The organism is Methylomicrobium agile, assembly GCF_000733855.1.
Classification (GTDB): Bacteria; Pseudomonadota; Gammaproteobacteria; order Methylococcales; family Methylomonadaceae; genus Methylomicrobium; species Methylomicrobium agile.
In genome coordinates this window covers 1-56,404 of record NZ_JPOJ01000004.1, presented here as the reverse complement: position 1 = coordinate 56,404, position 56,404 = coordinate 1, and the positions used below count along the sequence as shown (strand labels likewise).

General features: G+C 54.0%; 57 protein-coding genes, 1 pseudogene and 1 other annotated feature (1 of these 59 cut by a window edge). Of the genes and pseudogenes, 18 read left to right on the top strand and 40 right to left on the bottom strand.

The window, feature by feature from the left end; genetic code table 11:
* The 7 genes from CC94_RS24195 to CC94_RS0120920 form a co-directional block, all read right to left on the bottom strand.
* Positions 1-86 carry the 5' portion of a hypothetical protein gene (locus CC94_RS24195; RefSeq protein WP_169740999.1) on the bottom strand. It extends 61 nt beyond the left edge of the window, so the window shows 86 of its 147 coding nt (coding positions 1-86); its start codon is at positions 84-86; its stop codon lies off the left edge, out of view.
* Positions 83-247, bottom strand: a complete 165-nt coding sequence (locus CC94_RS24020; protein WP_157203574.1) for a hypothetical protein — start codon at positions 245-247, stop codon at positions 83-85. The genes CC94_RS24195 and CC94_RS24020 overlap by 4 nt, the downstream gene beginning before the upstream one ends.
* A 51-nt stretch (positions 248-298) precedes the next feature.
* On the bottom strand, positions 299-1,600 hold the full coding sequence (locus CC94_RS0120940) for a RepB family plasmid replication initiator protein (protein ID WP_031432023.1): 1,302 nt from the start codon (positions 1,598-1,600) through the stop codon (positions 299-301).
* 443 nt (positions 1,601-2,043) lie between these two features.
* Positions 2,044-2,256: a hypothetical protein gene (locus CC94_RS0120935; RefSeq protein ID WP_031432022.1), complete on the bottom strand. Its 213-nt coding sequence runs from the start codon at positions 2,254-2,256 to the stop codon at positions 2,044-2,046.
* Between the two features lie 23 nt (positions 2,257-2,279).
* Entirely contained in the window at positions 2,280-2,600 is a 321-nt protein-coding gene (locus tag CC94_RS0120930) for a hypothetical protein (protein ID WP_031432021.1), read from the bottom strand.
* Positions 2,601-2,632: 32 nt separating this feature from the next.
* Positions 2,633-3,574: a DNA-binding protein gene (locus CC94_RS0120925; protein WP_031432020.1), complete on the bottom strand. Its 942-nt coding sequence runs from the start codon at positions 3,572-3,574 to the stop codon at positions 2,633-2,635.
* Positions 3,575-3,685: 111 nt separating this feature from the next.
* Positions 3,686-4,015 carry a DNA/RNA non-specific endonuclease gene (locus tag CC94_RS0120920; protein WP_245619825.1) on the bottom strand — a complete coding sequence of 110 codons (330 nt, stop codon included), beginning with the start codon at positions 4,013-4,015 and terminating at the stop codon, positions 3,686-3,688.
* 406 nt (positions 4,016-4,421) lie between these two features.
* Between CC94_RS0120920 and traJ the strand changes: the two genes are divergently transcribed.
* Entirely contained in the window at positions 4,422-4,799 is a 378-nt protein-coding gene (traJ, locus tag CC94_RS0120915) for a conjugal transfer transcriptional regulator TraJ (protein ID WP_031432018.1), read from the top strand.
* Positions 4,796-5,284 carry a hypothetical protein gene (locus CC94_RS0120910; RefSeq protein ID WP_031432017.1) on the top strand — a complete coding sequence of 163 codons (489 nt, stop codon included), beginning with the start codon at positions 4,796-4,798 and terminating at the stop codon, positions 5,282-5,284. The genes traJ and CC94_RS0120910 overlap by 4 nt, the downstream gene beginning before the upstream one ends.
* Positions 5,285-5,416: 132 nt before the next feature.
* Here CC94_RS0120910 and CC94_RS24975 read toward each other — a convergent pair whose 3' ends face one another.
* From CC94_RS24975 to CC94_RS0120895, 3 genes are read right to left on the bottom strand one after another with little or no spacing between them, the layout of a single operon-like run.
* On the bottom strand, positions 5,417-5,947 hold the full coding sequence (locus CC94_RS24975; protein ID WP_036304548.1) for a type II toxin -antitoxin system TacA 1-like antitoxin: 531 nt from the start codon (positions 5,945-5,947) through the stop codon (positions 5,417-5,419).
* The gene (locus CC94_RS0120900) at positions 5,944-6,447 is read right to left on the bottom strand and encodes a GNAT family N-acetyltransferase (RefSeq protein ID WP_031432016.1); all 504 of its coding nucleotides are present in this window, start codon (positions 6,445-6,447) and stop codon (positions 5,944-5,946) included. The genes CC94_RS24975 and CC94_RS0120900 overlap by 4 nt, the downstream gene beginning before the upstream one ends.
* Position 6,448: 1 nt before the next feature.
* A complete protein-coding gene (locus tag CC94_RS0120895) occupies positions 6,449-6,748 on the bottom strand; it encodes a type II toxin-antitoxin system TacA family antitoxin (RefSeq protein WP_031432015.1) in 300 nt (99 codons plus the stop codon).
* 91 nt (positions 6,749-6,839) lie between these two features.
* Between CC94_RS0120895 and CC94_RS24970 the strand changes: the two genes are divergently transcribed.
* The 3 genes from CC94_RS24970 to CC94_RS0120880 all read left to right on the top strand — a co-directional run bounded on the left by CC94_RS24970 (position 6,840) and on the right by CC94_RS0120880 (position 7,912).
* On the top strand, positions 6,840-7,103 hold the full coding sequence (locus tag CC94_RS24970) for a recombinase family protein (protein ID WP_425411965.1): 264 nt from the start codon (positions 6,840-6,842) through the stop codon (positions 7,101-7,103).
* 63 nt (positions 7,104-7,166) lie between these two features.
* Positions 7,167-7,529: a type II toxin-antitoxin system RelE/ParE family toxin gene (locus CC94_RS0120885; protein WP_031432013.1), complete on the top strand. Its 363-nt coding sequence runs from the start codon at positions 7,167-7,169 to the stop codon at positions 7,527-7,529.
* A gap of 2 nt (positions 7,530-7,531) precedes the next feature.
* Positions 7,532-7,912, top strand: a complete 381-nt coding sequence (locus CC94_RS0120880; protein WP_036304546.1) for a helix-turn-helix domain-containing protein — start codon at positions 7,532-7,534, stop codon at positions 7,910-7,912.
* A gap of 359 nt (positions 7,913-8,271) precedes the next feature.
* Here CC94_RS0120880 and CC94_RS0120875 read toward each other — a convergent pair whose 3' ends face one another.
* Positions 8,272-9,144 carry a LysR family transcriptional regulator gene (locus CC94_RS0120875; protein ID WP_031432011.1) on the bottom strand — a complete coding sequence of 291 codons (873 nt, stop codon included), beginning with the start codon at positions 9,142-9,144 and terminating at the stop codon, positions 8,272-8,274.
* A gap of 123 nt (positions 9,145-9,267) precedes the next feature.
* On the opposite strand from CC94_RS0120875, the gene CC94_RS0120870 reads away from it, so the two are divergent.
* From CC94_RS0120870 to CC94_RS0120860, 3 genes are all read left to right on the top strand, one after another.
* A complete protein-coding gene (locus CC94_RS0120870) occupies positions 9,268-9,594 on the top strand; it encodes an EthD family reductase (RefSeq protein ID WP_031432010.1) in 327 nt (108 codons plus the stop codon).
* 59 nt (positions 9,595-9,653) lie between these two features.
* On the top strand, positions 9,654-10,157 hold the full coding sequence (locus tag CC94_RS0120865; RefSeq protein WP_245619824.1) for a carboxymuconolactone decarboxylase family protein: 504 nt from the start codon (positions 9,654-9,656) through the stop codon (positions 10,155-10,157).
* A gap of 160 nt (positions 10,158-10,317) precedes the next feature.
* Positions 10,318-11,307, top strand: a complete 990-nt coding sequence (locus CC94_RS0120860) for a CE1 family esterase (protein WP_245619823.1) — start codon at positions 10,318-10,320, stop codon at positions 11,305-11,307.
* A gap of 437 nt (positions 11,308-11,744) precedes the next feature.
* On the opposite strand, the gene CC94_RS0120850 is transcribed toward CC94_RS0120860, so the two are convergent.
* From CC94_RS0120850 to merR, 6 genes are all read right to left on the bottom strand, one after another.
* Positions 11,745-12,716: an ExeA family protein gene (locus CC94_RS0120850; RefSeq protein WP_031432007.1), complete on the bottom strand. Its 972-nt coding sequence runs from the start codon at positions 12,714-12,716 to the stop codon at positions 11,745-11,747.
* A complete protein-coding gene (locus tag CC94_RS0120845; protein ID WP_215731706.1) occupies positions 12,706-14,337 on the bottom strand; it encodes a DDE-type integrase/transposase/recombinase in 1,632 nt (543 codons plus the stop codon). The genes CC94_RS0120850 and CC94_RS0120845 overlap by 11 nt, the downstream gene beginning before the upstream one ends.
* Before the next feature lie 4 nt (positions 14,338-14,341).
* A complete protein-coding gene (locus CC94_RS24425) occupies positions 14,342-14,533 on the bottom strand; it encodes a helix-turn-helix domain-containing protein (RefSeq protein WP_215731704.1) in 192 nt (63 codons plus the stop codon).
* Positions 14,530-15,765 (bottom strand): IS4 family transposase, encoded by a 1,236-nt coding sequence (locus tag CC94_RS24420; protein WP_281174052.1) that lies wholly within the window; start codon positions 15,763-15,765, stop codon positions 14,530-14,532. Before CC94_RS24420 ends, CC94_RS24425 begins: the two co-directional genes overlap by 4 nt.
* A 107-nt stretch (positions 15,766-15,872) precedes the next feature.
* Positions 15,873-16,292, bottom strand: a complete 420-nt coding sequence (locus tag CC94_RS0120830; protein ID WP_031432005.1) for a recombinase family protein — start codon at positions 16,290-16,292, stop codon at positions 15,873-15,875.
* Positions 16,293-16,499: 207 nt separating this feature from the next.
* A complete protein-coding gene (gene merR, locus CC94_RS0120825) occupies positions 16,500-16,907 on the bottom strand; it encodes a mercury resistance transcriptional regulator MerR (protein WP_031432004.1) in 408 nt (135 codons plus the stop codon).
* Positions 16,908-16,973: 66 nt separating this feature from the next.
* Between merR and merP the strand changes: the two are divergent.
* Positions 16,974-17,613: pseudogene (merP, locus tag CC94_RS25615) on the top strand (mercury resistance system periplasmic binding protein MerP).
* The gene (locus tag CC94_RS23435; RefSeq protein ID WP_084571730.1) at positions 17,610-17,825 is read left to right on the top strand and encodes a GDCCVxC domain-containing (seleno)protein; all 216 of its coding nucleotides are present in this window, start codon (positions 17,610-17,612) and stop codon (positions 17,823-17,825) included. The pseudogene merP and the gene CC94_RS23435 overlap by 4 nt, the downstream one beginning before the upstream one ends.
* 249 nt (positions 17,826-18,074) lie before the next feature.
* Here the strand turns inward: CC94_RS23435 and CC94_RS0120810 are convergent, their stop codons facing one another.
* Positions 18,075-18,368 carry a LexA family protein gene (locus CC94_RS0120810; protein ID WP_483819030.1) on the bottom strand — a complete coding sequence of 98 codons (294 nt, stop codon included), beginning with the start codon at positions 18,366-18,368 and terminating at the stop codon, positions 18,075-18,077.
* A gap of 302 nt (positions 18,369-18,670) precedes the next feature.
* On the opposite strand from CC94_RS0120810, the gene CC94_RS0120805 reads away from it, so the two are divergent.
* On the top strand, positions 18,671-19,636 hold the full coding sequence (locus tag CC94_RS0120805) for a tyrosine-type recombinase/integrase (RefSeq protein WP_031432000.1): 966 nt from the start codon (positions 18,671-18,673) through the stop codon (positions 19,634-19,636).
* 88 nt (positions 19,637-19,724) lie between these two features.
* Here the strand turns inward: CC94_RS0120805 and CC94_RS0120800 are convergent, their stop codons facing one another.
* The 7 genes from CC94_RS0120800 to CC94_RS22015 are packed head-to-tail and all read right to left on the bottom strand — an operon-like array spanning position 19,725 to position 32,387.
* On the bottom strand, positions 19,725-20,147 hold the full coding sequence (locus tag CC94_RS0120800; protein ID WP_245619822.1) for a very short patch repair endonuclease: 423 nt from the start codon (positions 20,145-20,147) through the stop codon (positions 19,725-19,727).
* Between the two features lie 28 nt (positions 20,148-20,175).
* Complete coding sequence (gene drmC, locus CC94_RS0120795; RefSeq protein WP_031431998.1) at positions 20,176-20,961, bottom strand: DISARM system phospholipase D-like protein DrmC; 786 nt, start codon at positions 20,959-20,961, stop codon at positions 20,176-20,178.
* Entirely contained in the window at positions 20,954-22,801 is a 1,848-nt protein-coding gene (drmB, locus tag CC94_RS0120790) for a DUF1998 domain-containing protein (protein WP_031431997.1), read from the bottom strand. Before drmB ends, drmC begins: the two co-directional genes overlap by 8 nt.
* The gene (gene drmA, locus CC94_RS0120785; RefSeq protein WP_031431996.1) at positions 22,798-26,649 is read right to left on the bottom strand and encodes a DISARM system helicase DrmA; all 3,852 of its coding nucleotides are present in this window, start codon (positions 26,647-26,649) and stop codon (positions 22,798-22,800) included. The genes drmB and drmA overlap by 4 nt, the downstream gene beginning before the upstream one ends.
* Positions 26,627-30,523, bottom strand: coding sequence for an Eco57I restriction-modification methylase domain-containing protein (locus CC94_RS0120780; RefSeq protein ID WP_084675434.1), 3,897 nt, complete (start codon positions 30,521-30,523; stop codon positions 26,627-26,629). Before CC94_RS0120780 ends, drmA begins: the two co-directional genes overlap by 23 nt.
* The gene (locus tag CC94_RS0120775) at positions 30,517-31,152 is read right to left on the bottom strand and encodes a restriction endonuclease (RefSeq protein WP_031431994.1); all 636 of its coding nucleotides are present in this window, start codon (positions 31,150-31,152) and stop codon (positions 30,517-30,519) included. The genes CC94_RS0120780 and CC94_RS0120775 overlap by 7 nt, the downstream gene beginning before the upstream one ends.
* Entirely contained in the window at positions 31,149-32,387 is a 1,239-nt protein-coding gene (locus CC94_RS22015; RefSeq protein ID WP_215731703.1) for a hypothetical protein, read from the bottom strand. Before CC94_RS22015 ends, CC94_RS0120775 begins: the two co-directional genes overlap by 4 nt.
* 66 nt (positions 32,388-32,453) lie before the next feature.
* Between CC94_RS22015 and tnpA the strand changes: the two genes are divergently transcribed.
* The 3 genes from tnpA to tnpC all read left to right on the top strand — a co-directional run bounded on the left by tnpA (position 32,454) and on the right by tnpC (position 34,788).
* Positions 32,454-32,741 (top strand): IS66 family insertion sequence element accessory protein TnpA, encoded by a 288-nt coding sequence (tnpA, locus tag CC94_RS0120765; RefSeq protein WP_005368392.1) that lies wholly within the window; start codon positions 32,454-32,456, stop codon positions 32,739-32,741.
* On the top strand, positions 32,729-33,079 hold the full coding sequence (gene tnpB, locus CC94_RS0120760; protein ID WP_005368390.1) for an IS66 family insertion sequence element accessory protein TnpB: 351 nt from the start codon (positions 32,729-32,731) through the stop codon (positions 33,077-33,079). The genes tnpA and tnpB overlap by 13 nt, the downstream gene beginning before the upstream one ends.
* A 74-nt stretch (positions 33,080-33,153) precedes the next feature.
* Positions 33,154-34,788, top strand: a complete 1,635-nt coding sequence (tnpC, locus tag CC94_RS0120755; protein WP_005368386.1) for an IS66 family transposase — start codon at positions 33,154-33,156, stop codon at positions 34,786-34,788.
* Positions 34,789-34,830: 42 nt separating this feature from the next.
* Here tnpC and drmD read toward each other — a convergent pair whose 3' ends face one another.
* The 3 genes from drmD to CC94_RS0120740 are packed head-to-tail and all read right to left on the bottom strand — an operon-like array spanning position 34,831 to position 38,113.
* Entirely contained in the window at positions 34,831-36,789 is a 1,959-nt protein-coding gene (gene drmD, locus CC94_RS0120750; RefSeq protein WP_215731702.1) for a DISARM system SNF2-like helicase DrmD, read from the bottom strand.
* Positions 36,786-37,901, bottom strand: a complete 1,116-nt coding sequence (locus CC94_RS0120745; RefSeq protein WP_031431992.1) for a DNA cytosine methyltransferase — start codon at positions 37,899-37,901, stop codon at positions 36,786-36,788. Before CC94_RS0120745 ends, drmD begins: the two co-directional genes overlap by 4 nt.
* A complete protein-coding gene (locus CC94_RS0120740) occupies positions 37,898-38,113 on the bottom strand; it encodes a helix-turn-helix domain-containing protein (protein WP_031431991.1) in 216 nt (71 codons plus the stop codon). Before CC94_RS0120740 ends, CC94_RS0120745 begins: the two co-directional genes overlap by 4 nt.
* A gap of 435 nt (positions 38,114-38,548) precedes the next feature.
* Here CC94_RS0120740 and CC94_RS0120735 point away from each other — a divergent pair, with 435 nt between their 5' ends.
* Positions 38,549-39,151, top strand: coding sequence for a cold shock domain-containing protein (locus CC94_RS0120735; protein WP_031431990.1), 603 nt, complete (start codon positions 38,549-38,551; stop codon positions 39,149-39,151).
* A 12-nt stretch (positions 39,152-39,163) separates the two neighbouring features.
* Here CC94_RS0120735 and CC94_RS0120730 read toward each other — a convergent pair whose 3' ends face one another.
* From CC94_RS0120730 to CC94_RS0120705, 6 genes are all read right to left on the bottom strand, one after another.
* Entirely contained in the window at positions 39,164-40,381 is a 1,218-nt protein-coding gene (locus CC94_RS0120730) for a PD-(D/E)XK nuclease domain-containing protein (protein WP_215731701.1), read from the bottom strand.
* Positions 40,306-42,498, bottom strand: a complete 2,193-nt coding sequence (locus CC94_RS0120725; protein ID WP_031431988.1) for an argonaute/piwi family protein — start codon at positions 42,496-42,498, stop codon at positions 40,306-40,308. The genes CC94_RS0120730 and CC94_RS0120725 overlap by 76 nt, the downstream gene beginning before the upstream one ends.
* 282 nt (positions 42,499-42,780) lie before the next feature.
* On the bottom strand, positions 42,781-44,016 hold the full coding sequence (locus CC94_RS0120720; RefSeq protein ID WP_281174052.1) for an IS4 family transposase: 1,236 nt from the start codon (positions 44,014-44,016) through the stop codon (positions 42,781-42,783).
* 171 nt (positions 44,017-44,187) lie between these two features.
* Complete coding sequence (locus tag CC94_RS0120715) at positions 44,188-45,273, bottom strand: PDDEXK nuclease domain-containing protein (RefSeq protein ID WP_031431986.1); 1,086 nt, start codon at positions 45,271-45,273, stop codon at positions 44,188-44,190.
* A gap of 40 nt (positions 45,274-45,313) precedes the next feature.
* Positions 45,314-45,589: a WGR domain-containing protein gene (locus tag CC94_RS0120710; RefSeq protein WP_031431985.1), complete on the bottom strand. Its 276-nt coding sequence runs from the start codon at positions 45,587-45,589 to the stop codon at positions 45,314-45,316.
* Positions 45,586-46,164 carry a recombinase family protein gene (locus CC94_RS0120705; RefSeq protein ID WP_031431984.1) on the bottom strand — a complete coding sequence of 193 codons (579 nt, stop codon included), beginning with the start codon at positions 46,162-46,164 and terminating at the stop codon, positions 45,586-45,588. Before CC94_RS0120705 ends, CC94_RS0120710 begins: the two co-directional genes overlap by 4 nt.
* Before the next feature lie 436 nt (positions 46,165-46,600).
* Between CC94_RS0120705 and CC94_RS0120695 the strand changes: the two genes are divergently transcribed.
* The 3 genes from CC94_RS0120695 (at position 46,601) to CC94_RS0120685 (ending at position 52,604) form a co-directional block, all read left to right on the top strand.
* Positions 46,601-47,829 (top strand): IS3 family transposase gene (locus CC94_RS0120695; RefSeq protein ID WP_157203448.1). Its coding sequence is split into 2 segments (ribosomal slippage): positions 46,601-46,892 and positions 46,892-47,829, totalling 1,230 coding nucleotides; the frame shifts between segments, so codons are not numbered across the junction.
* Positions 46,885-47,001, top strand: a sequence feature (AL1L pseudoknot). It overlaps the preceding gene by 117 nt.
* Before the next feature lie 408 nt (positions 47,830-48,237).
* Entirely contained in the window at positions 48,238-52,143 is a 3,906-nt protein-coding gene (locus CC94_RS0120690; protein WP_031431983.1) for an ATP-binding protein, read from the top strand.
* A complete protein-coding gene (locus CC94_RS0120685; RefSeq protein WP_031431982.1) occupies positions 52,140-52,604 on the top strand; it encodes a hypothetical protein in 465 nt (154 codons plus the stop codon). Before CC94_RS0120690 ends, CC94_RS0120685 begins: the two co-directional genes overlap by 4 nt.
* Before the next feature lie 170 nt (positions 52,605-52,774).
* Here the strand turns inward: CC94_RS0120685 and CC94_RS0120680 are convergent, their stop codons facing one another.
* From CC94_RS0120680 to CC94_RS24015, 6 genes are all read right to left on the bottom strand, one after another.
* A complete protein-coding gene (locus CC94_RS0120680; protein ID WP_031431981.1) occupies positions 52,775-53,062 on the bottom strand; it encodes a type II toxin-antitoxin system RelE/ParE family toxin in 288 nt (95 codons plus the stop codon).
* Positions 53,049-53,300 carry a ribbon-helix-helix domain-containing protein gene (locus CC94_RS0120675; protein WP_031431980.1) on the bottom strand — a complete coding sequence of 84 codons (252 nt, stop codon included), beginning with the start codon at positions 53,298-53,300 and terminating at the stop codon, positions 53,049-53,051. The genes CC94_RS0120680 and CC94_RS0120675 overlap by 14 nt, the downstream gene beginning before the upstream one ends.
* A gap of 162 nt (positions 53,301-53,462) precedes the next feature.
* Entirely contained in the window at positions 53,463-53,900 is a 438-nt protein-coding gene (locus CC94_RS24415) for a hypothetical protein (RefSeq protein ID WP_051911586.1), read from the bottom strand.
* Positions 53,897-54,370, bottom strand: coding sequence for a ParB/RepB/Spo0J family partition protein (locus tag CC94_RS24410; protein WP_051911585.1), 474 nt, complete (start codon positions 54,368-54,370; stop codon positions 53,897-53,899). The genes CC94_RS24415 and CC94_RS24410 overlap by 4 nt, the downstream gene beginning before the upstream one ends.
* Positions 54,371-54,395: 25 nt before the next feature.
* Positions 54,396-55,172, bottom strand: coding sequence for a ParA family protein (locus CC94_RS22005; RefSeq protein WP_157203571.1), 777 nt, complete (start codon positions 55,170-55,172; stop codon positions 54,396-54,398).
* A gap of 685 nt (positions 55,173-55,857) precedes the next feature.
* Positions 55,858-56,016, bottom strand: coding sequence for a hypothetical protein (locus CC94_RS24015; protein WP_157203570.1), 159 nt, complete (start codon positions 56,014-56,016; stop codon positions 55,858-55,860).
* Positions 56,017-56,404: the final 388 nt, after the last annotated feature.

The following is a 56,404-nucleotide window of genomic DNA, read 5'->3' as shown; positions in this document are numbered from 1 at the left end:
GCTATTCCGCCTAAAGACGAATAGCCAAGCCCATAAAATACCAAGGCAACCAGCAGAATCACAGCAGTTATGAGGTGGTATTTCATTCAGTACAGCTATCCAGTTTTCTCGCATCATCCATTTTTACGGGATTGGCTAAAGGCTTCAGCACCGGCAATTTGAGCCCAGTAAGGCCGCTTCCTGGTCGCGCCGCCAGACGCGGAAAATTACATAAATAGCTAATTAATACAATTAATTGTGCAGTCATGTTAAAGCTAAGTAAAGTAATATATCAAGAGTTCCGCGTGAAACAATCCGGCTAATCCTTCATCGCAGCATACCCTTTTTCCTTCAGCCACGCCTTAAACTCCGCCGGCTTGATCTTCGATGCAAGCTGCTTCCGCAGCCAGGCTGAAAAATGCAGGCGTTCCAGTCTATCGCGAAACTCCACGGTTTCGGCCTGGTAGGATTTCGCCTTTTCGGCTCCCAGCTCGTCGATATAGCGCTGGATCCAGGCGCGCTTGTCATCCAGCGATAAGCCGGTCACGGCTTTATTGATGCGCTCGCGCACATACTCGGCTTCGATCTCGGCGCGCCGTTTTTCCTGGGCCTCGCGCTGCTCTGCCTCGATTTTGGCCTGAATCTCTTGCTCCTTCTTGGCTTCGAAAGGGGTCTTGCCGACCACGGCGTCGCTCTCGTAGAGCGTCCGGATATAGCCGGCGGTCGTGCCCTTGACCTGCTTTTTCTTCGCCTTTGCTTCCACGTACTCGACCACCTGCCTGGCCCGCTCCTCGTCCTGCAGTATCCACAGAATGGCAAGGCGTTCCCCTATGCCATGGTCCACCAGGCGTTTGAATATTTGGGATTCACGAACCGCCGCATGGTCGTCCTTGATCATCGGCTTCAACAGGGTTTGCTGGGGGTTCTCGGTCACCAAAAAGCGGACAGCTGAGACTTTGCGGCCTTGCCTTTGAAACTCGGGTTCTAATTGAATATCCGATACACGGTTTATTTCTTTGATGGACGGACGGATAACGCGCTCGTTCAGCCGCCGAAAGTCGTCATAAAGCCCCGCCTCGGCGCCCATGATCCGGCGAAACCTGCTTAATTCCCACCACCCGGTGGAGCCGATCGCCTTATACCTGAGACAGTTCTCATACAGCGTCAAAGCATACCCTCCCTCGAAGCGTCGCTGCACGCCGATATTGATCGTCGCGTATATCTCCGGATCGTAAAGGCGCTCGGCCAGGTATTCGTCGTAACGGTAGGTGCAGGTGCCTTCCCTGATCTCGCCATAGGACAGCATCGACATGACCCGCCAGACATCCTTTCCGTCCTCCATCATGTTGAATTCGATGGTGGTCGATGCCAGCTTGCGCAGTACGTCCTGCAGTCGCTCGATGTTGTTGCTCTCATCCCAGCCGAGCATCGCGCATAAATGCTTTACCGGTAGCATATGTGTCCGTCTTGTCACCAAGGAATCATAGGCATTCAAAAGCAGCACATTCGCCATCTTGCGCTCCAATAGCGACAGTTCGCCGCTCGTATGAATAGCGGCAACATGCTTGCGAACTTGCTCTTTTTGCGGGGTTAAAGCTACCTGAAGCTCTTTCTTTGCCATGAAGGCATTATATTAAATTGTCACCCCAACACAAGAGTTTTTTAAGTGACAATAGGTGATGCCGTTACCCATCGTAAGACCCTCACCTTTGGCTTGATAGTCATCCCCTAAACAGTGACATTTCATCCCCTAAACAGTGACATTAACGGAATAAACCGATTATAAACAAAAACAAATGCATTATTAATCAATAGCTTAAAAACTATAACCAGCAATAATCGATTGATCCCCTAAACAGTGACATTAAAAACCGGATTTATCCCCTAAACAGTGACATTTCATCCCCTAAACAGTGACATAAAATCGCTGCAGGCCGCGCCGTGCAATGGTTCCAGAAAGCTAAATATATTTAAATATGTTGTTTATTAAAACAACAACAAAAGAGCTTGTTGTTGTTTTTCGAGAAACGAGTGAAAGAACTCTCTTTAGCCCCCTCTCCTCTCTCAATAGAGATTTTTCCCTTTTGACCGGCGCATTACGGTATTTGCAACATTAACGGCAAAACCCTTTATCAAGCGCTCCTTGCCCCCGATAGCGCCGGCCATCCCCGCAACACCGAAAAGTAATCCCCCGCCTCCATATTCGGCGCCGTGGCTCTCGAACCGAAGCAGGGTATTCCCAGAGGCGTCCCGAAGTTCGAACTGTCCTTTAAGCATTGCCTTTCCTGCTCCGAAGCCGATTAACGCGCGCGGCGGCGCTCCCCTCGGCAACTTCCCTTAACAGTTTCGGTCAACATCAGGGCATCGCTTTTATGCTCGGAGCCGTCAAGAACGCTTTCGAAAGCGTTATGGTCGACGAGATACTCCACTATTTCTTTACGAAAGTAAGGTTCTAGCGGTTTCCATCCAGGCTGATCTGACGTGAATTCGCCAAGGATCAGCACGTGCGCACCGCTCGGCTTAGGGAAGTTGATATTCGGCTTCTGCTGGACAGTAATGCTGCACCCGACGACAAAGATCAATATGGCAACCAACCAAGGAAACAAAAAGAGTCTTGGCACCTTACCCCCTGTTTAAATACGCCGCGTTTACTTTATTCCGGCTTCCCTTTCTCTTCAAGGCTCACGTAGACCTCCAGCTGCCCTTCCAGCTTGGCGACCATTTTTTCGGCATCGGAAACCGCTTTGTTCGCGGCTTTCAGCTCGGCTTTGGCCGTCTTTAATTCAGCGGTAGAAGACTCATAACGGACGCTCAGCGTCTCGACTTCGACGGTCCGTTTAGATAACTCGGAGGCCTTGGCCTTGATATCGGTTTTCAATTGCTCGTTGGAGCTGACGGCCGAGTCCAGCGACATCTGGAGCTTATGCACCTGCATGTCGAGCGTCTTTATTTCCGCGTCTTTCTTTTTAAGCGCTTCCTCGTGCTGTTTTTGCAGTGCCTGTTTCTCCTGCACAGCGGTCTTGTTCGCCTCCTCCAGCGCGGCCTGCTGCTTTTTCAGCTCGGCGATCTCGTGCTGCAGTCGGTCGTTGTCCTTCAGAATCCCAACATTGATTTTTTCGGCCTCTGCCAGATGACCACGAGTTTCCTTATGGGCTTTATATTCGGCATCAAATTGCTTCCTGATGGTATTAAAGTCATCTTCCAGGCGCTCGATCTTCATGTTCTGGACTTCGGAAAACTTGAAGGCCTCCTCGACTTTAGCCTGGTTGGCCTGCTCGGCCTGCTTCAACGCTTCCCGCTGGATTTCCAGTTCCTCGTCGGCAATCCCCTTGGCCGTGTTCCACATCTTTTTCAGCAAATCCTCGCCTTCTCTCGACAATTCCGCCGGAACCTTGACGACTGCCGGTAGCGCTTCGCTTTTCAACGCCTGGGCCTCATCCGTGGCCTGCCAGGTATTCAGGTATTTAGTGATGGTGGTGAGGCTGCCGCGGCCTAGCTTTTCCAATAAAGTCAAGGCGGTGGGGCGCTCGCCTTGCGCCACGATATCGACGCATGCGGCGTGGACTTCATCTTCGGTCAGTTTAGGTGCGGCCATGGCGTTACTCCTAGCATGTGGTGGGGGGGATAGGTTAAGTATAGCAGGTAAATTACACTGATTAAAGTGTAATTATGATAATTATGTAATTATCATAATTACCGTAATTTTTTAGCCTTTATCGCATCCGGCTGGAATCATCCAGGAAGCCGAGGGCTTGTCATGCTTGGCGTAATCCGCGACCGGTATCTTCTCGCCGGTCAGCCGCTCGATCTCGTCGACGGTGACCAGATAGCGGTCCAGGTTCTTTTTCGTCGCCTGCGCCGAATTCGGCACGATCCAGGCGATCGCGCGCTCGTCCTGGCCGGATCCGCGCACGATCACCTTCCAGAAGGCGTTCGGAGTCGCCACGCCGTGGCTTTGCAAAAAGAAATCGTCCGCTGTATTGTTGCCCCAGATCACGCCGCCGATCACCAGCATTTGGCGGACCTCATCAGGCAAAGCGTCAAGATGATTTAGCTGAGGCCTGATGGGCGCGGTACTAAAGTACTGATCCTAATGACTGGCTATTTCTGACCCCTTGATGTCGTTTGAAATATGATGACTTTGGGTATGTGGAAAGCATAAGTAAACCGCTGTATTTCGCGTGTATTTCGTGCGGAAACTGGTCAGGAAGCGCGTTAAATTCCTGGATTCCGCGGTTTTTTTTATTTTCCATTGGACTGGCATAGGTTTATCATCGGATTACAGACCTGTATCCCCACAGAAAACCATGCTGAAAGGCGGGCAGGATATGTGAAGTAGGCCCACCGGTAAACCGGAGCTCCTACTTCACTTCCCTTATTCGCACTGGGTGCTCAACGGGAATCCTGCTCTGCGAGGCACCGGCTACCGCCGGAAAAAGCGATTGACCTATGGAAGAGAAAAACCAACCACAAGAAAAGACAGTCCACCGATCAAGGTCTATTGCCTGCCCGAAGAGCGGCAACCGATCGAGTCCAACGCTGCTCGCGTTGGACTGCCACTGTCGTCGTACCTGTTGACCCTTGGGTTCGGTTACGAACCCAAGGGCGTCGTCGATGGCGAGAAAATTGACGACCTGATGCGAATCAACGGCGATTTAGGCCGGCTGGGCGGCTTGCTCAAATTGTGGCTTACCAACGATGTCAAAACCGCGCAGTTTGGGGAGTCGACTATTCGAGCGCTGCTCTGGAAAATTGAAGGGACCCAGGCAGTGATGCGGGATGCCATCAAGAGCGTGGTGCGGCCGAGGGCTGAGTCGTGATTTTTTTAACTCCTAAAATATCCTCATTCCCTCAAACCACAAAAGACCACTATCTGACCGGCTTAACTGCACTGAACATCCCGGCGCCCGAGGGGACGGGCGACTGGCATTTTTCCGAGACCTTCGAAGGGACTGCCGGTCGTCCGCCAGGGCCGTACCAGCTCGTTGGCGACGACTTGCTGAATACCAAGCCCTTATTGGGCGATGCAGGTATTTTCGATGCGCGGGCACGCTTGGAACCCTATCGCTTGGAGCTGCCGCCCGGGCCGATCTACGCCGCCGATCATTACCGGGCAATCGCCGATATGGTTCTGACGGCCATTGTTGCCCGTCAGTCGTTCGAGCATTCGATCATCCTCGACGATTGGCTACCGGAACCTGATGGGCAGGTGCGCCTATGGCGCCTTCTTGAAACCGCAAAACCTGCATTAATACTGGATCAATGGTCCAGGATTACAGTATGGATTGGAGAGCCGTTAGGCTGAAAAATCATGCTCGCCATGACCTTGAGCTTTTCAGATGGGGCCGAAGAACCCTCCGACCATTCGACGAATTTTTGCCGCGCTTCCAATCAAGCTAACAGACAAAGAGGAGCGCGGATTTTACAGAATTAGAAATTAGGGCTTTTGATGACCACGTGGGTAAGGTGAGGGTTTATTATCGCCAAACAACTCCCGATGTTTCTGGACAGCACGCTGAAGCGCTTCGGATAGCTCGGGTGGGTTGAGCAACGTTTCGACGAAGAGGCGCTGATCCTCCGCCGAAAGTGTAATAGTTTCAGTCTTTTTAAGGGCCGACTGCATCTTCTCCTCGACATAAGGCGCCACGTTTTCATAGGCCGCGTTCGCCTCTTGCGCGAGCGTACTGATCAGCGCTGCCTTTTGCTGCGCGGCCGTCTGGAGCCCGGCTAAGGTTCTTTGCAGATACACAAAATGATGCGCCACGTCCTGATAGCCGACCTGGGAGGCTTCTTCAAACGCCCGTTCATCCAGATGGGCTTCCAGCACATCCAAGGCTTTCCGGAGTTCATCTAAAGCCATCGTCACCCCGACGACTTCCATTATCAGCGCCTCGTCCAGTGCCTCGATGGCGGCCATTTCGGCGTCAACAAGCGAAAGTATGCTTTGCGGGTCGTTTTGATCTGTCATATGGCTTTGCGGATGTCTTGAAGCAACAGAAAGAGAGTGCGGGGACTCATCGGCGATGGCTGAAAGCCCTGGGCTTGATAAAACTGCACAGCCTGATCGGAGAGAGCGTGAACCATCAGCGCCGTGACGCCGATCATTTCGGAAACGTGCAGCGCGCGTAAAATCGCATCGTGCAACAGGGCTTTACCGAAGCCTTGGCGCTGCCAAGCCAGGGCAATTGCCAGTCGCCCCAACACCATCACCGGAATAGGGTCCGGCATGTTGCGGCGCATACGGCTTGGCGTCAGTTCGCTGGTAATCGATCCTGTCGAGAGACAGTAGTAGGCAACCACCCGCTGCTCGACACAAAGCACATAGGTACGCGAAGCATTGCGCCTTTCGTTACGTAGCACCGTGTGTTTCAACCACAGATCAAGTACTGCCTCGCCACAGTCGAAACCGGAAACATCGTGATCGGCCGTCAACGCTTCCGGCGCACGCCATTTTTGTGAATCAGGCAAATTACAGCTCCCACGGAGCTGGGGTTGTCATTAATTTGCGCAGCCTGGGATTGTCGCTGGGGGGCGCATCCCGCAGAGCGATAAATTTCTCGTACGCTTCCGCATCAAGCGTAAACACGCGCTGATCCAGCAACACGTCTTCGGCCTCCCGGCAGGCGCTTTCCAACATAAAGTCCGAGCGCGACTTTCCGAGCAGCGCGGCGGCCTGATCAATCAGGTCACGTTGCCTGCGCTTCGCGCGGATATTGATATTGACGTCGCGTGTTTGACCGCTGCTTTCGTTTGTCTCGAATGATGGCATCGAGGCCTCCATAATTAAAAATTATATTCTTTATATAGCCGATATGTGCATACATTGTAAATACATAATATATCTTTTTAAAAAAAACCTCATGGTTTGGCGGTTGGACTGGCTTGGCCACTCGCTCAAGCACCTGATTGAAAAGATTGAGCCGCTTGAAGGCATGGGCGATGGACTTCAGAGCGTTACCGAAGCCATCGATACAACCACGAGCGGAGGGAAGTTGGTCTTCCATCTCTTCGCGGCCCTGGCGGAGTTTGAGCGCGCTATACCCAAAGCAAGAAAACCGAATCCTAAGGCGCCAAATAATCCCAAAAAAGCTACGGCAGATAATGTAGAAAAATTACCCAGATGAAAGTCATTATCATTCACATAATATGCCCTTGACTGCATATTTTTTGCTAGGCATAATCAATCTATGACTTGGAGCGTTAAATTTCATGAAGCCTTCGATGCCGAGTTCGGTGAACTTCCGGAGGAAGTGCAGGACAGCTTATTGGCGCATGCCGGGTTGCTGGAGCAATTTGGACCTCAGCTCAATCGCCCGCGCGTGGATACCCTCAAAGGTTCGAAGCACGCCAACATGAAAGAACTCCGGTTCGATGCCGACGGCGGCGTGTGGCGGTTTGCTTTCGCTTTCGATCCCAAACGTGAGGCAATTATGTTGGTGGGCGGCGATAAATCCGGCGGCAGCGAGAAACGGTTTTATCGGCAGCTGATTCAGAAGGCAGATGCCCGGTTTGATGATCACATAGCCCATCTTGAGCGGGAAAAGAGATGACAATGACAACAACCTTAAAAGACAAAATGGCGTCTTTAAGCCTCGAACGCCGGGAAAAAATCGCGGCGATGACAGCAGAACTGGTGGCCGAAGAAAAATCCCTGCGCGATTTACGGCAGGCTTTGGCCTTGACGCAGGAACATCTGGCCGAAGTGCTGGGTGTCCGGCAGGAAAGCGTTTCTCGCCTGGAAAAAAGAAGTGACTTACTGCTCTCGACTTTGCGCAGTTATGTGAAGGCGATGGGCGGTGAATTGCGACTGGTAGCCGAGTTTCCTGACAGACCGCCGATCCTTTTGAAAGGACTGGCCTCAATGGAGATGGATGTTTTGCCAGATGTTACCCTCGATAAAAACGCCACGCCCTCTCCCAACGCCCATCCCTGAGGCTGACGCCCCTTTCAAAAAAGGGAGTTTATGGAACAAGGGCACGCCTAGAGCCGGATGTAATTTTCTAAATTATTTGGCGTAGATTTTTTGGCATTATTTGGCGCATCAGGACGTCCCCTTCCCCTGTAATTTTCTACATTATTTGGCGTAGAGATTTAGGAATTATTTGGCGCATCAGTGTAATGTTTTGCATGAGTTAGCGTAGATTTTTTGGCATTATGTGGCGTATCAGGATTCGATCTGCTTGCCTGGGATGTCGCGATAGAAAAGACCTCTATCGGCTGTCGGAGGCGGAGCATTAGAGTTCTGGAAAGCTGTCGCCAAACTTTGACTGGAGACCGAGTTCAAGAAATCAGTTAAAGATAGGATAAGCTTGCAAGCAACGCCTTAATGTCGGCTTTTTTGCGGCTTTGCGGCAAGCAGATGGCATAAATCTGGCGGCTGATTTCAGGATTGGCTAAATAGCGGCACTGCACGTCCTGAGCGTTCAAAGGCAGCGTATACTCCGGCATCAAGGCGACGCCAAGGTCGGCGCGAATCAGGTTGATGATCCAGTCTTCGCTGTTGCTTCGATAAGAAGCGTAGAGGTTGATCTCATGATCCTGGCAGACTGCTTTGAGTTTTTCCCTTAATTCGCAGTTGAGCCGATCCAGATACGCTTCCGCTTGTATGTCTTTCAAGTCGATCCGGGACAGGCGATTAAAACGGTGGCTGCTGTGAAAAGCCACGACGTAGCGTTCCGTATACAGCAGCGTTGACTCAAACGGCGATGCCAAGAGTTGAGTCGGGGCGCTGATCACCAAATCCAGCAAATCCGCTTCCAGTTGCTTCAGCAAATCGGCCTCCATGCCGATAATCAGTTCAAATTCGATATGGGGAAATTCTTGTCGGTAATGGGCAAAGACAGGACCTAACCGTTGGGCGCCGACGGTTTCCATCATGCCTATCCGCAGCGGAACACTGTTCAACCGGGTAAAGCGGATCGCCTCGGCCTTGGTGGCCAAGGTTTCTTTGTATATTTTCCGTAAATTAGGCTCGACCATACGGCCGAGCGGCGTCAATAAACACCCTGAACGGTCCCGGGTGAACAATTCACCGCCTAATTCATCTTCCAGCTTTTTGATGGCCTGGGTCAACGACGGCTGCGAAATATAGCTGAATTGGGCGGCGCGGGTAAAACTGCCGTGGTCGCAGACCGCCAAGAAATAACGGATTTGGTGCAATTCCATAAGCCTCGCTCAGATCAGTATAGCTAAAACCTATTCTTTCATAGAAAGTTTGTATTATACAAGCCTTGTATTTCTAACCTATTATGGCCGCCATCATAAACAAATGCTATGAAAGGAGAAGCGATGAACGCTGCAAAATTAATAGTCATGTATCCCACACCTGCCGATGTGACCGTGTTCGAACACCGCTACGCTGAGGAACATGTGCCGATGGCGGTCGAAAAACTGGCCGGAAAAATCCGTTTTGACGCCAACTTGATTACCTCGGCACCGGGACGGGAGCAGGCGCCTTATCACCGGATCGCGGAAGTGTATTTTCCCTCCATGAAGGCGCTGGAAGACTGCCTGAGTTCACCCGGAGGCCAGGAAACGGCAGCGCATGCGATCGAAATCTCGAGCGGGGGTCCTCCTTTATTCCTGATTGCGGAAGTCGAAACCTTCATTTTTTAAGCGGACTACCGCGAATGGTTCCCAGGATTCTTATGTCTTACCTGCCTTCAAGTCCGGAGATGGCCACACTGGCCGATTTACTGGCCCAATATCCCCGAAGCGGCATCCTGTGGTGGAAGCTGTTGGAAAACGTCAAGGCGAGTTTTTCGCCGCAAGACAGCGGGATGGGTGAACTTCTGATCACCTACATCTCGGAACTCAACCAGTCGGCGTTCTGCTATCAGACGCATAAGCGTTCAGCCATGCCATTAGGGGGTGAAGCGGTCGTCTTCGGCCCATTAAAAGCCGACATCGACCGGGCGAATGGGGAGGCGAAATTAAAGCCGATCCTGCATTTGGTAAAAAAACTGACATTAACCCCGCAACGGATCTCTCAGGCGGATGTTAAGGCCATTTTTGAGGCCGGGTGGGACGAACGCCGCTTTCTTGACGCGATTTGCCTGTGTGCGGTCGTCAACGGCATGAATCGGCTGGCAATAGGGATTGGCATCGATAAAGAATTATCCGACTCGCCAACGCTGTTGTCTGTGACCGGGCCGGTACAGGTCGGCCTCCTTCATTAATTGTTTCCTTTGATTGAGATCAACCGACGAGGTGAAGACGATGAGCACACTTCTCCTGTTTTTTTTCAGATTATTAATTATTTCAGCGCCTGCGGTTTTGTTGGTGGGTTTGTTCAAACCCGAATGGCTTAGGTGGCGCGGAAAACAACCGGACCCCCTGATGACTTTCGTGTTGGCTGCAGGCCTGTTCATGGCGGGTTTTACCGGGGCGAGTAAGACCTACTTTTCCGTCGATGAAGGGGCTGTTGGAGCGGCTAAGGAAGACGTCATCCCTGCGGCGGCAGACTATGCCGATGCTACTTTTGTGGCGGGCTGTCAACCTGGCTCGAAACCGGGCCCGGCCGGTGCCAGCAACGATGAAGAAACGGATGACGGCATTCGTTTTTCGGTCAGGACACCCACCAATTATCAAGAGACCGTCGCCCATCCTTTACTGGTGGTGTATGCGCCGGCCGGCCGGGATCGGGAAGAAGCCGAAGAATTTACCCATTTGACCCGGGAAGCTACGGCGGCAGGTTTTATCATCGCGTATGCGGATCACCGCCGGTTATCGCCTGAAGAGGCGGTGCGTCTGGCCCAAATACCCAAAGCGGTTGCAGCAAAATGGTGCATCAACAGCAAGAGGGTTTTTCTGACCGGACACTCCGACGGCGGCACAACCACGATGGCTATCGCCTTTTTCAACGGCACCAAGCATATCCCTGCCGCCATCGCCCCCAGCGCGGTGGGCATCCGTGGGGATGATCTGGCAGACCGCAATTGCGTGAAGCCCATACCGGTCATGATGATGCACAGCCGCCGCGACAAGCTGTTCCCGAATTATGGAAAAGAGGCGATTGAATGGTGGGCGAACTGCAATCAATGCACCACCAAAAAGTACAACCTGGAGGACCGTAAATCCTTATCCGGCAAGCCCATGCGCTGGGAAAGCTATTACCGGCACGAACTTGAACAAAAAGCCAAAGATCTGAAAATCGGCCAACCTTTACCCCATACCGCCCCCGTCCAAGGCGTAGAAGGTTGCGTGGCTTACAGCGATTGTAAAAATGGCGTGCAAACCTGGTATTGCGAAGGCAGCGGCCCGCATCCCGAATGGCCAGGAAGAAACAAAGCGATGATCGAGTTTTTCAAAGCCGTGAAAACTGACTAGACGAAATCAACTCCTTCACTTTTATCGGGATTTCTTCGATTGATGCTTTTAGAATGAGCAGACGGATAACATTTTATATCGGTCTTCGTTAAGATCAGAGGGGTGTAAGGTTATGAAAGACGTTAAAAAAATATTACTGGTGCTGGGTTTGCTGTTTTTATTGATTCAATTGATTACAGCGTTCTTAGTTGGAACCAAAGGCGTGACAGTCCAGATGTAACAAAATCAGGGATGTTACTCATTTACGAAGGAATCCTTACGTGTAAGGGCTCGCGTTTAAAAAAGACCGGGCTCGCAATTATCCCGTTTTTCGGCTCGAATTAGCTGCGACTGAAAATCCGGCCCGGCTCACATTAAATGCCACTGAGCTTGCATTTACCCGCACGGGCTTGCAATCGATTTTCTCGGGCTCAAATTATCTGCAACTATCGCAGGCGTCAAATGGGCAGCCCGGCCCGCAGCATTTTCTCTCGCAACTCTGTTGCCCGCACCGGATCCAGCGTGTTGTTGAACAATGCTTTGATGTCGGCGGACTTCGTATCCAATTGCTCCATCAGGTCCTTGATACGGTAGCCGTGCCGGGTCAGCGTGGGTTCCAGATCATCAATATGGCGGGACAGAATGGATTCGACGACTTCAACCGGAACAGGTTTCTCGCCCGCCTGATAGCCGGCTTCGAGCGCCAAGGTCAGGTGCAGTTGGATTTGCAGCGGCGTGCGCAGTTTGGCGGCTAACAGCTCCAAAGCATCGTCAGTCAGCATGGGATCGGCTTCGGACTGGCCGTCGGTGCAGGTTGTGAGCAGCCACTGGATATATTCGCGCTGATGGCCAGCGATGCCGTCCAGAGAAAACACATCAGTGCGGTAGCCAATCTCCTCCATGGTGGGTTTGCGCAGATCATTGCGCAATTTGGGGTGTCCTGCCAGCACGATCGACAGCCGGCCATCGCCATCCTCGACCAATTCCATCAGACGCTTCAAGCCGGTCAGGGTATGGCCATTGAGATCATGGGCTTCGTCCACGAACAGCGCCACCGGCCGTTTGTTCTTGCGCACCAGCTCTCGCAGGTCACGCTCGCGTTTTTCGCCCTGGCTGGGGATGCGCACGTTTTTTTCGGTAGACAGGTCGTAAAACAGGGCCGCAATGAAAGTGGCCAACTTGATGCGGTGTTTGTCGACGGCCAATGACCTGGAAACGGTTATTTTCTTCTCCTCTTCCAGTAGCCGCTGAAGGCGGCGCAGCATCACCGTTTTGCCGCTGCCGACCACACCGCAGAGCGCAATGAGCCGCCCTTCATGGATCGCCCCGCGGATGTCCTTCATCAGCGCCTGGTGGTGGGCGGTTTCATAATAGCCCGCCTGGTTAAATGGCATCGTCAGCCCGTAATACTGCATCACTTCAACCCGCATGCTGTGCTCCTGTTTTATCTCGGAAATAGTCCCTGACTTTCGCCAGCACGATCCGGCGTGTCAGCGTTTCGGCCAGAACCTGGTCGATGAAGGCTTTATCCTCGGGCGGCAGTTTGGCCAGCGGTGTCGCCAGCTCGTCGGCGATGGCCAGCTTGGCGGCAACAACCGTTGGATAGTGGTACTCGTGCGCTTCGGCATCGAACGGTTGCCGGGGCATAGTTGCCGGGAGCTCTGGCTCCGCCAGGCGTACATCGTTGCCGGACAGCGCCGCAATCGGCAAGCCGAGCTGAGCCGCCAATGAGCGGATGCGGGCAGCACGCTGATCGGCCTGACTGCGTTTGAAGGCCCGGTAGCGATGCAGCGGAATCGGTCCTGAGACCGGTCGGTACGGTCCGAAGCGTTCGCCGTCAAATTCGACAAACAGCTCGTCGTCGAACAGGCCCCAGAGCAAGATGACCGATTCGCCGGCCATGGCGGATTCTACCTCATACTGGGTGCCATCAATACTGAGACGGGCATCGATGCCGACCTTACGCCGTTCCGGTTCGCGGGCGAAGCGGCAGAACTGCTCCCAAGTGCACATTTCGCGCAGCCCTTCGGCGGGCAGATGGGTCAGCCAGTCATCAATCCGTGAGTGCGCTTCGGAACGATGCCGCTGGGCGTTGTAGTTCAGCAGGTAGCGCAGCAGCCATTCGTTGGCCTGTTGCTCGGTTTCCGGCTTATGAAAGTGATAGAGGGTTTCGTGGGCTTCCTTGACCGTCCGGAACGGACGCTCGACCTTGCCTTTGGAGCGGGCCGTGGTGCGTGTGCCGTCCTTGCCGGCCGGCAGGTGCGTCTGCCAGTCGATGCCAAGCGCCTGCATCACGTTCTGGAACACCCGGCTTTTCGCCACCGGCCCGTTATCCAGATAGAGCATTTGAGGTCGTCCCTGGAAGGGATAGGCGGCGTCGGCCTTGGGCGCCATGGCGTTGAACAGAAAGCGCAGCGCCGACTCCGCGTCTTCGCCGTAGATGCAGCGGTATTCCTGATAAGCGGCGCCGCTGCGGTCGTCGACCACGCTGAACAGCGCCAAGGTGGGCTGGCCTTTGGCCGGGTCGATCCAGTCGGGTTTGTCGATATGTTTGAGGTCCGACGGCGAAATGTCGAACTGCCAGCAGTCGTTGCTGTGTTCGGCCTGGAAGCGGACGGCCACCGGCTCGCGGGTCAGGCGAGGCTGATCAAGATGCCAGAGCGTCAGATAGCGGTTCACGGTGGGACGCGTCAGCAAGCCTTTCGGAACCTGCACCAGGCCTTCGGCCGTCTCCACGCCATAGTCCTCCAACAGCTCGATGGCCCGCCGGGTGGACAGGTGGCGCCCGTTCTTGTTGGTGGTCCTGAGTTTGAGGGCGGCAATCAGTTCGCAATAGCGTTCCAGCTCAAAGCGCGGTAGCTTGCGCGGTTTGCCGTAATCGGCCCGGTGCGCGGAGCGCGGTTTATTGATGTGGTTCAGCGCCCGGTAGACGGTGCTGGACGAGATACCGTAGAGGCTGGCGACCGCCGCCACCTGGGCGGCCCGCTCCGGACTTTTCGGCGGCAATTGGTCCAGCCGTTGCCGCAGCCGTAACAGCGAATCGGCCGGGATCAAGTCAGGTCTCGGCGTGAGGCTTGGCGAGTGCCCGGTAAACCGAGGCCCGACTGATGCCGAGCTGCCGGGCAATTTCGGTGGCTCCGAGCTGTTGTTGATCGCGTAGCGCCTTGATCATCTGGCCGTCAACGGAAGGCTTCCGGCCCTGGTAAACGCCCCGGGCTTTGGCCAATGCCGTTAAGTTAAGCTTCACCGGTACTGCCTTCTGGGCTTTGGAGTGATACGGTTTTTGGGTCTGGGCGCTTTCCGATCGGGACGTTTCCGCTCCAGTGTTCGGGCATAGAGGGCGATCAATTCTAGCACCTGATCGTGCGGCACGCGTTGTATCAGCCAAGCGAAGAGACGCGTTTTCAGGGACTGGAGGATATAGCTGACGTTGGGGAAATAGCGCGCGGCTTTATCTTCCGGCAAGGAGTCGTAAGCTTCCCGCGCCAGGGCTTCGGCCAGATTGACGGTGAAGATTTTGGCATGAATGTCCTGGCGTATGGATTCGGGCAATTCGCCGGTGAATTGTTCCAGGTAAAGCCGATGTTTGAGAACCTTGAAAGCTTCTTCGATATGCCAGCGGGCATGATACAGCTCGGCGAAGGCTTCAGCCGGATAGGCTTGGGCGTCGAGGAGCGAGGTGGCGAGGACTTCAATTTGACCGGTGGACAAGACCACTTTGATCAGCCGCAAGGAGACCGTGTTATCGACCAGCGTCATACCGACGGCTTGGGCTTGCCGGCGGGCATGAGCGGATACGGTTTGTTTGATCACCGTTTCGGCAAGATCGGAGCGCAGGAAGCGTTCAACGGCAGGCCATTGATTGCCGTCCATGCGGGCCAGAAAGGGCAAACCGCGTTGTTGCAACAAAGTGAACAGCCACACCGCCGGAAAGCCGCGGTCCATGATCAAAAGATCGTCGCGACCCAGGTGCGGCAGCAGGGAAACCAATAATGCCCGCTCGGCATCCTCGAAACGGCCAATCGCGGTTTTGAGCATGAGCTTTGAAGCGCAGGCGAACAGCCCCAAGGTGCGCGCCAAGACATAAGGTTGACCGGCGCTATCGGTCTGAACGCCGAATTCGGCCTGATTTTCCAGCCATGGCGGCAGGCGTAAGGTGGTCGAATCGGTGGCGATCAAACGCAAGCCACGCCAACGCGGTTCGGGCAGAAGCTCATTGAGCAAGCCGACCAGGCTATCGTTGAGCGCTTCGAAGGCCGTGGCTTTGAGTTTTTGCCGGGCTTGGGAAACGGCGCTTTTGCTCACGGCGCGTAGCGAGCCTCTGTCCAGGGTGGCGAATAGGTCGTCCAGCAAGCTTTGCAAGCTGCCCTTGAAGGCGCACAATAAAAAAGAAACGAGAACCGGAAAAGTAAGAACGCGTTGCCGGATGAAAGCTTTATCGTGTGTACGATGGGCAGCGATAAAATCGGGCGAATGCAGAAGTTTTGAAAGATGGGCGAGAATGCTGGCATGGATACTGCTAAGTCGGCTTCATTATTTGTCCTGTAATTTCAGTAAGTTAATAGAAACATTATACCACAAGTTGCTTAACTTAACGGCATTGGGGCTTTGGCCGCCGCAATCCCTTCCAGCTGCCGTTCGCGGCGCAGATTCGTTTCGAACTCGGCGAATACCCCCAGCATATCCAGGAAGGCCTTACCTGCCGCGCTCTGCGTATCGATCGGCTGTTCCGTGGCCCGTAACGTGACGCCGCGCTCCTTGAGCGCGTACACGATGTCCTGCAGGTCCTTGATGCTGCGGGCCAGTCGATCCACGCGGGTAACGACCAACGTGTCGCCCTTGCGCAGAAATTCCAGCAGCAATTCCAGCTCGGTGCGGCCGGTGCGGGCAGTACCCGACGCTTTCTCGGCCCGAATCACTTCGCAGCCCGCCGTGCGCAGCGCCTGTTCTTGAAGAGAATAATCTTGATCCGCGCTGGAAACGCGGGCGTAACCGTAAATAGCCATGAGTCCTGATTTGTCTCGCTAGGGTTTAGACCCTGGCACAATAACAGCTAAAATGTGCCAAAACAACCCTAATGAGACACTTTTTGTGTTTCATGCCACTGTTCCGTTTGAGTATACCCATGTTACATTGGTAACTATCAGCTCATTGCTGCCGGCCATACCGTTTTGTCTCAGATCGGCGTTGATGGCCAATGGAACGGCAACGTCTTAGACTGATGTTTTCAACAAGCTCTGAATAAGCGGGCATGATACTGAATCGGTATTGCTAGCGCAGCTCTCGACCAAATTAGACAAAGCCGCTTCCATCGTGCGCAAACCTTCGATGCGTTCATGAATTAGAACAAGCTTTCTGAGCGCAATTTCTCTGGCTTCCTGGCAATGTCGCCCTTCCTCAAGACTCAATAATTCTGCAACCTCATCGAGCGAAAAGCCCAGCTTCTGACCTTCCTTAATAAACCGCACTCGCTGCACGTCTTGTTCAGCGTAATGCCGGATGCCCTTGAGTGGCTTGGCAGGCTCCACCAGCAGGCCGCGTCGTTGATAAAAACGGATCGTTTCGACATTGACTCCGGCTTGTTTCGCCAGAGCACCAATCGTAAAACTTTTTTGTATCATAAGCTTGACTCCGTACATAAGTACGGTGCCTATACTACAGGAATCGCTAGAAAAGAGGTATTCATCATGAACTCCAGACAAACCCTGATTGCGAGCGTTCTGGCCGGGATAGGCGCTAGCTTATGTTGTGTTGCTCCTTTGGTATTGCTGAGCCTTGGCATTGGCGGGGCTTGGGTAGCAACGCTGACGGCTTTCGAATCAGTGCGCCCGGTGTTCATGGGCTTGGCATTGCTTTTTATCGGCCTGACGTTTCGTAAGCTGTATTTGACGCCTCAAACCTGTGAATCCGGCAAGCCCTGCGCCGATGATGAAGTTATCCGCAAGCAACGCTTCATTTTTTGGGGCGTGACCCTTCCTTTATTGGGTTTGTTGGCATTTCCATGGTTTGCTCCACTGTTCTATTGAGGAAAAATCGATGACAACTAGAACCTTTATGTCTACTTTGGCGTTTGCCGTTACCTGCGGATCGGCACTGGCTGCCTCTCGTGCGGTCACGCTCGATGTACAAAACATGACCTGCGCCGTCTGCCCGATTACGGTCAAGAAAGCGCTTGAACATGTTTCCGGTGTGCAACAGGTTTCGATCGATTACGCCAGTAAAACTGCGACGGTACAATTCGACGATACGCTGACCACAGCGGACAAACTGACGGAAGCAACCAAGGCCGCCGGTTATCCATCCTCTATCAAGAAGGAAAATAAATGAACACCCTCATTCTCGAATCGACGATCACCTGCCCACACTGCGGACACGCCGAAACGGAAACCATGCCGACTGATGCCTGCCAGTTTTTCTATGAATGCAAGTCCTGCGGTACACTGCTAAAGCCAAAGCCGGGGGATTGCTGCGTGTTTTGCTCTTACGGTTCGGTTAAATGTCCGCCCATCCAGCAACATAACTCTTGTTGCGCCGGATAGGATAGAAACCTCAGGCTAAACGGGACAGGCTGTTTAATGGTTTGATCGCCTGTCAGTTTACCGCTTCGCATCAATGATGGATTGATCTGAAGCCTGAATTTCATTTGCAATTAGAATGAGCCTGCGAAAATGGAATGCAAGCCCGTGCGGATAAATGCAAGCTCAGTGGCATTTATTCTGAGCCGAGTCGGATTTTCAGTCGCAGCTAATTCGAGCCGAAAAACGGGATAATTGCGAGCCCGTCTATTTTCAAACGCGAGCTACTACAGCTACCGGCTCAATCGAGCGGTCTATCACCAGAATATCGTTCGGGTAAATCCCGGCGGCGATCATGGAAACACCTTGAGCGAGGGCAAAAAACGTGGCGGCCGGATGTTGAATCAACAACTCGTTCAAATCCAAGCTTCGCTCGATATAATCGTCGGCCGGCGACGGAAAACCCGCCGCGACCTTGCTGGTGAATAACGGCAGCAGCCGCCGTTTTAAGCGGACGGCCCGCTGAGGATCGGTTAAGACGGTATGGTGGGGCGAAGAAGGTATCATCAGCAGAAATCCTGTTCTCTATTTGTTCTCTTTGTAGTCATTGTAATCGGCCTTGCTCAAACTGCCAAAAATAATTCACGAGAATGAGAATGACTTTCACGCTGCCCTCGCCTTTTCTGCTTCCTTCTTCCTTTAACTTTCTAAATTATTTGGCGTAGATTTTTTGGCATTATTTGGCGTCTCAGGATTCGACTTTCTTGATTTTGGTGCAGTCATAGAAGGTTGTTCGAGTCATGCTAATCCGGCCCCCTTCCCCGCCATTAACTCTTGATAATGGATTTTATCAAGAGTAAGATAGCCCGATGAACGACACTGAAAAGACCCTCCCAACCGTCTCTCAAAATCGACTGCTAACAGCTGTCGATTTTTTGCGGCTATCCGAGGTGCCGCCCGAAGTCGAATGGTTCGCGAACCTGACCAATCGTTGCACCCGCCGTGCCTACGAAAACGCGATCCGGGATTTTATGGCCTTTACCGGGATCCAGAAACCGGACGAATTCCGGACGGTGACCCGGGCGCATGTGATCGCCTGGCGGGATGATTTGACCCAAAGAGGTCTTAACGGCACCACAACACGGCACCGGCTCTCCGCGTTGTCGTCGCTGTTCGATTATCTGTGCGAGAAAAACGCGGTGATCCATAACCCGGTCAAGGGCGTCAAGCGGCCGAAGCACGACAGTCTGGAAGGCCGGACCCCGGCCTTGGGCGATCATCAAGCCCGGAAATTGCTCGAGGCGCCGGACGGCGATTCACTCCGGACGCTCCGGGACAAGGCGATCCTGGCCACCCTGCTCTATCATGCGCTGCGGCGCGAGGAGCTCTGTAAACTGAAAGTGAAGGATTTCAAACACGAACGGCGCGGCGTACCACATTTGAAAATCGCCGGCAAAGGCGGCAAGACCCGCTATGTGCCGCTGCATCCGGCCGCCGGCGGCTTGATTCATGACTATCTGGAACGGGCCGGCCACTGCAGTGACGACACCGGGGCGCTGTTCCGGCCGGTCAGTCATAACACGAAAAGCAACGGCGGCAAAGGCATCACGCCCGATGGCGTCTATAAGCTCGTGCGAGCGTATTCCGGCAAGCTCGGATTCGAAATCGGGGCACATTCGCTACGGGCCACCGCCGCGACCAATGCGCTGGATCACCAGGCCGACATCGCCAAGGTGCAGGAATGGCTCGGGCATGCGAACATCGCGACCACCCGAATTTACGATCACCGGAAGACCCGACCGGAGGACAGCCCAACATTCAAAGTGAGCTATTAGGCCAACCGTAAGTATTCCTTCGTAAATGAGTAAAATGGCCAGTATCACTGGCTTGAAAATACAAACCGTCGTTTGTTTAAACGTAACCTTAATTGACAAATTCGGTGGTAGGAAGACAAATGAATTTTGCTTCGGATTTTAGCCATTCTCTTAAAATTATCGCAACCGAGTCAATTTGTTCATTATTTCCTTTAAGAGCGCATTCCCAAACGATGGCAATACGCCAACCTTGATTGGCAAGTTCTTCAATGTGTCGTTTATCCCTGGTAACATTGTCATTGAATTTTTTCAGCCAAAATTCCTTGCTTGATTTCGGCGTAGTCGTCGCTTTACAGCCATGTCTGTGCCAAAAGCAACCATGAACAAACAAGACCGCTTTGAAGCGTGGGAAAACCATATCGGGTGATCCAGGTAACTTCTTTACGTGGAGTCTGTATCTTAAACCAAGGCGATGTAACGATTGCCGAAGTTTCATTTCCGGCTTAGTGTTTTTCTGGCTGACTTTGGACATGATTTTTGATCGTGTCGCTTTGTCAACGTTATCCATTATCGTTATATTTTTCTATGATTTTGGTTGAAATCAGTAATTCTAAATGCCGGTGAAGTTCGAAAGGTAAATTCCCTTTTCTGACAAGAACGCCGAGCTCCATGTTGCGTTCCATCGCGGCGGAGGTTAGATTCGCACTGGTGATGAAAGCCAGTTCGCCGTCGGCGACGGCACATTTGGCATGAACGGCTCCCGACAACTGTACGGGCAGCGACTTCCTGTCCGATGGCCAGACATAAACGTCGATCGAGGGGAGAATGCCTTTCATGGCCTTGACGGAATCGTATGTCACCCGCCCGCCATGCTTGTCGGACGACTCCAGCAATACGTCTATCTGAACCTGGCGTCCTATCGCTCCACGGAGTGCCCGGATGATCGAATCGACTTCGTAGGCGACGAAGCTAACGATAAACAGCCGTCTCTTCGCGGCTTCGATGACTTCACAGAGCACCTGCTCGGTGTGCCTGACCGGAACCTGACCCGTCAAGGGGCCTGTCCATACCAATTCCACGGCCCCACGGTTCTCTCTCAGAACTGCCGCTGCAGAAGCTCCTCGGAGAGCGGATGCCACGTCACGTGGAGAGGTATCCTTGCTATTACGCCACGCCCGATCCAGACGTCCAACCAATTCCTTGTCAGCGTTGGGGCCGAAGCTCGAACGGGTCAAAGCGAACTGCTCGACGGAGCCCAGCGTCTCGATCTTCGACGCGACGGTGGAGATACGATCCGGATGCAGCTCAAGGCCGAGTTCGGCGATCACTGCCAGAAGATCATCCATTCAAATCTCCGTTTCCGGCGAAGAAAGCGGTGTCGGAGGCTTCGAAGGTTTTGACGAGCAGTGCTCTGTCGAGATAACGGTTCCCACGTTCACAGGACGTTTCGGCGACGAAGGTACAGGCATGACAAGCGGCGGAATGCAAGGAACGATCGACACTAGGATTGTGTTCCGAGCAGAGAGGGTCGGAAGAGCAGACGGTGGAGCGATCCAGAGCCTGCTCGATCAAACGCCCAAGATTCTCGGGTTTTCCGAGCTCCACGAGACCACCGAGAGTCCCGTCGGAATCGGCCGCCGCCGTGTAGAGCAACACACCCGCCATGGGTGATTCGTTGTCATTCTTCGCGTAAATACGTTCCCGGATGCTCGCCGCGTTGTAGCCACATTCGAGAGCCAGCTCCCGAATGAGAAGATGGGCGAACGTATGCAGCATGGCGTATCTAATGCCTGGATATCCCTCGTCGGGAGCCAGCCCACGCGCATTCCGCCAGCCCCGATGACCTGCTTCCAGTTTTTGGCTTCTGGCTTGAACGGCTGACCGCTTTTCCCACTCTGCCACGGCATTCTCGTCGAATCGGATGAATATCCCTTCGCCATGAACCTCACTGGCGGGGATCCAATCGGGTTTGTTCCGACTGAGATCCGCCATCGGCGGTCGCTCGTCCGTATCGGTCGATTCTTCGGGAGCCTCTACCCGGGTATAGCCGATCAGGGCGTTCACCTCGCGGAGCCGTTCCAGGAGCAGCACACTGGCCAGACGGTCTCGATAACCTTCCGGTGTTTCGGTCTTGCTGCTCAGAAAATGTGGCCAGTCTGTCGGAGGATTGTCTGCGGTCAGGACGTCCCACTCGGGATCCTTGATGTCACCTTCGGATATGACCGTCGTGCTCGACCGGCCTTCCTTTCGGTCTTCGACGGCCTTCCAAATATCCCTATGATCCCATTTGTCTATTCCCGGGAGGCTGCCGCTCTTGACCAGAGTTTTCACGATCACCTTGATTTCGTCAGCCGATTCCGCGTCGGAGAAATATTCCCACCCATCGAGTATCAACTGTCCGAGTTGATCCTTTTCCATTGGAATCGCCAAAACGGACAGGGTGATCGGAAACCATCCGTTGGTTGCACCCAGGAGGATGGTTCTAGGGTCTTCGGCGCATTCCTCGTAATGGCTGAGGTGGGGATGCCGCCCTCGGCAGGCGGGAAGATTATCCTGCGCCTCCCGCCCGAAGGCATGAACAAGAGAGCGTGCCGCGTCGCAGGTGTCGCATTTGACCCAAAGGTTTTCGGTCTGCAGGGAAGCGCCTCGCTCGAAGAAGCGCAGCGTCCCTTTGCACTCGGACGGACCGCCATGCACGAACCAATGCCACGGAAAATCGTCAAGGTGGCCGTTTCTACACGCGAGCAGAAAGCGAGCGGGCACAGCATCGGCGTTCTTGCCTTTCTCGCAGTTGGAATGCACGAAATGGGTCTGCTCCGGGCGGTAAGGATTGGCCTTGATGTCGAACAGGCCCGTATCGTATTCAGCCAGCAAACCGCATTTCACACATCTCAACCAACGTGGGAAGGGGCGAACCGGCACGCCAATCTTGCCTTCCGCAGACATGGGATCGACACCTTCTTCCTTCAGAAAGGGAGGCATCCGTAACCGTTCCACTTGTGGGCCTAGTACCCGGCGAACGGCGGCGAGAAGTCGCGCCTCATCTATCGGTGGGCATCTGTCCGGATTCCATCGATCCAGCCCCATGGTCAATACCGAAAGATTCGGCAGGTCGATCAGGGCGCCTGGACCGTATGTCCAGAGCAATTGACTGGGACGAACTTGCCCGACGAGATAAAAACTCATGCCTCACCTCCGTCCACATTCCTGATTTTCGGTTTCCAGGATGGAGGTTCGGTAGAGTGCTTCGAAGCATCCATGATCAATTGAACGCCAGGTTCCACTTCACGCATCGACATGGGAACCGTGAATTCGTCCCACGCCGAAGCTCCGGGCTTTTTCAGAAGGGCGACGAGATCTCCCTGCCCACGCTCCGTTTCGTAACCCAATCTGCGCCCAGCCTTCACGGATTCCTTTACCCACCTGTCGATCCGATCGGCGGTCATATTGTCGGCGGTGGTTCTGGCCGCCTTGTCTTTCACCTTCCAGGCTCGTTCTGATAGCACATTCCGAGCTCTCAGAGCTTCCGCTTTGCCGGAACTGTCAAGGGATTGCGCTCCAGGATTCGGGTTCATGGAAGTGTTTTCGAGCCGGAGTAAGCTCACCATCGCACCGGTCAGACCACGATCCAGCGCTCTCGCCGCAAACGGCGTGACGGATTGGGCCTCGACATGTTTGTAAAACGTCGCGTGATAGTGCTCGAATGTTTCGTAATGGGACAGATCGCGAGGCCGCGACCAGGTGAGCACGGTGCAGACGAGCCCCGGGAAGGATCGGCCGACGCGGCTCGTGGCCTGAATGTATTCCGCCGTGTTCTTCGGTTGGCCGTTGACGACCATCAGTCCGATACGATTGACGTCGACGCCCACCGACAGCATGTTGGTGGCCAGGACGATGTCGATAGCCCGCGTCTCGCCTTTTTCCCAGGTGGGCTTGAACTTGACCTCCAGTTGGTCGAGCTTCTTGGGAATCTCCTTGTTCGAAACCCGCGAGGTTAGTTCGTCCACGATGCGTACCGAGCGCTGACTCAGCCCCGGTCGCATCACGTCGCTCATCTGGACGCGATAGGCACGGGTCTGCACGTCGTCCTCGGCCAGCCGCCGCATGCCCCCCAACTCGCGCAGGGAGTTGAAATATCCGACCACGGTCATGTACGGGTCGGCCGCCGCGCCGAAGCGCTGGAACAGCGACTGGGCGGCGGTCAGCAGGGCGACGTAGACACGGATCAGAACGGCGGGACGGGAGCTGCCCGGCGAACAGATCCCCATGTAGAGACGCCCGGGCTTGTCCTCCACCGAACGCTGCACCGCGAAGAAGTTGTCCTCGACATCGAGGCCATGGGGCGGGAATACCGAAACCCTGCGGAGGAAGACGTTGTTTACCTGCTCTTCGGCCTTGCGTACCGTCGCCGTGGAGGCGACGATCTTGGGCCGGATCGCCTTGCCGTCGACCATCCAGGTCGAAAGTTCGTCCACGGCGGTTTCGTACAGGCCGACCATGGTTCCCAGCGGTCCGCTGATCAGATGGAATTCGTCCTGGATGATCAGATCCGGGGGACGGATGGGCATGATCTCTTTGACCTTGACCGCTTCCAGTGACCCTTTCTTGGTGTGATTGCCGTTGCAGTCGGCCTCGGGCCAGAGCAGCCCGTGGCGCGGACATTCGCGGTTCGCCTTGCCAAAGAGCGTGCGGACCTGCCCGCGCCAGGCCATCATGGCAAACTTGTCCACGGTGGCGATCAACATCGAGGGCGGGTGTCGGTAGATTTCGTCGTCCACCACCAAGACCGGTAGCCCCAGATTCTTCGACTTCGTCCGTCCGAAATCGCAGCGTCCGTATTTGTCACCGCAGTAGATAAAGGTGCGGCCGATTTCCCGATCGACGTGGATATCCCGACCAGGTGCTATCTCGGAACCACACCACGGACAACTGGTCAACTGAGCTGGAGTCGACCCCGTACCGTACTTGCCATCCCGTTCCTTTTCGATCGCCGCGTGGCTCTCGTCGGTGGTGTTCGGCGTGACCCGCTGGCCGACCCAGAGGCCGATGGTGAACGGCGCATCGCCCCAGACCACCGGTTCGGCCCGGCGCAGTACCTCCATGGCGCAGATCAGGGCCGTTGCCCGTTGAAACTGTTGCAGGGTCAGCAACCGCAAGGTGTAGCGCATGATCACGGCCAGGCCGCGCCCGCCGTCGAGGCCGCCCATGTTGCCCTGGAGGCGACGGATGCCCATGGTGAAAGCCGCGACACCGAGATAGGCCTCGGTTTTGCCGCCGCCGGTTGGGAACCAGAGCAAGTCGGCGAAAGCCTCCAAGGGTTCGGTGCGGTCCCGGTGAGTCGGGTCGGCGAGCGCCGGAATGGAAAGCAGCATGAACGCCAACTGGAAAGCGCGCCAAGAACGATTTTTTCTGACGTTCAATCCTTCAAGTGTCACCTCTTTCCCTTGGCGTTTTTTACGGGCATATTCACTATGAATGCGCTGCGAGGCCATGGCCCGGTTGGCGAACCGGAAAGCGGCCAGCGCCCGGTCGTTCGCCGCCAGGACGTCGATGCCTTCCCTGAGCCTTTCCAGTATCAGATTGCAACGATCTATCGCCTCGGTAGCCGGGATGTCGTATCCCACGACCTCGCTGCCGATGGCATTCCGGTTTTCGGCGATCCACTCAGCGTAGTCGTCCGTCAACACTTTCAGCCCGGCGACCAATTCGTCGCGCATTTCTGGTGTGGCGAGCTCGGCGAGCCGCTCCATGTCGAGCAGGCCGTCCTCGATCATTCGGCGCATGGCCGGGCGGTCTTCCGGTTCGAGACCGGGTGTTTCGGTCATCTGGATCTCGTACTCGGGAAGCACGGCGGTCCTGACCTCCGTGGCACGCTCGCGATCCTCTTCCGAGACAGTCGCGTTGACCGAGACGCCATGTCCGACGGCGAACTCGACCCGGTCCCGATAGATCATTTCGAGGGCTTCACGCTCCTCGTCGAATTCGTCGGCCCGCAGGATCGGGCGACGCCGGAAAACCGCGCGCCCCTCCGTGTCCCGCACGATCAGTTCGGGCTGGAAGATCCAGGACTGATCCTGGTTCTGTTCGGGCATGGTCTGAGTGTTGACTAGAAAGAGCGTCACCAGCCTGTCGCCGTTTTCCAGAGGGGCGCTGACCGAACCCTGCACCACGACCGAAGGGCAGTCGGCGTCGATCTGGATCGGTTCGATGGTCCGCTTCTTCAGGGAGACCACGGCGGAACCGCCCGAAGGTATGCGCTTCCAGCAACGCCGAGGATTGCCCGTCTCTTCGTTTTCCCGTTCGCTCTGCGTCCTTTCGTAGCGCCCCCAGTTGGCGGACAGTTTGACGTTTTCCAGGTTTCCGTCGACGCAGAAGGTGAACCCCATGGACGAAGGGACCAGGGATTGATTTGTGGACGTATCGACTTCCTCGTCTCGTTCCTCGGCATCCGGGCGGCCCGATTCGCCGAAGGTGTCCGTCTCCGCCGCATCCGGTGCCGTATCCATCGGAGCCAGCTTGCCCACCAGGTAGCGATCGCGAACGCTCATGCCCACGATCTCCTCGACCGGCCCGTCCGCCGGACCGAGCAGGTCGTCTATGACGGCCAACTGGAGAAGTTCCCGCACGTAGTCCTGTTCCTCGGCGGAACCGCCTTCCAGTATGGGCAGGGCATCGAACGTGATACCACAGGCCGCTTTCAGCGCCGCCTCGAATACCGGCCACTCCAGTCGCACCATGGCCGCCTTTGATTCGGGTGCGGTCACCTCGAGGTCGGTCAAAGTCTTTCCGCCATTTACGGAAAGGACGCCATCGAAGAAGAATGTCGTTTCGTCGAGCTTGGCGCGGATGCGGTAGATACGGGCGAACGAAACGGCAGCCAGCGGATCGCCCCCGGTGATCAGCACGCCGTCACCTTCCTCGACACCCCGGAAGAGCGAAGAGCCGTGATCGACGGTCACCGAGAAGCGCCTGCAGCGGGCCTCGGCTCCAATGCGCATGAGCCAGGAGTTATTATGAAAGTTGTCTGCGCTCATATCTGCCCCTTGCTAATTCAAACAGTGCAACGACGAGGTTGTCCAAATGATTTAATGCTGCCGCTCTTGAATCGTCATTTGAGTGAGACGCGTGAAGTCTCTTCGACGTTTTCGATATTTCTGACACCATATCTATCAGATCTTTTTCTTGTTGATTTGGATCAACGATGGGAAGTTGGGCGATTATCGTCGGCTTAACTTGAGCCATAACCCGGCCTTCTTCCTGAGAGAAAACCCGATAAATCTTCGCCATTAAGCTTGAATTAAGCACTCCCGCAAGAAAATACGGGTCAATGTTGTTTCGGAGGGCAAAGACGTAAATTCCATCCATTGCGTATAGACTATTTTCATCAACCGCGACTTTTGGTCGGTCCGAGGTAATTACACCGAGGATTTTGGCTTTCTTCTCAAAAATTCTAAAATCACGCGGTCTGTGAAGCGCATAGATTGGATGCTTGCCTTGCTTTACTTCTTTGCATGTAATTTTCTCTGAATTGCTCTCTACCCATTTCAAAATATTTGGGATTTCTTCAGCAGTAACGTCTTTGGTCGTATATATTACTAGCGGCAACTCTGTTTCAATGTTAAATGGTTTTATGTGAATGCCACCAGTGACAACTGGCTTCAAAAACTCTTGCTCAATTTTTTCGGTTTCACTTTTTTCTTTTGTCACCACGAATACATCTTTGTTGTCTGCACTTACGCCTCTTTGAATCCCATGTTCATCAACAAGGTCTGAAATTTTGCACGGCAGAGCCGCCACATATTCTGCGGCCATAATAAAATCCTCCATATTTCCTGTTGGAATTACACACCCAGGAAAAGAGAGGAGTGATGTTTGCTTAATAAAAAAGTCAGAATCGCCATTTTTTTCTTCTGGCGAATGGGAGACTCGCCATTTAACTATAGAAATCTGCGAGTCTCCTTGAAAGTTCTTGGAAAAGACTATGTAACAACACGGTCGTGTCACTCTGACAAACACACCGCCGCCAACGTTGCAGACCTTGACGATTTTTGCTTTCGAAAGAATTAAGGTGCGAAGATGTTGAGAGTAGCCTTGGTAGAGTAGAACATCTGGGACAAGGTAGCCAACAACCCCTTGGCTGTCATTTCGTGAGATTTCATAAGCTCGCAAGATGAATAGATGAAAAGAATCAACTAGTCGGTCCAAACTGCCTGCATGTTGCTCTTTCCAAATTCGCTGAGTATTTGCTGAAACCGCTGCGCCCCATGGCGGATTTGCAACCACCCCATCAAAGCCAGGTTCATCTCGAAGGAAAACTTCAGGAAACTCAATAATCCAGTGAAATGGTCTTCTTTGAAGTGTTTCATCTAATAGCTCGGCTCCAATAATTGCTCGAGCATGCTGGGCAATCTGCTCCCCCATTTTCTCGATGCCGCTCAGGAAATCTCCCGCCATGGTCGCAAGCGTGTCCAGCGCGGCATCGAGAGCCCGGGAATTGCCTCCACATCGGAGCGCCTCGCCTATCATGGCGTCGGCGATCAGTTCGACGGATTCGAGTTTCCGCCGCGCCTCGCGATCCAGCCGGGCCATCGCCTCGACATCCTTTATGTCCCGGATGGTCGTGGCGCGGAGTCGTTTGCGCAGTTCGATGGCCTCGTTGACCGCCGCCTCGATGTTCTGCCCGAAGATTCGAAGCTGGTACGGCCGCCCAGAACTCATATCCATCCGCAACTGCGTGAGCTGTTCCAGCCGGTGGATGCCCAGCAGACTGTCGCCAGAGCGGAGGTTGTGATCGAGAAAGCCGAACGGCCTGCCCTTGGCGAGGGTCACCAACCAGATGGAGAGCTTGGCCAGCTCCACGGCCAGCGGATTGACGTCCACCCCGTACAGGCAGCGCTCGGCCACCAGGCGGCGGGCGATGGTCAGTCGTTCGTCGAGATGGGACGGCAGAGGTTCCTCCGCGCCGAGCTGGACGAGCGCCTCGCCGTCGACGGTGATGGCCTTTCCGGCTGACTCTTCGTGCAACCAAGCCTCCACCAGCTTCTCGCCGAGATAGCGGCAGGCCTGAACGAGGAAAGCCCCCGAACCCATGGCGGGGTCGCAGACTTTGAGGTCTAGAATCTCCCGAGACGACTTGAGCGTCCATTCCTCGCGGGGCTTGCCCTCGGCCGGGCCGACGTACACCACCGGTTCGAGCGTGGTGGTGACGATACTCTCGGTGAGGGATTTCGGGGTGTAGTGGGTGCCGGTCTCACGCCTGTTGGCCCCGAGAGTGACCATGAACGAATTGTCGCGATAGACGATCGGATCGTCCCAGGCGTTGGTGCGGAGCAGGTTCGTGAAGGGGCGGATACGTTCGGCCAATTCGGTGTCTCCACCGCAGACACCCAACACCCGGCCGAAGACCGTATCGTCGGAGGGTTTCGAAAGGCCGTTCCTGATGGCCGATTCGCTCCGCCCGGTTACGTCCAGAACCAATTTGACGAGCGCCGCCTCGCCGTCCAGCCGCGCCGATTCCAGTTCCGCGAGCGCCATGTTAGGATTCTTCGCCTTCTGTGACCCTTGTAGACCTAGGGTTACGCGGGGAACGCGAGCCACGGTGTGTTCGAGCAGGCCTTCGTAAACATGTCCGATCTGCTCGACATCGAGCGCACGATAGGACAGCAGCAGCGCTCCGCCCGACTGTTCCAAAATCTGCAACGAATTCAAGAGCAGCAGCACGGTGCGGTTGTCGATGGGCAGCGGAGCGGCCGAGGTGTCCCGCCAATGGGTGCCCTTGGCCCGTCCCTCCAGGAACGGAAAACGGTCGGGATCGAACAGCGAGCCGCCCAAGGCGGACATCCGCAGGCTTTCATGCTCGATGCCGCCATAGACGGCCCGGAACACGGCGAGCAATCTAGCCCAGGCATCGTGACGGCTGTCGAGCACTTCCGGCCCGTGACGATCGGCTTCTTCTGCCAGTTGTCCGCGCAGGGTGGAAACGGCGTAACACCGGTCGTATACCGAATCGCCGAGAAGGAGCAGCCCGCGCTCCTCGGCGCAGAGGACGAACACCAGCCGCATCATCACCGTCAGCCCGGCCTCGTAGAGCTCGGCGGGTTTCACGTCGCGGAGGAGTTCCCGATTGCGGTCCTCGTCGGCCTTGTCGAGGCACTGTACGAGCACCTCGACCGCACGACGGACCTGCTCGCCGAGGGTGTCCGTGACCTCCTCGTGATGCTTGAGGGATTCGTCCAGAAGCGATTCCAAGGTGTCTTCCGCCGGGCCAAAACAGCGCCGGACACCGAGCAAAGACTGGAAGGCCTTCAGCGTGATCGGCTCCTGGAACCAAAGGCGGGCGTACCACGACGCCTGGCTGGAGGTAGAGCCGACCGGCGCGTTGACCAGCATCCAACGTTCGCCATCGGTCAAAAGTCCCACGCGCACGCCATGGGCGCGGCAGAGCAGAGTCATGCGCTCCTGGAAAGAAACGGGCCAGCCGTCACCTCGCTGGACCGATTCGAGATCGGTGTCCGACGGCAGAACGGCGATGAACAGGCGCGGCTTTCCGTCTGCGGGAGAGCGGACGATCCAGTCGGGTTTGAACGTTCCGGCATGTTCCTGCGATGAAACGCTCGGGAGTTCGTCCGGCCAGTCGCCAGCGCAGACGAGGGATTCTTGGTCGTATTCGAGCATTTCCGTCAGTACCAGACGGACCCATTCCCGGTGCAATTCCGGTAGCAATTTGTCTTCCTGGTCCACCGCCTCGCGCCATTCCTCGTAGGCAGCCCTGAGTTTCTGGCGTCGCGGAGTTTCCACCGCTTCCAGCCCTTGCGGGAACGCTTTGTCCAGCATGGATACGGTCAGGAAAGGGCCGGATATCTCGATCAGGGAGAGCCATTCGGCGTGTTTAGATAGATTCTTCACCATTGGGGCTCTTCCTTGAAGAGTTCGATGCCAACTCCTTCATCGGTGCAATGCCACTCATGACCACAACCACACACCAGGGATTTGCCGATTTCTATGTACATTTTTTGTCCGCAATCTTGGCAATTAACCCGAGCACACTTGCATCCACGACACTGCCCGGCTAACCACCAGAAAATCAAGCCATTATCGAACTGCGTCATACCGTCTTGGTCGAGGACAATGCAGTCGGTGTTGCAAACCGGGCACATTTTCCATTTGTCAGGGACGATGAGATCCAGAGCCTCTTCTATGGACAGAGTCATCAAATCGCACTGAATGAACCGAGCTTTGGCTTCGGCTGGAGAAGTGAAGCCGTTCGCCGCTACGATAATTGTTTTATGCGCTCCGACAGCCTGTGAAAGTGCCGCGACTTCTTCGATATCCTTAACGTCGAGAGGTGTTGAATGGAATTTGGCGTCGATAAGCATGCGCAGCGAGTGTCCTCGCTCGGTCATCTCGATCATTACGTCGACTTGCCTGCGTTGTCCCGTCACAAGATCCGGCAAGTAGACGTTGCGATGGATCGTCCCGAATCCGTCCAACTGCTCGTAAAGTACGGCGGCAGCTTCTTGGTACTCCTGCCATTTCATTGCTTTATCCTTGATTGAGAAGCCGGTACCAAGAACACGACAGCGACGGGGAAGGTGCGATCCACGGGGTTGGCATAGTGTTTCTCGATGGCGGCCTTTTCCTCTTCACGTTCTTCCGGAATACGCGCCAAACGAGATCCGAGCGCTTGCGTGTCTTTCTTTATTTGTCCCAATTCTTCGTCACTGAAGATATCGAGCTGAATGGCTTTGCCATCTTCTTTCAGTTCCTTTCGTATACTCGCTTCGAGTTCGTCCAAAACGGTTCGAACGTCGGCGATTTCGCTTTTCATACGCCTGTCGAGCGTGTTCTCGAGATATTTCAAGCGGTCTCTGGACCTTGCTTCGATGGCGGCCATGAGAGTGTCTTCGTGGCGCTCGAACCTGTCTTTCAGCACGTCGAACAGCGCCCTATCGGGTTCGGTTGGAGAGCCTTTGGTTATTAGGGCTTCCAGTTTGCCGACTTGGGTAATACGAGCGAACCGTTTGTGTTCTAATTCGCCACCGGCGAGGGTCAGCTCTTCGTGAAGACGGTGGTGGTCTCCACCGGTGATTACCAAACGCGACCAGACGGCCACTGCCGGGACACTCAACTCGCTGTCGGGCACGGTGCGGACCACCACGCGGTGAAGTCGCTTGACGTCGTCGAGCTTCCATATCTGCTCGCGAAGCAAGCGCAGACACATCTGCACCAGCCTGTGATTGAGATGGGCCAGGACGACATCGTCCCTTCCTTTGGCGACTTCGTGATCGAAGGTAATCGGTCGACGAACGCCGGTATGCGGATGATCCAGTCCAACGGTGGCTCTGCCCCAGGAGCCGGGCAGGACGGGCACTTCGAAAATGCTTCCGTTTTCGCCATCATTGGCCGCGATGGGCTTAAGCGGTGGCTTTTCGGCTAGATCCAACGCGACCTCGACGGCACGCGAAATGTGTTCTGGAGACAGATGGAAATCGTTCTTAGCTTCCATGAGCCTCTCGTGCAGGCGGGCGATGCGTTCCTGAAGACGTTTTTCCGCCGCTACGAACTTCCTCGCCTTGGCGGCTTTAGCCTCTGCCGATACGGTATCTAAGTCGCTGCGCCTGCCGAGCATGGCCTCCTCGATCTGCCTGGCGATGACCGGCCCGACGCTGCCGAGGTCTTCACGAATCGTGTCGATCTTGAGGGCGGCACGTATCAGATACTCGTGATCGCCCGCGACATCGCCAGTCTTGACGGATCTGTCGTAAGCGTCCATCCGAGCCACCTATAAAATAGTTTTCGTCTGCGGCATCCTGTGATTTTTTTGATCAGGAGTTTTAGCATGGCCATCACAGCGAAATGGCGTCAGCATATCGAAGCGTGGCAACGCAGTGGTTTGTCGCAAGCCGCGTATTGCGCAGCACAGCAACTCAATGTCCGTACGTTCACAGCACGGCTGAGCGATTATCGCAAATTACCCAAGCAGGATTCGACGGCCTTGATACCGGTGCAGATTCAACCGGCTGTCACTGAGGTCATTGTCTTTACCCATGCTCAGGGCCATCGCCTGGAACTGCCGGCTTCGATGCCGGCGAGTTGGCTCGCGGAGCTGTTGCGATGCCTGGCCTGATCGCGAGCCCGGCACAGATTTGGCTGGCGGTGGCGCCGGTCGACATGCGGCGCGGCCTGGATGGCTTAACCACGATCGTGCAGCAGAGCCTGGGTCATTCGCCGTGTGCTGGGTCGGCCTTCATCTTCCGCAACCGTGCCGGCAACCGCTTGCGCCTGTTGCTGTGGGACGGCAATGGCGTGTGGCTCTGTCAGCGGCGCTTGCATCGAGGCAGTTTTGTCTGGCCCCAGGCCTCTGATCCGGTGTTTGCGATCAGTCCGGCCCAGTGGCAGTGGTTGGCCGCCGGTGTCGATTGGCAACGGTTATCGGCTCAACCCTCGGCGGAATGGCGAGTCTGATGTTAACGATAAAATCCTCTTGAACATCAGTCATATCAAGGCTTTCAGGGGATGAGTGCGGTATAATATCCCCCATGAATTTGCTCGCTGAACTCGATCAACTCAACCTGGAACCGGCCGCTAAAGCCCAAGTCGCGGCAATGCTTCAGACGCTTGTCGAGCAAGCGGCGCAGGATGCTCAAACCATTGCGAATCAGCAGCAACTCCTGCAAACGAAGGACGCCAGCCTGCAAGCCAAAGAGGTCAAAATCGCCGCGCTGACGCACGAGTTGGCCTATTACAAGCGCATCCGTTTCAGTACCAAGAGCGAAGCCTTGGCTCCGCTGCAGCGGGATGTCTTCGAGGAAACCTGGAACACGGATATTTCGGCGATTGAAGCCGAAGTCGAGCAACTGCAGGATGACAGCCCTTGTGCAACGGTGGCTCGTCCGAAACGCCTGCGTGCCGGTCGTCAGCTGTTGCCCGCTCACTTGCCCCGCGTCGAGCACCGGCATGAACCCGAGTCCTGCACCTGCGGGCACTGCGGCCGGGACTTGGTCAAGATCGGCGAGGATGTGACCGAGCAACTGGACGTCGAGCCGGCCAAGTTCTTCGTGCATCGGCACATCCGCCCGCAATATGCCTGCCGGCGCTGTGAAACCGTGACCGCGGCGCCGATTCCGCCGGCGGTGATCGATGGCGGCATGGCGGCGGTCGGTTTGTTGAGTTGGGTGATGATCAGTAAATTTCTGGATCACCTGCCGCTGTACCGGTTGGAACAGATCGCTGCCCGCGACGGCGTAACCTTGTCCCGCTCCACCCTGGCCGACTGGGTCGGACGCCTCGGCGTCGCCTTAGAGCCTTTGGCAGACCGTCTGGCCTGGCACCTCTTGCAACGCGATTGCCTGCATGCGGATGAGACGCCGGTGCCGCAATTGGATCCCGGCAACGGCAAAACGAAAAAGGCCTATTTGTGGGCGTATCGCAGCAACGACTTGCAGCCGGGACCGAAGATCCTCGTCTTCGACTATCAAGCCGGCCGCAGCGGCCGGCATGCGCAGCAGTTTCTGCAAGACTGGCAAGGCCACCTCGTCGTCGACGACTATGCCGGCTACAAAGCCCTGTTTGCGGCCGCCCGCGCGCATCCCGAGGATCAACGCCTGCTTGAACCGTGCATCGAGCTCGCCTGTTGGGCGCATGCACGGCGGAAATTCTTCGACTTGTTCCAGGCCAGCCAGAGCCCGATCGCGCACGAAGCCTTGAACCGCATCGCGGTGCTGTATGCGATTGAAGCCGAAGGGAGTGACCTAACGCCCGATGGGCGCCAAGCCCTGCGTGTCGAAAAAACGCTGCCGACCTTGGCAGCCTTCCACGACTGGCTTCAGCAAACCCGTTTGCGCACCGCGCCCGGCAGTGCCACCGCCAAAGCGATCGACTACAGTTTGAAGCGATGGGCTGCGCTCACGCGCTACGCCGAGACTGGTGATCTGCCGATCGACAATAACCCGATCGAAAACAGCATTCGTCCGATTGCATTGGGCAAAAAAAACTGGTTGTTCGTAGGCTCCGAACGCGCCGGCCAGCGTGCCGCCATCATTCAAACCTTGCTCGGCACCGCCAAGCTCAACGGGTTCGATCCAGCGGTATGGCTAAAAGAAACCCTGGAAAAGCTCCCAACTTGGCCCAACAGTCGCATCGACGAGCTTCTGCCTCTTCGCTTCGCGGATTAAATCATAACGTTTTAGTCCTGGCTATGTGGTTCCGCTGGCCGCTTACGATCTGTCGACGGCTCTCGCGGAGAAGCCTTTCCCCACCGGATGCCAGATGAAAACCGCGTCTTGCTTCTGCCCGTGGCGGTCGATACGACCGTTGCGCTGTTCCATGACATTTGGATTCCACGGAATCTCGACGTGGATGAGGTAGTTGCAATGGTTCTGAAGGTCGATGCCTTCAGAGGCCGCGTCGGTAGCGAGCAGAATGCGGACCGGTGAAATGTCCGGATGCGCCTGGAACGCAGCTTTAACCGACTCGCGCTCCTCCGGCAGCATGCTTCCGTGCAGGTACATCAATCGATCGCCGCCGTAGCCGTTGGCTGTGAGAATCTGGTGGAGCCACGAATGGGTGGCCCGGTATTCGGTGAACAGAATCACGCGCTTTCCATTCCAGAATCCATCCGTCTTCAGATGGTTCTCGAGCCAGTCGAGAATGGCCTTGGCTTTCGAGTCGACACGGTTGCGTGCTTTCTCCGCCCATGCGGAGAGACGGTCGAGCATGTCTCTCTGCTCGCGTGACAACGGTGGCGCGAGTTCACCCACCACCTCGACCGCTTCGTGCTGGGCTTCTTCGACCAGCGAATCGTCCGAATACTCCTCTTCTGTTTTCAGGATCGCCTTGCGCAGAATGCGATCGTCCATGGCGTCGTGATCGCCTTTTGGCTTGCCGCGCTCGAGAGTTTCCCGATGTTTCGCCAGTGTAAGCGCGAAAGCCATCGGCGAGGAAAAGAGACGTTTCTTGAGAAGCATGTGAACGAAATCGGTTCCATATTCGAAGCGCGTGCCTTTTACGCTCTTCGAACGGTCGGCCGTGTATTCTCCGAGCAAGGTGTGAATCTGGCGCTCATCCTCGGAGTAGTCGATTTCGAGACCTTCGAGCTTACGCACCGGAAACACCGGTTTGCCGTTCGCGTCGACGATATCGCTCTTCAGACGACGAACCATGACTCGATGAAGTTGTTTTTCGTCTGGCATCACCGTCCTGGCGAACCGCTGATCGTCCAGCAACTCCAGCAACGAGGTGAACGATTCCTGATATCCGTTGTGGGGCGTGGCGCTCAGAAACAGCCGATGGGTAAAATGAGGGGCGAGCGATCGAATCAATCGCGTTCTTTGGCTTTCAAGCGCATACATGGACGCCGACGCCGGTGCTACGTTGTGTGCCTCGTCGACGACCAGGATGTCGAATTTGCGTGGGTAAGTTATGTGATGAGGGAGGACGTCCTTCAACAAGCGTAACCCCTCTCCGCTCTTCATCCAGTCCATCGAGGTGACGAGTCGTGGATAAGACGTCCAGGGATTTACGTGGATACCACGCTCACGACGGAGGCGCTTGACGTAGTCGGTGTCGACGATCCGAAACTCGAGGCCGAATTTTTCCTGCATCTCGGTCTGCCATTTGACCTGCAGGCTGGCGGGGCAAACGACGAACACGGTCCTGGCACGATGACGCACGAGTAGCTCTTGGATGACCAGTCCAGCCTCAATCGTCTTACCCAAACCGACGTCGTCCGCAATGAGGAGATTGACGCGGGCCATCTCGACCGCTCGAACCAACGGATCGAGCTGGTAGTCCTCGATGGTTATCCCGCTCCGGAAAGGGGATTGCAGAAAGGAGCGATCCGCGTTAGTTACGGCTCCCCAGCGAACGGCGTCGAGAAAGGCTTCCAGTCGATCGTTATTGTCCCAGCCTGTGATCGACGGCAAGCCCGCCTTTTCCAGAACATGGGCTCCGGCCTCCATCTGCCAGACGACCTGTATCTCTTCACCCATGGAATCTTCGTCCAGCGATGACAGACCAACGAGGTGTTGGTCGCCGTTACCCGATGGAGACAAGGCTCCGCTGGATACATCGGTCACCACCCATTGACGACGCCTGACTTCGACGAGTTGACCTGGCTCTGGAACGGCACCGAATCGAAGGGTACCGTCCGTCGAATATGCGTTGGTTGTTGTCATTGTGACCAACTCTTCAGTCTTGACCGATACGCTCTTTTGGTTACTGCGGAAACATGCGACAACAAGCTGGCTCCGATGACCTCTCCGAGCGTGACAGGAACGGCATTTCCGATCAATCTTCCTATGGATTTGTAACATACCTGTTCACCAGGTCGAACAAACTTGTAACTCTTTGGAAAACTTTGCAGGATCGCGCCTTCTCTAAGTGAAATCGCCCTGTTTTGCTCCGGGTGCCCAAAGCGGCCATTGCCGAACCCGAAGAACTGGGTCGTCATCGTGGGTGCGGGATCATTCCATGTCATACGACCATAAACGCTTGGGTATGTTTTCCCCGATATTTTCTTATGGCAGTCGGCCACTAAATCTTCTGGCCAATCTCTCCAAGTTCCCCCTGGCTTAGAAACTTTGATTCTGCGCATATTTATTTCCGAAAGAGTCGCACACTGATGTAAAGGATCTTTCGGATGACTCGTTCCTGCTTCTATAGGAGGTAGATTTCCAATTGCCTCTTTGACGGTTTTCGGCCTCTTGCCAAATTTCTGCGGGGATAGAAGCGTGATAGGTCCGAGCTTGGATGCCAGTAGAACCAAACGGTTGCGCTGTTGAGGAACACCGTATTCGGCGCAATTAACGACCTGATACGCAACCGAGTATCCGTTGTCTTCAAGGTTGGCTACGAATTCGTCGAAAACGTTCTGTTCGATCAATCGTGGAACGTTCTCCATAGTCACCAGATCCGGAGAGAGCTCATTTACGAGTCTCGAAAACTGAAGCAGAAGCCACCAACGTTTATCGAATTCCGTCGCTTTCTGATTGTAGGTGGAAAAGGTCTGGCACGGAGCGCAACCAGCCAGTAGTTTGATGCCGTTCTTTCGGTAGTGACACACCAATTCGCTGGCTTCCAGCTCTTCCACCGATTTTAGCAGGAACCTGGCGTTGTTGTTGGCGACATAGGGGTATTCACAAGCCGGATCGATGTCCACACCAAGCCGAACTTCTATGCCAGACTTCGCGAGACCATGCGTCAATCCACCAGCGCCGCAGAACAAATCGATGGCATAGACTTTCCTTCCTTGCGTCGTTGCGATTTTCGATAATGACTCCTTTTTCATTTTTTCGAATCCCTACCTACGTTTTCTTTGGGAGTGTCACCGGACGCACCGCCTCCTTCGATCCAGGCATCGACCGCTTCTTTCTTGAATTTCCACAAACGTCCCACGCGATGAGCGGGCATCGATTTGTCGTTGATCCACTTGTAAACCGCGTCCCGTTTTACACCGAGGTAATCACAAATTTCTTCCACGGATAACCATCTGTCTTCCATCGTTTTTCACTCGGTGCTGAATTTAAATGGGATTTATGCTATGCGAGCACTATTATAGTACTAAACCAGAATAGAGCAGCTTAAATCATTACTAATCAATATTGATTGGTAGTGCTTATTTCTAAAATAGTGGAAATTGTTTTTGGCACAATCTTCAAAAGCCTTGGTATTCAAAACCTTCCTATGTCGGTCAGGCCACAATGCCGCCGGCCGCGTGAGCTTCTTGGGCGTATTATTCGCTCAAGGTTTTCTTGACCTCAGAATGTAGATCCCGTTCGGCTATCATGCCTGCCGGGTCTCTTAAATCCAGGTTTTCGGGGCGCAGGCTTAAGTTGACCAAGAAATAGGCATTCGAGTCGGCTCTTGACGGAGCTTTTCATCCAGTCGATACCGCCTATACTTACGGATCAATACCAACCTCGGCAACGCCCCCTTATGCAAACAGAAACTGGCAAACTGGTTCGATGGATCGACGACAAAGGTTTCGGATTCATCCAACCCAACACCGGCGGCAACGACATCTTCATCCATATTTCCGCCTTGCAAGGGATGAGCCGCCCTCCGGTGGTGGGTGATATTCTCCATTATCAGACAGAAGCCGATGCCAGCGGCAAACTCCGCGCTATTCACGCCCGCATCGAAGGGGTACCCAAACAGCTGATGCTGGAACCTTTAGTGAGAAGACGTCCATCGCCATCAGGACCCGCCCCATACGGTAGGCGACATCAAGAAACGAAACAAAGAATTGTTCGGTCACAAAAGCGATGGGGCAGCCTACCGTTTCTGTTTGTGTTGCTGATCGGTGGCGGGGTTTACGTTTACGACACGTATGGACATCGCCATGCTCAAATCGTCGACAAATCAACGGCCCAGTCAGTAGTGGAACCGGAGATAGCCGAACCACACTTCCAATGCCAAGGCAAAGTCTATTGTTCACAGATGACCTCCTTGGAAGAAGCCGAATTCTACTTGGATAACTGCCCCGGCACGAAGATGGATGGCGATAGGGATGGGATACCTTGCGAAAATCAGTTTTGAAGCTTTATCTGGCTATATTGTCGATGGCGCGCTGATCACGACACATCCGTTGATCCCGTTAATCTTCAAGACGCCTTCCTTGAACTTCGCGTGCTCCTGCGTCGAACGCGTGCAATCCCACAGGAAGCTGACGATCTGCGCGTCCTTGTATTTCGTGTCGGCGCGATAGAGAGACGCATCTTCGGCGATCTCGCCAATGAGCGTCGGGAAGGACTTCTTCACGTCTTTCCGGTATTTGACCTCAATGATCGTATGCAGCGACGGCAGGTAGAGATCAATGCGTGGATTCTTCTGCCCGACGGGCTGTAGGTTAACTTCGTCCGCGATGTCGTTGAAGATCGGCGCGAGTAGGACATAGAGAATGTTCTGAACGTGGTATTCGTTTTCTATCAGCCACTTGACAGGTTCCGCACCTCGCGTGCGCCCCGCGTCTTCCCATGTCCACCGCTTGAGGCCGACGGTGATATGCTCCAGAAATCCCAGAAGGTCGTCGAGGCTCCAGCCTTTTGGCGGCACCACGGCCACGTCCTGATTGACCTGATCGAAGACGTAAACCATCAGGCTCAACAGCGCCGTCGAAGCGTTTTCTTGCGCCTGCGCCCGGAACTCAGCCATGAAGCGGCTGATCAGGGAAAGGCGAATCTGATGATCGTCGATTCGCTGTATCTTTCGATAGTGAAGAAAGAGAGGCACGCAAGCACTGGTATAGACGGCGGAGTCGCTGCTGCGGACATACGCAGCTATATCTTTCTCTAAGAGATTGAGATGGTCACCGCTGACCTGCTGAGCTAGAAACCCTGAAATCCAGTTCTCGAACTCCTGGGCGATGCGTGCGTCGTTCATCTGCTCGGTCAGCCATTTCACAGCCATGACGCCGAACATGTCGGAGACCCACGGGCGCGGCGTGGAGTCGATCTTGGCGGCCTGGCCGAGTAGGCGAGAGACATCCAAACTTGAAACGGCTTCGTCCAGTACGCCGAGGCCCGCAATCGCGCACCGCTGATACAAGGAGATCGTCGCAAAATCGAAGGACGGTGTCCCGTCCTTCGACAGCCCCAGAAAATGCAGAAAGGAGGATTTGAAAGGGTCGGCGTGTGCGCGCTCGCTCATCTTTCGGTGCAGATACTCGCGCAACTGGTACGCGTTTTCCTTTTCTACAGGAACCATTGGGATTGCCCGATCTTCCCGATCATCACCGAGTCGTTCCAGCCCGGAAGCTGGTTCAGCCATCCGAGATTCCGGGCGATTAGATCGGAATAGCTGATAGTCACCGGCATCGGATTGGGAAAGTAGCTGCGCCAGGAATGCGAAGCGAAGCTGTAAAGCTGGGCGCTCAGGTACGTGATGTCCTTGAAGGTCGAGTCCTTGTGAACATCAAGGATCACGCCGCGCGGATGTCCGTCTGTGTCTTGCCGCAATTCGCGCTGGCCGATCAGGTAGACAAGCATTTCGTGCTTGGAAAGCTTGAACGTCTTCCCTCGTAGTGGAGCCAGCCGTCCCTTCTGTACGCCGGCCGTCGCGCAATCGAACATATGCAGGCCATGATCCTCTGAGATTTTCAGGAAGGCGAACTCGATCTGATATTCACGGTACTTGTCGATCACGGCGCGGACGCCTTCGATCTCTTCCTTGTTGAACTTCTTGACCTGCGCATGAAAGATCAGGCGGATCGTGTCGCCTTTCTGCCAGTTCATCCGCTTCTGAATCTTTTCTATCGTCTCTCCGAGCACAGCGGTCAACGCTTCGCAGTAGGCTTCCGGCACGACCGCCTTCGAGGTATTCGAAACAATGTAGCTGCCGTCTCCGGAGAAGACGGTGGTGATGCCCATAATCCGCTGATTGTCGGCACCGCGTTCCTGCCCGATATTCGCGCTGCCGATGCCAATCACGAGTTCGTGCGAGAGAGTCGGCGAGGATTTGAGAAGCCAAGGGACGCCGCCCATCTTCGCGTAGCAGGCCAGCGCCATATTGTTGAGCGAATACCCGAGCGAATAATCGGATTGCGCAAGAAGCTCTATCGTGAAATCTTGCACCGGAATCTGATGCAGGAAGAAAAGGCTCTTGCCGAGATAGTATGGATTCTCCGTGACCTGGAGCTTCTTGAAGGACTGTCGGACCTGAACGAGTGCCAAGTCCCAGCGCCCGCCGTCATCCGCCTTCTTCCGGATAGCGGCCTGGATGGCATTCTTGTATGCGTCCACGCTGTCGGTGGCCGTCGCGAACACTTCGACGTGGCTGGTTCCGAGCACGAACTTTCCTTCAAGGCCGCTGCTGAAATACTTGCTGTTCGAAATGCCTTTCAGAAGCTTTCGGACGAACTGCTCGACGCGCCCCTTGTCGTGCTGGGCGCAGATCACGCAGATCGACGGATCGTTCCTGTCGAAGGTACGCTTCGTATAGGGGCCGTACTGAGTCAGGCCCTTCTCGGCCCAATCCTTCTCACCGTTGTCGTTGAAGATAAACACCGGCTTCTGCATCTGTCCGCAGATCTTCTGGATGTCTGGTGAGTCCTCGATCTCGATGCGCCCTCCGTCGATTAGCGGAATGGTCTTCGACTGTATGTACTTCTTAAGCGTATCAATTCGGTCCTTCTTGATCTCGCCGCCATTGAATATGGAAACGGATTGCCCGATGCGTTCGACGATTGCATCCTTCTTCGCGCCGTGAGTATACAGAATGTAATCATCGAAATTCGTCCGGCTAGCCTCAAGATAAACGTCTTTCGCATCGACCTGCACGGCCTGCCCGTCAGGCCGCGTGACATAGAGCGTTTCACCCTTACTGGCGCTCACTGATCCCAGAAGCTTTTTGTATCCGTCGTCCTGCTCGGTAACGACGTATCGGCCTACAAGATCGAAGCCGGCGTTAAGGAAGAATAGGCCGTTCTCTTTGATTACCCGGCGCGTTGTGCAGTCAATGACGAGGCATGGATGACCTTGAACAGTGCGGGTGTCGATTGAGTATTTAGCGCAGACCTTAAACGGGTACGCATCTCCAAGAATCGGGACCAGAAGATTGTCTTCCGGCTTGGTGCTCACCAGCTCGATGGGATTGAAGCCGGACGGGTTACGGCCCAGTCCAGCAAGATGCCGTGTCAATCCGTCCTTGACCAGCGAGCAGAAGATGCCTAAGTTATCCTTGAGCGCGATTGTGTGCGGTGTGCCAGATGTGGGGAATGTGCCGTCCCCCGAGAAGATCAGAATGTTGTCGCCCTGCCGGCGGAATGAGTGCGTCGATCCGTGCTTCTCGCGAAAGCCGTCCAGCGTCTCCTTGTCATAGGGGACTTGACGAGCTTCAAGCTCTACTTCGGGGATTTTTAGAGGGAATACGTTCAGGAAGACTGGCAAAATTCGATCCTTTCTTCAGTCAATACGCGCGGTTCTTGGGGCGTCTAGTAATAAAGGGTTTCTGTATATCATCTGTGATTGCAACAATGGCTGCTAAGGATCAAATCGACACTATTGAATCAGATTGGACGATAGACCGCAATGGGTCGACTTTTGCCTGTCAACGCCAATAAAATCTATCCATTACTAATGGCTGATTTTTCGGACTATGGATTTTGAGCTCATATCCTTTTTCCTGTTTGACGTCGCGTAGCCTTTGGCCCAATGCCGTTAAGTTAAGCTTCACCGGTACTGCCTTCTGGGCTTTGGAGTGATACGGTTTTTGGGTCTGGGCGCTTTCCGATCGGGACGTTTCCGCTCCAGTGTTCGGGCATAGAGGGCGATCAATTCTAGCACCTGATCGTGCGGCACGCGTTGTATCAGCCAAGCGAAGAGACGCGTTTTCAGGGACTGGAGGATATAGCTGACGTTGGGGAAATAGCGCGCGGCTTTATCTTCCGGCAAGGAGTCGTAAGCTTCCCGCGCCAGGGCTTCGGCCAGATTGACGGTGAAGATTTTGGCATGAATGTCCTGGCGTATGGATTCGGGCAATTCGCCGGTGAATTGTTCCAGGTAAAGCCGATGTTTGAGAACCTTGAAAGCTTCTTCGATATGCCAGCGGGCATGATACAGCTCGGCGAAGGCTTCAGCCGGATAGGCTTGGGCGTCGAGGAGCGAGGTGGCGAGGACTTCAATTTGACCGGTGGACAAGACCACTTTGATCAGCCGCAAGGAGACCGTGTTATCGACCAGCGTCATACCGACGGCTTGGGCTTGCCGGCGGGCATGAGCGGATACGGTTTGTTTGATCACCGTTTCGGCAAGATCGGAGCGCAGGAAGCGTTCAACGGCAGGCCATTGATTGCCGTCCATGCGGGCCAGAAAGGGCAAACCGCGTTGTTGCAACAAAGTGAACAGCCACACCGCCGGAAAGCCGCGGTCCATGATCAAAAGATCGTCGCGACCCAGGTGCGGCAGCAGGGAAACCAATAATGCCCGCTCGGCATCCTCGAAACGGCCAATCGCGGTTTTGAGCATGAGCTTTGAAGCGCAGGCGAACAGCCCCAAGGTGCGCGCCAAGACATAAGGTTGACCGGCGCTATCGGTCTGAACGCCGAATTCGGCCTGATTTTCCAGCCATGGCGGCAGGCGTAAGGTGGTCGAATCGGTGGCGATCAAACGCAAGCCACGCCAACGCGGTTCGGGCAGAAGCTCATTGAGCAAGCCGACCAGGCTATCGTTGAGCGCTTCGAAGGCCGTGGCTTTGAGTTTTTGCCGGGCTTGGGAAACGGCGCTTTTGCTCACGGCGCGTAGCGAGCCTCTGTCCAGGGTGGCGAATAGGTCGTCCAGCAAGCTTTGCAAGCTGCCCTTGAAGGCGCACAATAAAAAAGAAACGAGAACCGGAAAAGTAAGAACGCGTTGCCGGATGAAAGCTTTATCGTGTGTACGATGGGCAGCGATAAAATCGGGCGAATGCAGAAGTTTTGAAAGATGGGCGAGAATGCTGGCATGGATACTGCTAAGTCGGCTTCATTATTTGTCCTGTAATTTCAGTAAGTTAATAGAAACATTATACCACAAGTTGCTTAACTTAACGGCATTGGCCTTTGGCCGGCGCCTCTTCCCTTTTATCAAGATACTCTTTCTGAACTATTCCATATGGCCTTGTTTTGCCTCATCCGCTCTACTCAGCAATTGCGCTTGCACTTTAAGCCGTTCCAGTTCCAGTTCACGTTTCAGCTCTGCTTCGCTCGGCAGGTAAGGCAAATATTTGGCCGCAAACAGCTGCTCGCTATCGGTCAGCACCGAATATTTCACCACCGCTTCGCTTTTCTGGCTGCACAGAATCAGGCCGATCGTGGGATTATCGTCAGCCGCCCGTTGCTGTTGGTCGTAAATGCGTACATAGCTGTCCATCTGGCCGACATCCTGGTGGGTCAGTTTGCCGAGCTTCAGATCGATCAGTAAAAAACATTTCAGTTTGAAGTGATAGAACACCAGGTCGATATAAAAGTCCTGGTCTTCGGTCCGTATACGCTGCTGCCGGCCCACCAACGCGAAGCCTTTACCCAGTTCCAGCAAAAACGCCTGCAGGTTGTCGAGTAGGCCTTGTTCCAGATCGGATTCCAAAAGCCGCTGGCTGGGCAGGTTCAGGAAGTCGAGGATATAAGGATCGCGGAGATAATCCTTGGCGGATAACGCCAGTGGTTCCGTCTCGGTGATTTTTTGTTCCGCTTCGGCCTGAACCGCCGCTTTGTCCTGGCTGGACAGCAGGCGTTCGTAATAGAGCTTGCTGATTTGCCGATCCAGTGCGCGTACACTCCAGTGCTGTTGAATCGCTTCCTGTTGATACCAATTTCTGGCGTTGGCGTTTTCGACGCGCGCCAAGACATTGTAATGCGACCAACTCAATTTGAGAGACACCGTCTCCCGAATCGGAAACATCAAGTAAAAGCGGCGCATATTGCGCAGATTGCTGGCATCAAACCCCTTGCCGAATTCCGTTGTCAATTGTTCCGACAGAGCCTCCAGTTGGTGTTTGCCATAGGCCGCACGGGCTTGCCCCTGCTGTTCATGTTCGACAATGAGCCGGCCGATGTGCCAGTAACACTGTACCATCGCACTGTTCACGGCCAGCTGCACCTGCTGCCGGGATTGCTGGATAATGGCGGCGATATCGTTAAAAAGCGGAGCCAGGCCCTGGGCAACCGCTGGAGGGGTGTTTGAGGAGCTCATGGTCTGGGAATCCTGCCTGTGCAGCGCCGAGAGGGCTCGGTCATTGATCTAAATCCCCTAGGGTACGGATCTGATAGGCTACGCCGATGCGTTTTGGAGCGGATTGTCGGCGCTTAAGCGCTTTTTGCACATGCTTAAGTGCTTCATCTTCGTTATTGACGACCGTGACGATCGTTCGTCCTTTACTCCCAATCCGCCCGTAAGTGGTTTCGACGACCCAGTTGCCGAAGAGATCTTGGCCATAGGCGATCGAATAGGCGCGGTGGACGTTGTGGGTAGGATCCCGGGCTTCAAGATAGGCAACAGGTGTAATCATTGGCTGTTCTCCATCATCCCTCCTCTGCCCCCTGGCATATGCCGATACAGAGTGGAAGGAGCGACCTTGAGCCGCTTGGCGACCTCTTCCATCGTAATGTCCGGATCGGACAGCATCGCTTTGGCCGCGGCGAGGTCCTTGGCGACTAAGACCGGGGGGCGTCCGCCTTTTTTACCGCGGGCACGGGCAGCCTCCAGGCCGGCTTTCGTACGCTCGCGGATAATCGAACGCTCGAACTCGGCTAGGGCGCCGAACACATGAAACACCAATTTCCCGCCGGCGGTCGTAGTGTCGATCGCTTCAGTCAGCGAGCGGAGGCCAATACTCCGGCTTTCCAATAGCTCTACCGTTTCGATCAGTTGCTTCAGGGAACGGGCCAAACGGTCCAGTTTCCAGACCACCAGGCTGTCCCCTGCCCTGAGAGTGTCCAGCGCCGCCAACAGCTCCGGCCGATCACGCTGGGCACCGGAAGCCTTTTCGACAAACAGCTTCTCACAGCCCGCCGCCTTCAGCGCATCCAGCTGCAGGGCGGGATTCTGGTCTTGTGTGGAAACGCGGGCATAACCGACAAGCATAGCACCTCCGAAAACTCAGCCGCACTATGAGTTATTTAGAGATAAGTTTCAAGAGATATTTATAAGAATTGGAGGGATAACCGAAAGTTAGCGTTTGTGTCATTTTCAGAAGTCGACTGCACAAAATGTCAAAAGTCGATTGCACTACTTAAGATGGCCTCATTCGGCAGTGCCATGATGAGGTTGGGCTGCCTGCCTAAAAACAGTTATTCGGCTTAGAGCCAACTGCACAAGAGTGATTGTCATCGGCCAGAGCAAGCAAACCCCGTTTAACGGCAGGAGTGAATCTGGTTCCATGTCTAAGCCTCATTCTTGTGCAGAGGACTACTGATTTGTGAGTGCTCAGTAGTCCTCTGCACAATGCGGTTCTAAGCCAATGAAATGGTGAACCGCCCCGGGTTTTCAGGAGGCTCTAACTTTATGAGAAGATAGAGCAATGAAAGAGAAAACCACCAAGCACTATTCACCAGAAATTCAAGAGCGGGCGATTCGCATGGTGCGCGAGCATCAGGGCGAATACACTTCAGAATGGGCTGCAATTCAGTCGATCGCCGGCAAGCTCGGTTGTACGGCGGAAACGCTTCGCCGCTGGATCAGGCAGTCACAAAAAGCCAGCGGTGATACACAGGAGCCGGCCGGCAGTGAATCGGAACGCATCAAAGCATTGGAACGGGAAGTCCGTGAATTGCGGCAGGCCAACGAGATTCTACGCAAGGCGTCGGCTTATTTTGCCCAGGCGGAGCTCGACCGCCCATTCAAACGATGAAAGCCTTTATTGATGAACATCGCAATGTTTACGGGGTCGAGCCGATCTGCAAAGTCTTGCCGATTGCCCCGTCGACCTATTACCTTCATGCGGCACGTCGGGCCAAGCCTGAGCTGCGCTCTGCCCGCAGCCAGCGCGATGAAGCGCTGAGCCTTCAGATTCGTCGGGTCTGGGAAGAAAACTTCCAAACCTACGGCGCGCGTAAAGTGTGGCGTCAGTTGCAGCGCGAAGGCTTCTCGTTGGCTCGATGCACGGTCGAGCGCCTCATGCGACAACTGGGGCTCAAAGGCATTATGCGGGGTAAAACTGTCAAAACCACCATTAGCAACTCCAACGCAGTTTGTCCGCTGGATCGCGTTAACCGCCAATTCAATGCCGAGCGTCCGAATGCGCTATGGGTCGCCGATTTTACCTATGTCAAAACCTGGCAAGGCTTTGTGTATGTCGCTTTCGTGGTCGATGTCTTTGCCCGCTACATCGTCGGCTGGAAAGTCTCCGCTTCTGCACAGACCGATTTTGTCCTGGATGCCTTGGAACAGGCTTTGTCTGATCGTCGGCCAGCAAGGGATGGCGGTCTGATTCATCACAGTGACCGCGGCGTGCAGTACGTGTCGATCCGTTATACTGAGCGTTTGGCAGAAGCCGGTGTTGAGGCGTCGGTCGGCAGTGTAGGAGACTCTTATGACAATGCCCTGGCCGAGACTATCAATGGCTTATATAAAGCCGAGGTCATTCATCGGCAATCCTGGAAAAACCGCGAAGCCGTCGAACTGGCCACTTTGACTTGGGTCAATTGGTTTAACCATCAACGACTGCTAGGACCGATTGGTAATATGCCTCCCGCTGAAGCCGAGGCAAGGTATTATCAACAACTTTATGAGTCTGCTATCGCGGCATGACTCACAACAATCAGCCTCCGACAAACCCGGGGCGGTTCATGGTGCAGTCGACTTCTGATAATGACAACATCATGATTCCCCGAACTTGGGAATCCAGCACCTTATGTTTTTAGATCCCCGCTTTCGCAGGAGCGACAACATTGAATTAATCACTGCTTCCTTAGTAGTGCTTTTCCATCTATCATTATCTCGTATGGAACGGCAATGACTAGAGGGATAAACACCTTTCCCATTTATAGCTGATCGCTACTCCCAGAAGAAGTACGGTGTGCTTCCTCACAAGTATTTTCAGCACCGACCAACAAAACGATAGCCCCGTGACTTTGACCCGAAAGGGCACCGCAGTGGTCGAGTGAACCCTCGTGTTCGACTACATCGATCTTAAAGGAAGACAATTAGGTTTATTTTATGGCATTGTTCGTTTATACCACTCAGGAATGCACAGAAGACGCTCTCCGATATGCGTTATCAGATGAGCTCGAGCGTTTTAAGGAGCGAGTTGAGAAATCTCAGAGTACCAGCCAATTCGATCCGTTTCCACCACCTTATCTAGTCAAAAAGAAGTTTGGAGGGCGACAAGGTCGTTTGATTGCTGATCTTCGTATCCAGGGCGACCACGCAGTGATTGTATTTCTAGCGATCATGATCCGTGGAGACCGAGATTATGAGGACTATTTCGCAGTAGATCCAGTCGGTTACGGGAAACAGCATTTTAGCTGCCGGGTCTCCGATGAGCAGTTGGCCGAATACATTAACGAACGAACGAGAGTAGAGTCCCCCCCAACCAAACCCGAGCCGACTACGGTGGAATATGGATTTCTTTATGAGGCGTTTGCCCACCGCCAAAGCTCTGCTGAGGAGGACATGGTTTACGAGACAATCGAATGGAAAGATGCTGTGGCGGAAGAGAGAGTCGCAAACCAGCTTGTCCGTTTTGCCCAACCCTGTCTCAATGCGTTATCGCAAGAGTCAGGCGTTCATTTTCTGAAAATCCCGGATAAATCCGGCTGGGGTTTATGGTTTCATCGGAGTCAAGGCCGGGTGCTGTTAATCACCCCCGTCACAGATACCACGAGCGCGAAAGCAGAGAAGATCGTGGAAAAATACCGCGGGCAACTCGAAAGCGGGCATTTAACACACATCATCCGTTCTAGCCGACGAGCCTATCCGGCTTACATGCTCGCGGATGAGGAAACGTGGGTGGAGATTGAGAAGGAACCCGTTGCCAACATGGCACTTTCACCTGAGGAGTCCGATGTCTTGCTTAGTGTGCGTCGGACAGAGGGGGCGTTTCCTCTGTTCGTAAACGGTCGTGCTGGAAGCGGCAAGTCCACCATCTTGCAATATCTTTTTGCGGATCTGCTTTTCTATTACTTGAGCACACCGGCGGCCCAATTGATTGCACCTCCCGTGTACTTGACAGCAAACGGAGAACTACTGCGCGTCGCGCGGAGTTTTATCGAGCGTATCCTGCGTAACGAGGCCACCTTTCGAGGAAGTGGATCGGCTAGTTTGGTCGATGATAATCGAGAGATTCTCGACGAGGCATTCCGGGAATTTCAACCCCACCTGCTCTCAATGGTTGATGCGCGAACTAGGCAGGAACAATTCGCACTATCCCGCCGGGTGGACTATTCACAGTTCCGTAAACTATGGACGGAATGGTTTGGAATGGATCGTACTGCTGCGCGGGAATTTGGGCCAGATATTTCTTGGCACATCATCCGCAGCTACATCAAAGGTATGCTTTCAGAGACCGTGATGGATCCCGACGACTATGAGCAATTACCGGAGAACCAGATCACGGTGACTCGGCAGACATTCCAAACAGTTTTCGAGCGGGTCTGGGAAGGGCGGTACTCAAAAATAGCCGAAGCCAAAGGGCTGTGGGACGACCAAGATCTGGCTCGGTTTATCCTCGACAACGATTTGGCAAAACCGGCAAGTCCTGCGGTTCTTTGTGACGAAGCGCAAGATTTTACCCGGATTGAACTAGAACTGCTTTTGCGTCTCAACTTGTTCTCGAACCGAGCAGTGCCACCCCACGATCTGAGCCGAGTGCCTTTCGCCTTTGCAGGTGACCAATTTCAAACTTTGAATCCAACCGGTTTTCGCTGGGACGCTATCAAGGCTTCCTTCGTCGAGAAGTTCATTCGGGCGCTCGATCCAAGTGGACTCTCTGGTAGGACGGAACTCAACTATCGGGAACTTCACTACAATTACCGCTCCACTCCTCCCATTGTCCGCTTCAGCAACGGGGTTCAGGCGCTGCGGTCGGCGCTTTTTAAAATGCCGGAATTACGCCCACAAACCCCGTGGGCTTTGCCGCAGGGCGTATTTCCCGTGGTTTGGTTCAACTCGGGAGATTCCTCCTTCTGGAAGAGGTTCAAAGAGGCAGACTCGTTCGTCGTCATTGTTCCCTGCAACGAAGGAGAAGAGGCTCAGTTTGTTCGGGACGATCCTATCCTCAGACAACACATTCGCATGGAGGATGAAATTCCACAAAACGTATTGAGCGCAGCCCGAGCAAAAGGCCGAGAGTATCAGGTCGTGGTTGTTTACGGCTTCGGAGGAGTGGCGCCAAGGAATTTAATGGAATTAATGGATTCCACCCATGGCGGTGATGAGGCAACAAAGGATCACTCGCTGCCGTTTCAATATTTCATCAATCGCCTCTACGTGGCGGTCAGTCGTCCCAAACAGCGTTTGATCATTGTAGACGACGAGTCCGGGATAAATGCTCTCTGGGAGTTTGCGAACCGAGAAGAGGTCACCAGGCGGGTCATTGATGCGGCAAATCGTGGCCGCACTGTGTGGAATGCTGATCCAGAAGACGAAAATGCCCCCGCTGTCGAGGGCATGACGATGGGCAAAGTGGAGGATCTAACCCGCGAGAGTGCGGGTGATCCGATAGACAACGCTAAGACTTTTGAGGAAGACGGTAGGGCAAGGAAGGATGCGTTTCTTCTACGGCAAGCGGCCCTTGCCTATCGGAGCGCCGGTGATTCCACCAAAGCCACTGAGTGTCGTGCACGTGCGCTGGAATTGGAGGGCGATCACCTCGCCGCAGCTGAGGCCTATTTAGATGCTGGGTTCGTAGTTCCCGAAGCTGTGCAGTGCTTCTGGAAAGTGGGAAAGACGGGCTGGCAGCGACTCACCGAATTAGGAAAACTGAATGCGAGCGTGGCTAGGGAGACAGAATTTAAATATGCGCTGGCGATCCTAGACACGAGTGTGTCGTCAAGCCGGGGAATCGAGCTTCTTGAAGAGTTGGCAGCCCGCCTTTCGGAAACTTCCTTTGCGGCGTATGTGTCTTCCGAAAACGCATGGCGCGACGGGATCAATACCATCATCGACAATGTCCGGAATGACGCTTCCCTTACGATGGCCGGAACACTGGAGCACGTGCTCGAAAAGATTGAAGCGTGCGGCATTGCTCAGCTTGACCGGAAAATGGCGGAAGTCCACTTCCGTGCGGGAAGCCTGCAAAAAGCAGTGCAACGATGGGAAAAAGCCGGAGAAACTAAATCGGATGAATATTTAAAAGCGAAAGCGGCTATCGAGCCATATCCGGGAAAGCTTGCAGCTTTGATGAAGGTCGGGGCGTTTGTCGAAATCATCCAGGAGTTTGAAGCTCGCACCAATACAGACCTTGATTCTGCGCAATGGAGTAACATCTCGTTGGCGTATCTCCAGTGCAATCGCTTAAACGATGCGCTTGATGCTGCGTGGAAATCGCAGAATGCCACTGTAATAAGACGAATTGCACTCAAGGCGATATCGGAAGGCGAAGCCCAAACAGCGATTCGAGCACTGCATGGCACAGTGATCGCGATGGTTGGAAACGGAGAGTGGGAACCATTGGCCAAGTTCGCGTCAACTCTGGATTTCTCTCCTGATTCCAACTGGTCCGAAGATGCGGTCCGCGAACTGGTCGAGAGCCATGCAGACGAACTTCAATGCACACTTGTGTCTGCCTTAGCCCGATCAGATGCGTTTCCTGAATTGCCTGGACACCTTCAGCGACAACTTAGCGAATTCTTGCGGCGTTTTTTGCGCGTCAAAGAAGGGCGATGGCGTCCTTTTGTCTCGGCAGAGGAAGCAGGCGCCGCCATCGAGCGCGGCGGCAAGTTCACCGACGCTCTTCCATTCTATGAAGCTGTCACCAAGGAATCCCTCTTCTCTGAGGAACAGAAACAGTTTGCCCGCCTCAGGTGGATCATCTGCAAGAATAGACAGCTTGAATATGAGCGCGAGCAGGCGGGCAAAGCCGTCGGGCTTCCGAGATCCAGCGTGAACTTTCCGAAGCAATGAAGCGCCTCGGAATTGAGCGGGTTACTGACCTCCCTAAATACCCAGAGCTCGCAGAAATTGAAAAACCAACCAACTCATTAGTTCAAATACCAGAATCCAAACCTGAAACGCCGCTTCATCTTCCTTCAGAGGTTCTGGAGGCAGACACAATGTTCGGTGTTGCCGCAGTGAAGCAAATCGAACTAGCTGGCCGTGTTGCCGTAAAAGTCGGCGATTTTAATATAGAATTGTCTCGACAGATTGGTCGCTGCAACTTCAAAAATGAGCAAACAATGCAGACGGCATTCTTTAATATCCGTGAAGGTCAACCTGGAGGTGAAAAGACATGGCAAGTAATATCTCCTATTGAATGGGGCTGCGAGGATTGGAAAATCCGGCTTTCCCATTCTGGTGCTAAACTGAAAATATCGTTCGATGATCTGGGAGTGAGCCTATCTATCGACCAACCGCTTAATTCTTAAATCATCAGATCTGCACAAATTCGAGTAGAAGTGAAAGTCAAGAACGCGCGGCAGATTGGGCCGAATACTTTTCAGATAGCTCGGATGCTTATTTTGCCAGGTGTTTTATCTATCAAAAACGGCCGTTTTTGGGAGAAGAGGGAAGGGAGACAAAATATAGCGAGTGGTGCTTACAGCCAATCTTCTGTATCCTGACGCCCTAATATAGCCATAATCTCAACCATATCGTCATTGATCCGGTAATAAATGCTATCGGTTCCATACACACTACGCCTATATCCTTCTCGAATATGGTCAACAGCCTGAAATAAATAGGGGTGATCAGCAATTTGATCTAAGCGTTCAAGAATGCCCCTATGATATTGATCGGCTCTCTGACTTCCGTGCATTTTAACGCCGTACAGCCAGATTCTCTTCAAATCAGCGCGGGCTTTTCGGGTGAGTTTATAAGAGCCCATCTTGCCGTGCTTCTTCCTTGAAGTTGGCTAATAAATCTTCCGGTTTCTCGTCGGTGAACCCGCTTTGCTCAGCCTTAATCAGTTCAGCGCGAACATGTTCGAGCTCAAGCTGCTGCCTCCGCGCCCGCCGGATTAAGTCATTAATCACTTCGCTCTTACTGCTGTATTCTGCACTTGCGACTTGAGCCTTCAGCCATTCGTCATTTGGCTCTGATACGGATATGCTTTGTCTCACCATGGCGCGACCTCTCAAAAAATCTACGATACACCAATATTACACCATATATGCACCACAGAAAACAAAAAACAGAATCCTAAAATTTGCGGTATATCGGAGGTCAGAGTCCGATCAAACTTCCCTTGCTGTCAATATTAACGGCAACAAATGTGTAGCAAGTTGCTACACTTCGGCCAGTTCTCCCTCGATCAATTTTTCCAGAAAATCCTTCAGTTTCTGTTCCTGTTCGGAGTTCAGCGTCTTCGCGTTCAATTTAACAGTGATGTGCTTTTCGGTCCAGGCAATGTTGCCCACCTTTTTGCCATCCCGGATCAGATTACGCGAATTTTGAATATGGCTATCCTTTTCCTCATGGCCTTTCAGCTTACGTGTGGCGAAAGCAGCAATTTTAGTTTGATCCAGCTCATTCTCCAGCAACAACGCCCAGGCCTCGGCTAAGTAGGCATTGAATGATGGCAAATGGCCGCATTGCTTCAAAAGTCGCTTGATGTCGCTCGCAGCCGATCTTGAAAGCAATCTGGGATTTGTGTTTAGGTCGGAAATGATAAATTGCGGCAGGTCGTCGTAGGCATAATATCGGTACATATCCTCACGGTTCATACCCAACGACTCGGCCAGTTCTTTTTGGTCGGGAAGGCATTCTCGATCTGCTTCAACGCCAGGCCGATTTCGTAATCGCTCAGATCCTCCCGGTCGACATTCTCCGCCAGCGCGAAGACGGCCATGTCGCTGTCAGATATGCTGGTTACCAAAGCTTCGATAGTGTGTTTATGCAGCTGCTTATGAGCACGCCAACGCCGCTCGCCAGCGGCGATTTGGTAGCGGTCATCAATCTTGCGTACCAGGATAGGCTCCAACAAGCCAAGCTCGGAAATCGATTGCGCGAGTTGGTCGAGCTCCTGCTGGGGAAAGATGCGACGCGGCTGATAGGGATTTGGATCGATTTTATCGACAGGAATGAGGATGTGCTCCTTGCCTTCTTCGAAATTCGCGTCTTGAGCCGCCAAAGCATGCCGCTGGGTGTTTTGTTGCAGCTTCTGCTCCAACATTTTTTTCAAGTCTTTGCTCATGCTTGATCAGCTCCTGCAGCTAGATTCAATTGCTTGGCGATAATTTCTGCCAAGCTCCGAAATTCACGTGAAATTTGGCCGTCCGATCCAAGGCGTGCAGGCTCATTTGAGCGATCGCCGACTGATTGACCTTAGTGCTGGTCGGTATACGAACATCGATCAATTTGCCGATCTGATCTTTGGCAGAGGCCTCGATCAGTTTGCAGACCGTCTGCCTCTCGTCGTGTCGAACCAGAAGAGCGCCGATCAATTCGAGTTCGGGATTAATGCGTTTGATTTTCTCGACGAGTTTCATCAAATCGGTGACTCCATACATACCGTACTGCGAACCCGATTCGATCGGGATGATCAAGTGCGTGGCCGCAGCTAAAGCATTACTGGTCAGCAGCTTGAGGCTTGGCGGACAATCGATCAGGATGACGTCATAAATGCCATGCAGGGGCTTGATCTTGTCGCGGAGCTCTTCCGAAGGACGCGGCACATCGTCCTTCAATTCGTCTTCGGTTTTGCCGAGAGCCAGTGACCCGTATATCAGTGAAACGCCGTCGATATTGGTATCGTCGTGGATGGATTGCGGCAGCTTCTCGATTTCTGACAGCAACAGCTCTGCGCAGGTGATAGGGACTTCGCTCGGGTGCTTTTTGCCGATGTGAAGGCTCGCGTTGGCTTGCGGATCGAGATCGATTATCAGGACAGAGAGCCCCATTCGGGCCAACTCGGCCGAAAGATTGACGACCGTGGTTGTTTTCCCGCAGCCACCCTTATGATTGGCAACGGCGATGACAGATGTTTTTTTTGCCATTTGTGCACGATGTTTAGTTTTTCGTGATCAGTATAACTAACACATACGACAATGAAAACACATTTATTCTGTAAAAAAGAGCTTATCTTCTTAGTAATATGAAGTATTTTCTCAGATCATTCGTTAATCTTGGTTGGGATATATCTATTTTTCAGACCCGTTTGTAATCTATGACCATCAAAGTCGTTTGTATTTTGTCGGCATAGATACACTTTCTACAGCTATTGATGTGTAGCAAGTTGCTACATTTTACAAGCACATTGTCGCCTTCGAAGGAGAGCAATCAAAAAGAAGATGTTCTCTCTGAACTTTAGAAATCCTTCATAAGAGTTTTTCAGCCATAGCAAGGGTAAAACAAAGTTTCGGGAAACCGTTAAGCCCTGAATCTGTGGTACTGGTAAAAAAACACGGCTTGCTCACTCTTGGCGTCGACCAATAAAGCAAAACACGCCTGAGTCGTTTTTAATTCCAGTGGCAGCGGAACCTCGCAGAGCAGGATGCCCGTTGAGTACCGGCAGGTGCGAATCAAGGAAGTGAAGTGATTGCTCCGGCTTTGCCGGTGCTAGCACTTCACATATCCTGCCCGCCTTTCAGCATGGTTTTCTGTGGGGGTGCAGCTTTGCAATCCGATGGCATACCTATGAGACCCACGCAGACAATAGAAAAAACAGCGAAATCCAGGAATTTAACGCGTTTCCTGACCAGTATTCCGCACGAAATACACGCGAAATACAGCGATTTCTTTTTCCAGCGCCACTTTCAGCTCCGCCGCTTTCCCGATGCCGACCGGGCCGGACAGGATCGCATACTTGCCCTTCCGGATTTCGGCTACCAGGTCGACCACCAGGGCCTCCCTCTCCATCACAACCCAGCAATCTCATCCCTATTTACTTTTCCCACGGCAAAGTATTACTATTAAAGTATTACTTTTTCACCGATCAACAGTACCGAAGCGATCCTCGAAGAGAATTCTTTAACCGCTGGCCATCGGTGCCGATGCGCGGTTTCCGAGGCTGCGGCGAATGATGAAATCATGGAATAAATATGTTTGGGGGGAAATCAGCAATTTGTGGCAATAAGACAATCACTTATTGATCTGTCTGCCAGGCGTCATCTTTTCAAGATAAGCAACCCATTCAAGACGCGTATCTTTGTGCAAATCCTGCCAGCGGACCGTCCGGGATAGGCCGCTCTATAAGCTGCAATAGCTTTGCGTTCCAAATCCTTTACCC

What these genes read in the sequence shown, in the direction of transcription:
- tnpA (WP_005368392.1), top strand. Translation starts at nt 32,454, where the DNA reads ATGGCCATCACAGCGAAATGGCGTCAGCATATCGAAGCGTGGCAACGC.
- merR (WP_031432004.1), bottom strand. Translation starts at nt 16,907, where the DNA reads ATGATACAAAAAAGTTTTACGATTGGTGCTCTGGCGAAACAAGCCGGA.
- CC94_RS0120925 (WP_031432020.1), bottom strand. Translation starts at nt 3,574, where the DNA reads ATGGCCGCACCTAAACTGACCGAAGATGAAGTCCACGCCGCATGCGTC.
- CC94_RS0120805 (WP_031432000.1), top strand. Translation starts at nt 18,671, where the DNA reads ATGAACGACACTGAAAAGACCCTCCCAACCGTCTCTCAAAATCGACTG.
- CC94_RS0120740 (WP_031431991.1), bottom strand. Translation starts at nt 38,113, where the DNA reads ATGGAAGACAGATGGTTATCCGTGGAAGAAATTTGTGATTACCTCGGT.
- CC94_RS0120710 (WP_031431985.1), bottom strand. Translation starts at nt 45,589, where the DNA reads ATGATTACACCTGTTGCCTATCTTGAAGCCCGGGATCCTACCCACAAC.
- drmD (WP_215731702.1), bottom strand. Translation starts at nt 36,789, where the DNA reads ATGACAACAACCAACGCATATTCGACGGACGGTACCCTTCGATTCGGT.
- CC94_RS0120735 (WP_031431990.1), top strand. Translation starts at nt 38,549, where the DNA reads ATGCAAACAGAAACTGGCAAACTGGTTCGATGGATCGACGACAAAGGT.
- CC94_RS0120690 (WP_031431983.1), top strand. Translation starts at nt 48,238, where the DNA reads ATGGCATTGTTCGTTTATACCACTCAGGAATGCACAGAAGACGCTCTC.
- CC94_RS0120880 (WP_036304546.1), top strand. Translation starts at nt 7,532, where the DNA reads ATGACAACAACCTTAAAAGACAAAATGGCGTCTTTAAGCCTCGAACGC.
- tnpB (WP_005368390.1), top strand. Translation starts at nt 32,729, where the DNA reads ATGCCTGGCCTGATCGCGAGCCCGGCACAGATTTGGCTGGCGGTGGCG.
- drmA (WP_031431996.1), bottom strand. Translation starts at nt 26,649, where the DNA reads ATGAGCGCAGACAACTTTCATAATAACTCCTGGCTCATGCGCATTGGA.
- CC94_RS24415 (WP_051911586.1), bottom strand. Translation starts at nt 53,900, where the DNA reads ATGAACCGTGAGGATATGTACCGATATTATGCCTACGACGACCTGCCG.
- CC94_RS0120860 (WP_245619823.1), top strand. Translation starts at nt 10,318, where the DNA reads ATGACTTTCGTGTTGGCTGCAGGCCTGTTCATGGCGGGTTTTACCGGG.
- CC94_RS0120875 (WP_031432011.1), bottom strand. Translation starts at nt 9,144, where the DNA reads ATGGAATTGCACCAAATCCGTTATTTCTTGGCGGTCTGCGACCACGGC.
- CC94_RS0120780 (WP_084675434.1), bottom strand. Translation starts at nt 30,523, where the DNA reads ATGGTGAAGAATCTATCTAAACACGCCGAATGGCTCTCCCTGATCGAG.
- CC94_RS0120730 (WP_215731701.1), bottom strand. Translation starts at nt 40,381, where the DNA reads ATGGCTGAACCAGCTTCCGGGCTGGAACGACTCGGTGATGATCGGGAA.
- CC94_RS0120830 (WP_031432005.1), bottom strand. Translation starts at nt 16,292, where the DNA reads ATGGCTATTTACGGTTACGCCCGCGTTTCCAGCGCGGATCAAGATTAT.
- CC94_RS24970 (WP_425411965.1), top strand. Translation starts at nt 6,840, where the DNA reads ATGGTTTGGCGGTTGGACTGGCTTGGCCACTCGCTCAAGCACCTGATT.
- CC94_RS0120850 (WP_031432007.1), bottom strand. Translation starts at nt 12,716, where the DNA reads ATGCGGGTTGAAGTGATGCAGTATTACGGGCTGACGATGCCATTTAAC.
- CC94_RS24020 (WP_157203574.1), bottom strand. Translation starts at nt 247, where the DNA reads ATGACTGCACAATTAATTGTATTAATTAGCTATTTATGTAATTTTCCG.
- CC94_RS0120940 (WP_031432023.1), bottom strand. Translation starts at nt 1,600, where the DNA reads ATGGCAAAGAAAGAGCTTCAGGTAGCTTTAACCCCGCAAAAAGAGCAA.
- CC94_RS22005 (WP_157203571.1), bottom strand. Translation starts at nt 55,172, where the DNA reads ATGGCAAAAAAAACATCTGTCATCGCCGTTGCCAATCATAAGGGTGGC.
- CC94_RS0120870 (WP_031432010.1), top strand. Translation starts at nt 9,268, where the DNA reads ATGAACGCTGCAAAATTAATAGTCATGTATCCCACACCTGCCGATGTG.
- CC94_RS24975 (WP_036304548.1), bottom strand. Translation starts at nt 5,947, where the DNA reads ATGACAGATCAAAACGACCCGCAAAGCATACTTTCGCTTGTTGACGCC.
- CC94_RS0120715 (WP_031431986.1), bottom strand. Translation starts at nt 45,273, where the DNA reads ATGAGCTCCTCAAACACCCCTCCAGCGGTTGCCCAGGGCCTGGCTCCG.
- CC94_RS24410 (WP_051911585.1), bottom strand. Translation starts at nt 54,370, where the DNA reads ATGAGCAAAGACTTGAAAAAAATGTTGGAGCAGAAGCTGCAACAAAAC.
- CC94_RS0120865 (WP_245619824.1), top strand. Translation starts at nt 9,654, where the DNA reads ATGGCCACACTGGCCGATTTACTGGCCCAATATCCCCGAAGCGGCATC.
- CC94_RS0120680 (WP_031431981.1), bottom strand. Translation starts at nt 53,062, where the DNA reads ATGGGCTCTTATAAACTCACCCGAAAAGCCCGCGCTGATTTGAAGAGA.
- CC94_RS0120675 (WP_031431980.1), bottom strand. Translation starts at nt 53,300, where the DNA reads ATGGTGAGACAAAGCATATCCGTATCAGAGCCAAATGACGAATGGCTG.
- CC94_RS0120895 (WP_031432015.1), bottom strand. Translation starts at nt 6,748, where the DNA reads ATGCCATCATTCGAGACAAACGAAAGCAGCGGTCAAACACGCGACGTC.
- CC94_RS23435 (WP_084571730.1), top strand. Translation starts at nt 17,610, where the DNA reads ATGAACACCCTCATTCTCGAATCGACGATCACCTGCCCACACTGCGGA.
- drmC (WP_031431998.1), bottom strand. Translation starts at nt 20,961, where the DNA reads ATGGATGATCTTCTGGCAGTGATCGCCGAACTCGGCCTTGAGCTGCAT.
- CC94_RS0120935 (WP_031432022.1), bottom strand. Translation starts at nt 2,256, where the DNA reads ATGCTTAAAGGACAGTTCGAACTTCGGGACGCCTCTGGGAATACCCTG.
- CC94_RS0120810 (WP_483819030.1), bottom strand. Translation starts at nt 18,368, where the DNA reads ATGATACCTTCTTCGCCCCACCATACCGTCTTAACCGATCCTCAGCGG.
- CC94_RS0120885 (WP_031432013.1), top strand. Translation starts at nt 7,167, where the DNA reads ATGACTTGGAGCGTTAAATTTCATGAAGCCTTCGATGCCGAGTTCGGT.
- drmB (WP_031431997.1), bottom strand. Translation starts at nt 22,801, where the DNA reads ATGAGTTTTTATCTCGTCGGGCAAGTTCGTCCCAGTCAATTGCTCTGG.
- CC94_RS0120705 (WP_031431984.1), bottom strand. Translation starts at nt 46,164, where the DNA reads ATGCTTGTCGGTTATGCCCGCGTTTCCACACAAGACCAGAATCCCGCC.
- CC94_RS0120745 (WP_031431992.1), bottom strand. Translation starts at nt 37,901, where the DNA reads ATGAAAAAGGAGTCATTATCGAAAATCGCAACGACGCAAGGAAGGAAA.
- CC94_RS22015 (WP_215731703.1), bottom strand. Translation starts at nt 32,387, where the DNA reads ATGGACGCTTACGACAGATCCGTCAAGACTGGCGATGTCGCGGGCGAT.
- CC94_RS0120800 (WP_245619822.1), bottom strand. Translation starts at nt 20,147, where the DNA reads ATGTCCAAAGTCAGCCAGAAAAACACTAAGCCGGAAATGAAACTTCGG.
- tnpC (WP_005368386.1), top strand. Translation starts at nt 33,154, where the DNA reads ATGAATTTGCTCGCTGAACTCGATCAACTCAACCTGGAACCGGCCGCT.
- CC94_RS0120685 (WP_031431982.1), top strand. Translation starts at nt 52,140, where the DNA reads ATGAAGCGCCTCGGAATTGAGCGGGTTACTGACCTCCCTAAATACCCA.
- CC94_RS0120775 (WP_031431994.1), bottom strand. Translation starts at nt 31,152, where the DNA reads ATGAAATGGCAGGAGTACCAAGAAGCTGCCGCCGTACTTTACGAGCAG.